The organism is Acidovorax sp. Root267 (assembly GCF_001429215.1).
Lineage (GTDB): Bacteria > Pseudomonadota > Gammaproteobacteria > Burkholderiales > Burkholderiaceae_C > Acidovorax > Acidovorax radicis.
This window is the reverse complement of the sequence record NZ_LMJC01000030.1, coordinates 284,116-340,395: the sequence shown is the minus strand read 5'-3', so window position 1 is coordinate 340,395 and position 56,280 is coordinate 284,116. Positions and strand designations below refer to the sequence as shown.

At 62.0% G+C, this 56,280-nt stretch carries 54 protein-coding genes (2 of these 54 cut by a window edge); 41 read left to right on the top strand and 13 right to left on the bottom strand.

The genetic code is table 11. The features are described from left to right. From ASE39_RS20220 to ASE39_RS20205, 4 genes are all read right to left on the bottom strand, one after another. On the bottom strand, positions 1-85 hold the beginning of the coding sequence (locus ASE39_RS20220; protein ID WP_057272299.1) for a bifunctional nicotinamide-nucleotide adenylyltransferase/Nudix hydroxylase. It extends 1,004 nt beyond the left edge of the window; only the first 85 of its 1,089 coding nucleotides appear in the window; it begins with the start codon at positions 83-85; its stop codon lies off the left edge, out of view. A 219-nt stretch (positions 86-304) separates the two neighbouring features. Continuing rightward, entirely contained in the window at positions 305-2,005 is a 1,701-nt protein-coding gene (locus ASE39_RS20215) for an NAD+ synthase (RefSeq protein WP_057228972.1), read from the bottom strand. Positions 2,006-2,009: 4 nt separating this feature from the next. Further along, positions 2,010-3,203 (bottom strand): nicotinate phosphoribosyltransferase, encoded by a 1,194-nt coding sequence (gene pncB, locus ASE39_RS20210; protein ID WP_010462171.1) that lies wholly within the window; start codon positions 3,201-3,203, stop codon positions 2,010-2,012. A 46-nt stretch (positions 3,204-3,249) separates the two neighbouring features. Further along, on the bottom strand, positions 3,250-4,107 hold the full coding sequence (locus ASE39_RS20205) for a hypothetical protein (protein WP_057228970.1): 858 nt from the start codon (positions 4,105-4,107) through the stop codon (positions 3,250-3,252). 142 nt (positions 4,108-4,249) lie between these two features. Here ASE39_RS20205 and ASE39_RS20200 point away from each other — a divergent pair, with 142 nt between their 5' ends. After that, positions 4,250-4,921 carry an NUDIX domain-containing protein gene (locus tag ASE39_RS20200; RefSeq protein ID WP_057272298.1) on the top strand — a complete coding sequence of 224 codons (672 nt, stop codon included), beginning with the start codon at positions 4,250-4,252 and terminating at the stop codon, positions 4,919-4,921. Positions 4,922-5,083: 162 nt separating this feature from the next. Then, positions 5,084-6,325 (top strand): diguanylate cyclase, encoded by a 1,242-nt coding sequence (locus tag ASE39_RS20195; protein ID WP_057272297.1) that lies wholly within the window; start codon positions 5,084-5,086, stop codon positions 6,323-6,325. Between the two features lie 43 nt (positions 6,326-6,368). Here the strand turns inward: ASE39_RS20195 and ASE39_RS20190 are convergent, their stop codons facing one another. The 3 genes from ASE39_RS20190 to metK form a co-directional block, all read right to left on the bottom strand. After that, the gene (locus ASE39_RS20190) at positions 6,369-6,827 is read right to left on the bottom strand and encodes a hemerythrin domain-containing protein (RefSeq protein ID WP_057272296.1); all 459 of its coding nucleotides are present in this window, start codon (positions 6,825-6,827) and stop codon (positions 6,369-6,371) included. Positions 6,828-6,874: 47 nt separating this feature from the next. Beyond that, on the bottom strand, positions 6,875-7,060 hold the full coding sequence (locus ASE39_RS20185) for a DUF1328 domain-containing protein (RefSeq protein WP_057272295.1): 186 nt from the start codon (positions 7,058-7,060) through the stop codon (positions 6,875-6,877). A 408-nt stretch (positions 7,061-7,468) separates the two neighbouring features. Further along, on the bottom strand, positions 7,469-8,650 hold the full coding sequence (gene metK / locus ASE39_RS20180; protein ID WP_010462160.1) for a methionine adenosyltransferase: 1,182 nt from the start codon (positions 8,648-8,650) through the stop codon (positions 7,469-7,471). A gap of 132 nt (positions 8,651-8,782) precedes the next feature. Between metK and ASE39_RS20175 the strand changes: the two genes are divergently transcribed. Together ASE39_RS20175 and ASE39_RS20170 are read left to right on the top strand one after the other, a co-directional pair. Then, positions 8,783-9,637 (top strand): lysophospholipid acyltransferase family protein, encoded by an 855-nt coding sequence (locus tag ASE39_RS20175; RefSeq protein ID WP_057228961.1) that lies wholly within the window; start codon positions 8,783-8,785, stop codon positions 9,635-9,637. Then, entirely contained in the window at positions 9,634-10,503 is an 870-nt protein-coding gene (locus tag ASE39_RS20170; RefSeq protein WP_057272294.1) for a lipid A biosynthesis acyltransferase, read from the top strand. The genes ASE39_RS20175 and ASE39_RS20170 overlap by 4 nt, the downstream gene beginning before the upstream one ends. A gap of 49 nt (positions 10,504-10,552) precedes the next feature. Here the strand turns inward: ASE39_RS20170 and ASE39_RS20165 are convergent, their stop codons facing one another. Both ASE39_RS20165 and yihA read right to left on the bottom strand, forming a co-directional pair. Continuing rightward, positions 10,553-11,473, bottom strand: coding sequence for an alpha/beta hydrolase (locus ASE39_RS20165; protein ID WP_057272293.1), 921 nt, complete (start codon positions 11,471-11,473; stop codon positions 10,553-10,555). 50 nt (positions 11,474-11,523) lie between these two features. Further along, entirely contained in the window at positions 11,524-12,273 is a 750-nt protein-coding gene (gene yihA / locus ASE39_RS20160) for a ribosome biogenesis GTP-binding protein YihA/YsxC (protein WP_082606973.1), read from the bottom strand. A gap of 72 nt (positions 12,274-12,345) precedes the next feature. Here yihA and ASE39_RS20155 point away from each other — a divergent pair, with 72 nt between their 5' ends. From ASE39_RS20155 to ASE39_RS20135, 5 genes are all read left to right on the top strand, one after another. Further along, positions 12,346-12,975: a c-type cytochrome gene (locus ASE39_RS20155; protein WP_010462150.1), complete on the top strand. Its 630-nt coding sequence runs from the start codon at positions 12,346-12,348 to the stop codon at positions 12,973-12,975. A 155-nt stretch (positions 12,976-13,130) separates the two neighbouring features. Further along, complete coding sequence (locus tag ASE39_RS20150) at positions 13,131-15,284, top strand: cytochrome c biogenesis protein ResB (RefSeq protein WP_057272292.1); 2,154 nt, start codon at positions 13,131-13,133, stop codon at positions 15,282-15,284. Then, positions 15,281-16,630, top strand: coding sequence for a c-type cytochrome biogenesis protein CcsB (ccsB, locus tag ASE39_RS20145; RefSeq protein WP_057272291.1), 1,350 nt, complete (start codon positions 15,281-15,283; stop codon positions 16,628-16,630). The genes ASE39_RS20150 and ccsB overlap by 4 nt, the downstream gene beginning before the upstream one ends. Before the next feature lie 144 nt (positions 16,631-16,774). Then, on the top strand, positions 16,775-17,779 hold the full coding sequence (gene msrP, locus ASE39_RS20140; RefSeq protein ID WP_057228948.1) for a protein-methionine-sulfoxide reductase catalytic subunit MsrP: 1,005 nt from the start codon (positions 16,775-16,777) through the stop codon (positions 17,777-17,779). Between the two features lie 76 nt (positions 17,780-17,855). After that, complete coding sequence (locus ASE39_RS20135) at positions 17,856-18,512, top strand: protein-methionine-sulfoxide reductase heme-binding subunit MsrQ (RefSeq protein WP_057272336.1); 657 nt, start codon at positions 17,856-17,858, stop codon at positions 18,510-18,512. A 94-nt stretch (positions 18,513-18,606) separates the two neighbouring features. Here the strand turns inward: ASE39_RS20135 and ASE39_RS20130 are convergent, their stop codons facing one another. Continuing rightward, the gene (locus tag ASE39_RS20130; protein ID WP_057229645.1) at positions 18,607-19,425 is read right to left on the bottom strand and encodes an MBL fold metallo-hydrolase; all 819 of its coding nucleotides are present in this window, start codon (positions 19,423-19,425) and stop codon (positions 18,607-18,609) included. Positions 19,426-19,547: 122 nt separating this feature from the next. Then, on the bottom strand, positions 19,548-19,757 hold the full coding sequence (locus tag ASE39_RS26075) for a lipoprotein (RefSeq protein ID WP_082615523.1): 210 nt from the start codon (positions 19,755-19,757) through the stop codon (positions 19,548-19,550). Positions 19,758-19,769: 12 nt separating this feature from the next. Here ASE39_RS26075 and cyaY point away from each other — a divergent pair, with 12 nt between their 5' ends. Further along, positions 19,770-20,099, top strand: coding sequence for an iron donor protein CyaY (gene cyaY / locus ASE39_RS20125; RefSeq protein WP_010462142.1), 330 nt, complete (start codon positions 19,770-19,772; stop codon positions 20,097-20,099). Positions 20,100-20,330: 231 nt separating this feature from the next. Here the strand turns inward: cyaY and ASE39_RS20120 are convergent, their stop codons facing one another. Continuing rightward, positions 20,331-22,724, bottom strand: a complete 2,394-nt coding sequence (locus tag ASE39_RS20120) for a penicillin-binding protein 1A (protein ID WP_057272290.1) — start codon at positions 22,722-22,724, stop codon at positions 20,331-20,333. Positions 22,725-22,992: 268 nt separating this feature from the next. Here ASE39_RS20120 and ASE39_RS20115 point away from each other — a divergent pair, with 268 nt between their 5' ends. The 25 genes from ASE39_RS20115 to hisD all read left to right on the top strand — a co-directional run bounded on the left by ASE39_RS20115 (position 22,993) and on the right by hisD (position 51,173). Continuing rightward, on the top strand, positions 22,993-24,072 hold the full coding sequence (locus tag ASE39_RS20115) for a pilus assembly protein PilM (protein ID WP_010462139.1): 1,080 nt from the start codon (positions 22,993-22,995) through the stop codon (positions 24,070-24,072). Beyond that, positions 24,069-24,677 (top strand): PilN domain-containing protein, encoded by a 609-nt coding sequence (locus ASE39_RS20110; protein WP_057272289.1) that lies wholly within the window; start codon positions 24,069-24,071, stop codon positions 24,675-24,677. The genes ASE39_RS20115 and ASE39_RS20110 overlap by 4 nt, the downstream gene beginning before the upstream one ends. Positions 24,678-24,679: 2 nt before the next feature. Continuing rightward, a complete protein-coding gene (locus ASE39_RS20105) occupies positions 24,680-25,360 on the top strand; it encodes a type 4a pilus biogenesis protein PilO (RefSeq protein WP_057272288.1) in 681 nt (226 codons plus the stop codon). Further along, positions 25,357-25,899: a pilus assembly protein PilP gene (locus ASE39_RS26070; RefSeq protein ID WP_082615522.1), complete on the top strand. Its 543-nt coding sequence runs from the start codon at positions 25,357-25,359 to the stop codon at positions 25,897-25,899. The genes ASE39_RS20105 and ASE39_RS26070 overlap by 4 nt, the downstream gene beginning before the upstream one ends. 65 nt (positions 25,900-25,964) lie before the next feature. Then, on the top strand, positions 25,965-28,037 hold the full coding sequence (gene pilQ, locus ASE39_RS26065) for a type IV pilus secretin family protein (protein WP_242421512.1): 2,073 nt from the start codon (positions 25,965-25,967) through the stop codon (positions 28,035-28,037). Positions 28,038-28,061: 24 nt separating this feature from the next. After that, positions 28,062-29,594 (top strand): putative Ig domain-containing protein, encoded by a 1,533-nt coding sequence (locus ASE39_RS26060; protein WP_082615520.1) that lies wholly within the window; start codon positions 28,062-28,064, stop codon positions 29,592-29,594. A gap of 439 nt (positions 29,595-30,033) precedes the next feature. After that, positions 30,034-31,137: a 3-dehydroquinate synthase gene (gene aroB, locus ASE39_RS20095; RefSeq protein WP_057272335.1), complete on the top strand. Its 1,104-nt coding sequence runs from the start codon at positions 30,034-30,036 to the stop codon at positions 31,135-31,137. 68 nt (positions 31,138-31,205) lie between these two features. Further along, on the top strand, positions 31,206-32,378 hold the full coding sequence (locus tag ASE39_RS20090; RefSeq protein WP_199864307.1) for a deoxyguanosinetriphosphate triphosphohydrolase: 1,173 nt from the start codon (positions 31,206-31,208) through the stop codon (positions 32,376-32,378). A gap of 70 nt (positions 32,379-32,448) precedes the next feature. Next, positions 32,449-33,078, top strand: coding sequence for a DUF1415 domain-containing protein (locus ASE39_RS20085; RefSeq protein WP_057272285.1), 630 nt, complete (start codon positions 32,449-32,451; stop codon positions 33,076-33,078). Then, a complete protein-coding gene (locus tag ASE39_RS20080; protein ID WP_057272284.1) occupies positions 33,078-34,034 on the top strand; it encodes an SAM-dependent methyltransferase in 957 nt (318 codons plus the stop codon). The genes ASE39_RS20085 and ASE39_RS20080 overlap by 1 nt, the downstream gene beginning before the upstream one ends. An 85-nt stretch (positions 34,035-34,119) precedes the next feature. Beyond that, positions 34,120-34,818, top strand: coding sequence for a transposase (locus tag ASE39_RS20075; RefSeq protein ID WP_057272283.1), 699 nt, complete (start codon positions 34,120-34,122; stop codon positions 34,816-34,818). A 179-nt stretch (positions 34,819-34,997) separates the two neighbouring features. Next, positions 34,998-39,731: a glutamate synthase-related protein gene (locus ASE39_RS20070; protein WP_057272282.1), complete on the top strand. Its 4,734-nt coding sequence runs from the start codon at positions 34,998-35,000 to the stop codon at positions 39,729-39,731. Between the two features lie 48 nt (positions 39,732-39,779). Beyond that, positions 39,780-41,258: a glutamate synthase subunit beta gene (locus ASE39_RS20065; RefSeq protein ID WP_057272281.1), complete on the top strand. Its 1,479-nt coding sequence runs from the start codon at positions 39,780-39,782 to the stop codon at positions 41,256-41,258. 395 nt (positions 41,259-41,653) lie between these two features. Further along, entirely contained in the window at positions 41,654-42,472 is an 819-nt protein-coding gene (locus ASE39_RS20060) for an ABC transporter ATP-binding protein (protein ID WP_057272280.1), read from the top strand. Beyond that, positions 42,469-43,251, top strand: a complete 783-nt coding sequence (mlaE, locus tag ASE39_RS20055) for a lipid asymmetry maintenance ABC transporter permease subunit MlaE (RefSeq protein ID WP_057272279.1) — start codon at positions 42,469-42,471, stop codon at positions 43,249-43,251. The genes ASE39_RS20060 and mlaE overlap by 4 nt, the downstream gene beginning before the upstream one ends. A gap of 35 nt (positions 43,252-43,286) precedes the next feature. Continuing rightward, positions 43,287-43,775 (top strand): outer membrane lipid asymmetry maintenance protein MlaD, encoded by a 489-nt coding sequence (gene mlaD, locus ASE39_RS20050; protein ID WP_010462109.1) that lies wholly within the window; start codon positions 43,287-43,289, stop codon positions 43,773-43,775. Further along, positions 43,772-44,572: a VacJ family lipoprotein gene (locus ASE39_RS20045; RefSeq protein WP_057272278.1), complete on the top strand. Its 801-nt coding sequence runs from the start codon at positions 43,772-43,774 to the stop codon at positions 44,570-44,572. The genes mlaD and ASE39_RS20045 overlap by 4 nt, the downstream gene beginning before the upstream one ends. A 178-nt stretch (positions 44,573-44,750) precedes the next feature. After that, entirely contained in the window at positions 44,751-45,392 is a 642-nt protein-coding gene (locus ASE39_RS20040; RefSeq protein WP_057272277.1) for an ABC transporter substrate-binding protein, read from the top strand. 9 nt (positions 45,393-45,401) lie between these two features. After that, positions 45,402-45,674: an STAS domain-containing protein gene (locus tag ASE39_RS20035; RefSeq protein WP_010462102.1), complete on the top strand. Its 273-nt coding sequence runs from the start codon at positions 45,402-45,404 to the stop codon at positions 45,672-45,674. 122 nt (positions 45,675-45,796) lie between these two features. Continuing rightward, on the top strand, positions 45,797-46,735 hold the full coding sequence (locus ASE39_RS20030; RefSeq protein ID WP_057272276.1) for an ABC transporter ATP-binding protein: 939 nt from the start codon (positions 45,797-45,799) through the stop codon (positions 46,733-46,735). Next, positions 46,732-47,487, top strand: a complete 756-nt coding sequence (locus ASE39_RS20025) for an ABC transporter permease (RefSeq protein WP_057272275.1) — start codon at positions 46,732-46,734, stop codon at positions 47,485-47,487. Before ASE39_RS20030 ends, ASE39_RS20025 begins: the two co-directional genes overlap by 4 nt. 1 nt (position 47,488) lies before the next feature. Then, complete coding sequence (locus tag ASE39_RS20020) at positions 47,489-47,731, top strand: BolA family protein (RefSeq protein ID WP_010462096.1); 243 nt, start codon at positions 47,489-47,491, stop codon at positions 47,729-47,731. Positions 47,732-47,825: 94 nt separating this feature from the next. Then, complete coding sequence (gene murA / locus ASE39_RS20015; RefSeq protein ID WP_010462094.1) at positions 47,826-49,100, top strand: UDP-N-acetylglucosamine 1-carboxyvinyltransferase; 1,275 nt, start codon at positions 47,826-47,828, stop codon at positions 49,098-49,100. Beyond that, positions 49,097-49,756 carry an ATP phosphoribosyltransferase gene (hisG, locus tag ASE39_RS20010; RefSeq protein ID WP_242421503.1) on the top strand — a complete coding sequence of 220 codons (660 nt, stop codon included), beginning with the start codon at positions 49,097-49,099 and terminating at the stop codon, positions 49,754-49,756. The genes murA and hisG overlap by 4 nt, the downstream gene beginning before the upstream one ends. A 31-nt stretch (positions 49,757-49,787) precedes the next feature. Beyond that, positions 49,788-51,173, top strand: a complete 1,386-nt coding sequence (gene hisD / locus ASE39_RS20005) for a histidinol dehydrogenase (RefSeq protein ID WP_057272274.1) — start codon at positions 49,788-49,790, stop codon at positions 51,171-51,173. Here hisD and ASE39_RS20000 read toward each other — a convergent pair. After that, complete coding sequence (locus tag ASE39_RS20000; protein WP_057272333.1) at positions 51,160-51,585, bottom strand: DUF2917 domain-containing protein; 426 nt, start codon at positions 51,583-51,585, stop codon at positions 51,160-51,162. The two genes, hisD and ASE39_RS20000, sit on opposite strands and share 14 nt — an antisense overlap. A 152-nt stretch (positions 51,586-51,737) precedes the next feature. On the opposite strand from ASE39_RS20000, the gene ASE39_RS19995 reads away from it, so the two are divergent. The 6 genes from ASE39_RS19995 to hisH form a co-directional block, all read left to right on the top strand. Beyond that, the gene (locus ASE39_RS19995; protein ID WP_057272273.1) at positions 51,738-53,189 is read left to right on the top strand and encodes a PLP-dependent aminotransferase family protein; all 1,452 of its coding nucleotides are present in this window, start codon (positions 51,738-51,740) and stop codon (positions 53,187-53,189) included. 68 nt (positions 53,190-53,257) lie between these two features. Further along, positions 53,258-53,482, top strand: coding sequence for a hypothetical protein (locus ASE39_RS19990; RefSeq protein WP_010462084.1), 225 nt, complete (start codon positions 53,258-53,260; stop codon positions 53,480-53,482). A 14-nt stretch (positions 53,483-53,496) separates the two neighbouring features. After that, a complete protein-coding gene (locus ASE39_RS19985; RefSeq protein WP_057272272.1) occupies positions 53,497-53,949 on the top strand; it encodes a PIN domain-containing protein in 453 nt (150 codons plus the stop codon). Further along, on the top strand, positions 53,946-55,067 hold the full coding sequence (gene hisC, locus ASE39_RS19980) for a histidinol-phosphate transaminase (RefSeq protein ID WP_057272271.1): 1,122 nt from the start codon (positions 53,946-53,948) through the stop codon (positions 55,065-55,067). Before ASE39_RS19985 ends, hisC begins: the two co-directional genes overlap by 4 nt. Continuing rightward, the gene (gene hisB / locus ASE39_RS19975) at positions 55,064-55,711 is read left to right on the top strand and encodes an imidazoleglycerol-phosphate dehydratase HisB (RefSeq protein WP_057272270.1); all 648 of its coding nucleotides are present in this window, start codon (positions 55,064-55,066) and stop codon (positions 55,709-55,711) included. The genes hisC and hisB overlap by 4 nt, the downstream gene beginning before the upstream one ends. 52 nt (positions 55,712-55,763) lie before the next feature. Beyond that, positions 55,764-56,280, top strand: the 5' portion of a protein-coding gene (gene hisH / locus ASE39_RS19970) for an imidazole glycerol phosphate synthase subunit HisH (protein ID WP_057272269.1). The gene runs 152 nt beyond the window's last position; only the first 517 of its 669 coding nucleotides appear in the window; it begins with the start codon at positions 55,764-55,766; the stop codon falls past the right edge of the window.

The following is a 56,280-nucleotide window of genomic DNA, read 5'->3' as shown; positions in this document are numbered from 1 at the left end:
CGCTGTCGAGTGCACGCTGCAGCAGCGCAATGTGGCCGTTGTGCACGGGTTCAAAACGCCCGATGTAGATAGCGGTATCGACCATGTGTCTCCAGTCGTTGTCAGGTTCTAAGAGCGGCTCACAAAACTCCCCTGGCGTCGTTGTTCCGTCTTGTCGTACCGCTTGTACTGCCTGCGACGGAACGCCTGGCCAGGGCCGCTGCGCTGAGTTTTGTTAGCCGCTCTAAGCATTTTTGGCTGCTAGCGCTTATCCATAAAGCGCTAGCAGCTATCTTTTTGGTAGTAATTTTACCGTGGAGCCGTTTCACACATACCGCGCTGCAATCGGCATCTGCCGCCCGCTGCCAAAGGCCCGGGCCCGCACGCGCACGATGGGCGGGGCCTGGCGGCGTTTGTATTCGTTGCGCGCCACCATCATGCGCACGCGTTGCACCAGGGCGCGGCCCGCGTCGTCGGTTTGCAGCTGGGCCACAAAATTCTGGGCCGCCGCGTGCTCCGCAGCAGAAAGGCGGTCGCCTTCGATGAGCAGCTTGAGCACTTCGTCGAGCACGGGGTAGGGCGGCAGGCTGTCCAGATCGCGCTGGCCGGGGGCCAGTTCGGCAGAGGGTTCCTTGTCGATGATGGCCTGTGGAATCAGCACGCGCCCGGCGTATTCGTTGACGTGGCGCGAGAGGGCAAACACCTCCGTCTTGTAGAGGTCGCCAATCAGGCCCAGCCCGCCGTTGGTGTCGCCATACAGCGTGCAGTAGCCCACCGAGATTTCCGACTTGTTGCCGGTGGTGAGCAGCAGGTGGCCGAAGGCGTTGGAATATTCCATCAGCACCGTGCCGCGAATGCGCGCCTGAAGATTTTCGAGCGGAAGGCCTTGCAGCGGTTTGCCCAAGCTGGTTTCAAACTGCTGCGCGTAGCCCGTTACCAATTCGGCAATCGGGTGCGTGAACAGCTGCACCCCCAGGTTGTGGCACAGCGCCACCGAGTCATCGACCGAGCCGCTGCTGGAGTAGCGCGAGGGCATGGTGATGCCCACCACGTTGTCCGCACCCAGCGCCTCTACAGCAAGCGCCAGCGTGAGCGCGCTGTCGATGCCGCCCGAGCTACCCACCACCACTTGCGCAAAGCCGCAGCGCCGCGCGTAGTCGCGCAGGCCCAGCACGATCTGTTGGCGGTAGAAGTCCATGGTGGGCAGGCCCTGTGCGGGCACGGGGGCGGGGCGTGCGCCTTCCGCGCTCAGAAAATGCCCGTTGTCGAACTGGAGGGTGCGCACGTCTTCCACAAACCGCTGCGCTTCAAAGACGACACCCGCCTCGGGCTCGGCGGCAAACGATGCCCCGTCGTACACAACCTGGTCGTGCCCGCCAATCTGGTTCACATACAGGATGGGCAGGCCGTGGCGGCGTGCGGCGTCGCCAAAAATCTGGTGGCGCTGCTCGCGTTTGCCCGTGTGGCTGGGGCTGGCGTTGATGCTCACCACCAGGTCGGGCGCGGCATCGCGCATGCGCTCGAAGGGGTTGGTGGCGTAGTCGGCGCCGTGGTCGTTCCAGCCGTCTTCGCAGATCAGCAGGCCCACCTGCGCGTTGCCCACACGCAGCACCTTGGCCACGTCCGGGCCGGGCTCGAAGTGGCGGCGCTCGTCAAAGATGTTGTACGTGGGCAGCAGCTGCTTGGCGTACTGCAGGCGCACAGCCCCGCCTTGCAGCACCAGCAGGCTGTTGTGCAAGCGCTTGCCGGGGCCGCGCGCGGGTGTGGGTGCGCCCACCACCCAGTGCAGTTGCGGAAGCTCGGCGGAGGCTTGCTGCAGCATGGCCAGGCCAGCCTCGATGCGTTGCTGAAAGCCGGTTTCCTCCAGCAGGTCGCCGGGGTAGTAGCCGCACAGCGACAGCTCGCTGAACACGACGAGGTCGGCCTGTTCGCGCGCCGCCTGCTGCCCGGCGGCTACCATGCGGGCCACGTTGCCTTCGATGTCACCGACGGTGAAGTTGAGTTGGGCCAGGGTGATGCGGAGCATGGTGTCAGTCCTTCACGTTGAACACCTGACGCAGATAGGCCAGGTAGGTTTCATCGTCGCACAGCGTCTTGCCGGGCGTGTCCGACAGCTTGGCCACGGGCTGCCCGTTGGCGCGCACCAGTTTCATCACGATGTTCAGCGGCTTGTGGTCCGCGCCCATGTCGTTGGTGAGGTTCGTGCCGATGCCAAACCCGAGCTGCGTGCGGTCGCCAAAGTGGCGGTACAGCATCAGGGCGCGTTCCAGGTCGAGGCCATCGGAGAACACCAGCCGCTTGGTGTGCGCGTCGATGCGCAGGCGGGTGTAGTGCGCGAGGGCCTTTTCGCCCCAGGCCACCGGGTCGCCTGAGTCGTGCCGCAGGCCGTCGAACAGCTTGGCGAAGTACAGGTCGAAGTCGGCCAGAAAGGCGTCCATGCCCACGGTGTCGGTCAGCGCAATGCCCAGGTCGCCCCGGTACTCCTGCACCCAGTCTTCGAGCGCGGCCTTTTGAAAGTCGCGCAGCCGCACGCCCAGCGCCTGGTAGGTCTGCAGGTATTCGTGCGCCATGGTGCCGATGGGCACCAGGCCCAGGTCGCGCGCCAGCAGCACGTTGCTGGTGCCCTTGAACCACTGCGGTGTTTGTGTGGCAAAGGTCTGCACCACCTCGCGCTGCCAGGCGCCGCTGTAGCGGCGGCGCAGGCCAAAGTCGAACAGCTCGAACGGGTGGCGCAGCGTGGCCTGTTGCGCCAGTGCCTGCAGCTGCAACACCTTGGCGGCCAGCCGTGCGCGGCCGCTGGCGAGGGCCTGGGCCGCGTCAAAACGGCGGAAGTACAGCTCGTTGACGATGGCCAGCACAAAGATCTCGAAGCCCATCACATGCACCTGCGGGCCACGCGCCACGATGTGCAGTTGCTCGCCGTCGGCCCAGGCGCTGATGAAGCTGCGCTGGAACTGGAAGATGCGCAGAAAGTCCACGAAGTCGCTCTTGATGTAGCGCAGTCCGCCCACGTAGGCCAGCTCGCCCTGCGTAAAGCGCAGGGTGCACAGGTGGTCCAGCGCGGCGTTCACCTCGGGCAGCAGCTCGGCCAGCGGGTAGGCAGGGGTGTTGCGGCATACAAAGCGATATTCGCTTTGGGTTTGCGGGTGGCGGTGCAGCAGCGCCTGCCACATCGTGAACTTGTAGAGGTCGGTGTCGAGCAGGCTGGTGATGACGGGGTTCATGGTGTTGCTCCAAAATTGGTAGCTAATAGCGCTTTATGGATAAGCGCTAGAGCCTGATTTCATTCATATTAGCGAGCTGTGCACTGGCTGTGCGCATGGCGTCCAGAAACGCCCGGTGTTGCGCCTCGAAGCCGCCCACGGGGCTCATGCCATCGGTCAGCAGCACGATGCGGCTGGCTTGCCAGCCGGGCAACAGGCGGGGCAGGTGCCGCACGATGTGTTCGGTGGTCGAGCGCACGCAGTGGCTGCTGGCCTCGCCCGCAATCAGCAGCACATCGGCCTGGCCCAGCGACTGCAGCAGGGCGGTGTTCAGCGCGGTGCTTTCGTCGTCCGCGTCGGGCACCTCGGCCTCGATGGCGCTGTAGTGTTCCGTCCAGGGGTTGGTGCCCTTGAACACATTGCGCACCGCGCGCTGGCGCCGGAGCTGCCAGACCCCAAAGGCGGCCAGCACATCGGCGTGTATGCCATGGCCCCAGCTGCCCACCTCGCAGTGCACGGGCCACACCATCAGCGTGTAGCGGCCCTGGGCTTCGAGTGCGTCCAGGTACTGCAGGGTGCGGGGCAGGGCAGCGGGGTTGCGCGGCGTGAAGTCGCCTGCGCGCACCTGGACAGCGGTGATGGGGGTGAAGGGTGCGACTTCGGCGCCCGTGTCGGTTTGCCAGAAGCCGGGATGGGCAATGTCAAAACGCTGGTGCGAATCGAGCGTGACGGTGATGGTGTCCAACTGGTCGCCCTGGCTGCCGATGAACTGCGCCAGGCGCTGCATATCGGCATGGGCACCGGCCACGGGCAGGGCGGGCGTGGTGCGCTGGCCGGTCAGCACATCGGTGGGTTGCCAGGCTACAGGCAGGTCGCAGAAATCGTTTTGGGGGTCGATCACCAGAAGCTGGACGTTGCGGGCCATGGTCTTCTCCTTTGTTGGTGACGCCAGTGTAATCTTGTTAGTAAAAAAAATGAACTAACTAAGTTGCAAAAGCATGTTTCTGCTTTAGAAGAGATTGTTGGTTGATATCCTGTTCGGTCATCCTTGTGACAAACTCAGCCCCATGATCGAAACCAGCACCCCAGCCGTGATCTGTACCGTGGACGTGGTCTTGCTCACCCTGCAGCAGGACGTGCTGCAGGTCGCGCTGCAGCGGCGCGAGCGGCCTCCGTTTGCGGGAGCGCTGGCGTTGCCGGGGGGCTATATCCACGCCCAGGAAGATGCCGATGCCCAGGCCAGCGCCGCCCGTGTGCTGCGCGAGAAAGCCGGTTTGCAAAGCCCCTATCTGGAGCAGTTGGCCACGTTCTCGGGCCCGGTGCGCGACCCACGTGGGTGGTCGATGGCCGTGGCCTACTGCGCCCTTGTACCGCCCGAGTTGCTGGCATCGGCGCCCCTCACACTGGTGCCGGTGGCCGAGCTGCCCGCGCTGCCGTTCGACCACCGCGCCATGGTCGACGCCGCCGTGGCTCGCGTGCGCAGCAAAAGCCAGTATTCGTCCATGCCCGTGCACCTGTGTGCCGAGCCGTTCACCCTGCCACAGCTGCAGTCCGTGTATGAAGCCGTGCTGGGCGAGCCCATCAACAAGGTGAGCTTTCGCCGCAAGGTGGACGAACTGGCCATGCTGGAGGCAGTGCCCGGAGCGCTGCAGACCGGCGGCGCCCACCGGCCCGCGCAGCTGTACCGGGTGCGCCCAGCCTACCAGCGCAACCTTTCGCTGAGCGCGCGGGGCCTGTAGCTGTTGGCACAGCACACAAACTATTGGACCGCTGCCTGGAAATCTGGCACAAACGCAAACTTTGTGTCCCACGAATGATGGGTGCGCGCCAGGCGGGCCGGGGTGGCCGCAGCTGCACCGCCAACAACAAGCCAGCCCGACGCTGGCGCCTGAGGGAAGTCCATGTCTTTGCGGCTCAAATTCAACCTGGTGCTGGCGGCGGTGCTGCTGGTGGCAGCGGCGGGTGCGGGGATCTACGTGCACCGCTTTTTGCAGCAGTCCGCCATCGAGGAGGTGCAGCACAACTCGCAGATCATGATGCACGCGGCCATGGCGATCCGGGACTACACCACCGAACTCGTCAAGCCGCACCTGGACGTGACGCTGGCCGAGAAATTCCTGCCGCAGACCGTGCCTGCCTACGCCGCGACCGAGACGCTGCGCCGCCTGCAGAGCCGCTTTCCGGGCTACGAGTACAAGGAAGCGGTGCTCAACCCTACCAACCTGCGCGACCGCGCCAGCGAGTGGGAGGAGCGCATCATCAGCGACTTCCGCGAAGGCCGGGCCGATCTCAAGAAGGAGGCGACCGGCGAAGTGGGCGAGGGCATGCACCGCGCCATGTATGTGGCCCGCCCCATCACCATCAAGCAGGCCCAGTGCATGGCCTGCCACAGCACACCGGCCGTGGCGCCGCCCACCATGCTCAAGGTCTATGGCGACAAGAACGGCTTTGGCTGGGGCATGAAAGAGACGGTGGGCATCCAGGTGGTGAAGGTGCCGATGTACTTCCCGCTGGAGAAGGCGCGTCAGACCTTCAACACGGTGATGGCGGCGCTGGTGGGCAGCTTTGTGCTGCTGTTCGTCGGGCTCAACCTGTCGCTGTCGTCGCTGGTGATCGAGCCCATGGCGCGGCTCAACCGCAAGCTGGAAGACCTGGCCACCAAGGACTTCCTGACGGACCTGGTCAACCGCCGCCGCTTCTTTGAAAGGCTGGAGACCGAGATGGCCGACACCCGCATCAAGAAGGGCAGTCTGTCGGTGGTGATGTTTGACATCGACTTTTTCAAACGCATCAACGATACCTTTGGGCATGACTCGGGGGATGTGGTGCTCAAGAGCACGGCGCTGCGCGTGCGCGAACTGCTGCGGTCGTCCGACTGCGCTGCGCGTTTCGGGGGCGAGGAGTTCATCATCTTGCTCAAGGAAACCCCGGTGGACGCCGCCATGGCGATGGCCGAGGCGGTGCGCGCACGCATTGCAGGCGTTCCTTTCGACGCGGTGGGCCATGTCAGCGCCAGTTTTGGCGTGGCCACCTGGGACCACAAGGAAGACAGCCACGCCCTGATCAAGCGCGCGGACACGGCCTTGTACGTGGCCAAGTCCAGCGGCCGCAATTGCGTGGTGCAGGCCAAGGAAGCGGCGTGAAGGGACGCAATCCCCTGCGGCGCTGCACGCGTCGGGGCGAGGGTCAAGCCGGGGTGGCCTTGGCGTCCTCGTAGTCTGCCCGGTAGCTCGCCGCCAGCGCGGTTTTCTGCTTCTCCGTCAGCAGCTTCCCTGCCATCTGGAAGAAGCGGTGTTCCTCTTCCTTCAGGTGGTGCTCCACCTTTTCGGCCAGCTTCTTGGCCAGTGGCAACCAGGCGGGGCTCGATGGTTCGGTCTCTTCCAAAGATTCCACCAGTTCGTCGATCTGGTGGTGCTCTGAAATGGCGTGGCGCGACAGGTCAATGCCCGCGTCGTGTGCCATCAGCGGCACATAAAAATGGCGGTCTTCGGCCATGGCATGGGCCGCCAGCTCGGTCTTGAGTTCGTCAAACAGCTCGCGCCGCTCGGGGGTGTCTCCGCTGGTGTCGGTGAGCGCGGTGTACAGCGCGCGTTGGCGCTCGTGGCTTTCGCGCAAGGCTTCAAAGATGTTGGTGGTGTCGGTCATGGTGGGGTGTGTGGCGAATTTTTAGGCGGTTGCAAAGGTGCGGTGAACTACTTGAGCACCTTGCGCGCGGCACCCACGCCAATGGCTGCCAGCACGACAAACACCACGGCAATCACCAGGAACAGCACAAAAAGCACCTTGGCGATGCCCGCCGCGCCGGCGGCGACACCACTGAAACCCAGGGCTCCGGCCACGAGGGAGATCAGGGCAAAAATGATGGCGCACTTCAACATGGTGGTCGCTCCTTGCGGTGGATGTTCAGGCAGCGCGGGGCTGCGAAAGGGTGTGCAGGAACGATACCGACGGGACGTCGCCGCCGCCGTCAGTGTGGGCGGGCTGCGGGTGTAGGAGGGGGCCGCCCGCAGGGGCCGGCGTGGCGCGCCAAAAAGAAAAGCCGCAACGCGGAGCGTTGCGGCTTGGGCCTTGTGACTGCACAGCTAATCTTTTGGTCTCCGCTCACATTGCTGCGCAATATGAGCTTCGCCCACGTACGGCAAGCCGCGCGAACCGCGCGGAGGGCTTACAGCCCTGCTGCTGCACGCAGTGCAGCAGCCTTGTCCGTACCTTGGTCTCCGTTCACATCGCTTCCGCGATATGAACTGCGCCCGAAGACCGAAAACCGCGCTATCGCGCGGCGGGCTTTACAGCCCGGCGGCAGCACGCAGTGCCGCCGCTTTATCGGTCTTCTCCCAGCTGAACTCGGGCTCTTCGCGGCCGAAGTGGCCGTAGGCCGCCGTCTTTTCGTAGATGGGGCGCAGCAGGTCCAGCATCTGGATGATGCCCTTGGGGCGCAGGTCGAACTGTTCCTTCACCAGCGCGGCAATGCGCTCATCGGAGATCACCCCCGTGCCTTCGGTGTACACCGTGATGTTCATCGGTTCGGCCACGCCGATGGCGTAGGCCACCTGGATCTGGCACTGGCGCGCCAGGCCCGCGGCCACGATGTTCTTGGCCACGTAGCGGGCGGCGTAGGCGGCCGAGCGGTCCACCTTTGTTGGGTCCTTGCCGCTGAAGGCACCGCCGCCGTGCGGGCAGGCGCCGCCGTAGGTGTCCACGATGATCTTGCGGCCGGTGAGGCCACAGTCGCCCTGGGGGCCGCCGATGACGAAGCGGCCGGTGGGGTTGATCAGGTAGCGCGTGTTCTGCAGCCATTCCTTGGGCAGCACGGGCTTGATGATCTCTTCGATGATGGCTTCGGTGAACGAGGCCTTCATCTTGGTTTGCGTTTCGCTCTGGTCGGGATGGTGCTGGGTCGACAGCACCACGGTGTCGATGCTGTGGGGCTTGCCATCCACATAGCGCATCGTCACTTGCGACTTGGCGTCGGGGCGCAGGAAGGGCAGGCGGCCGTCCTTGCGCAGCTGGGCCTGGCGCTCGACCAGGCGGTGCGCGTAGTAGATGGGCGCGGGCATCAGCTCGGGCGTCTCGTCGCAGGCGTAGCCGAACATCAGGCCCTGGTCGCCGGCGCCGGTGTTCAGGTGGTCGTCGGACGCGTGGTCCACGCCCTGGGCGATGTCGTTGGACTGCTTGTCGTACGCCACGAGCACGGCGCAGCCCTTGTAGTCGATGCCGTAGTCGGTGTTGTCGTAGCCGATGCGCTTGATGGTGTCGCGCGCCACCTGGATGTAGTCCACATGCGCGTTGGTGGTGATCTCGCCCGCCAGCACCACGAGGCCGGTGTTGGTCAGCGTTTCGGCGGCGACGCGGCTGCGGGGGTCCTGCTTGAAGATGGCATCGAGAATCGCGTCCGAGATCTGGTCGGCCACCTTGTCGGGGTGGCCTTCGGAGACGGATTCCGAGGTAAAGAGAAAGTCGTTCGCCATTTGAATAAACTCCTGTGTTCCGGCATTTGGGGCGTTGCCCTCACCCCGAAGGAGCTTTGGCGAACGCTTTAGCAGATTTTTTTAACGTCGCCCTGCAAGTTGCTCATTTAACTCAGCGACCCCGCTATTTTAATGCCAGTCGTCTTTCGATTCTTTTCCGTATTTCCGCTGTGGTTGCTGCACATCATGGGTGCGGCGATGGGCTGGGTGGCTTTTTGTGCGTCGCCCACGTACCGGCGCCGGTTTCTGGCCAACTCGACGTTGGCCGGTTATTCGTTCAGCGCCGTGCGTGCAGCCGTGGCCCATGCCGGCCGCATGGTGGCCGAGCTGCCGCGCCTGTGGCTGGGCGCACCAATGCCCTGCCGCATCGAAGGCGAGGCCTGTGTGGAGCAGGCCTACGCAGCCGGGCGCGGCATTCTGTACCTCACGCCGCACCAGGGTTGTTTCGAGTTGTCGGCACAGGCCGCCGCCCGGCGCTGGAGCGCCGAGCGCGGCCCCATCACCGTGCTGTACCGCCCCGCCCGTCAGGCCTGGCTGGCCAAGGTGATGGAGACCGCGCGCAACCGCCCCGGCATGCTGGCCGTGCCCACCACGCTGGCGGGTGTGCGGCAGATGATCAAGGCCCTGCGCCGGGGCGAGGCCGTCGGCCTGCTGCCGGACCAGGTCCCGCCGGATGGGCAGGGCCAATGGGCGCCGTTTTTTGGCCGCGATGCCTACACCATGACCCTGGCCGTGCGGCTGGCGCAGCAGACGGGTGCCGCCGTGGTGCTGGTGCGCTGCGAGCGCCTGCCCTGGGGACGGGGTTTTGTCACCCATTTCGAGCCGCTGGCGCAACCGCTGTCGGACCAGTTGGACGTTGCCGTTGTGCAGATTAACCAGGCCATGGAACACCTCATTCGCCAATGCCCTGAGCAATACCTTTGGGGCTACGCCCGCTACAAGCAGCCCCGTGCCGAGGCCGCGAACCCGGCAGGGGTGGCCGCATGATGGGGCGGCTGGGGGTGTGGTTCATGCGGGTGCTGGCGCGCCTGCCGCTGCCGGTGCTGCGCGGCATGGGCTGGCTGATCGGGCGCATCCTGTTCGTGCTGGCCGGGCCGCGCCGCCGCGTGGCGCTGCGCAATCTGGCCTTGTGTTACCCCGAAGCCACCGAGCCCCAGCGCCGCGCCTGGGCGCAAGAGACTTTTGTCGTGTTCTGCCAATCCTGGTTGGACCGCAGCTGGCTGTGGTTTGCGCCACGGGATGTGGTGCTGGACCGGGTCAAGCTCACCGGCGCGTTGCAGGAGCTGGAGGGCGACACCCCCACCATCATCTTCGCGCCCCACTTCTACGGCATGGATGCAGGGGGCTCGGCGCTCACGCTGCACACGCCGCGCGCGTTCACCTCGATCTTCTCCACCCACCCCGACCCGGCCGTGGACGCGTGGTTCCGCGAGGGGCGCCAGCGCTTTGGCGATGTGCGCATGCTCAACCGCAACGACGGGGTCAAACCCATCATTGCCAACCTGCGCAAGGGAGGCCTGCTGTACCTGTTGCCGGACATGGACTTTGGCCGCAACGACTCGCTTTTCGTGCCGTTCTACGGCGTGCAGGCCGCCACCGTACCGTCGCTCTCGCGGTTTGCACGCCTGGGGCGGGCCAAGGTGATCGCCATGGTCACGCGCCTCACGCCCACGGGGTACTGCGCCGAGATCTCGCCCGTCTGGGCCGGTTACCCCACGGACGACGCCGAGGCCGATACCGCCTTGATGAACACGCGGCTGCAAAGCTACATCGACGTGTCGCCCGGCCAGTACTACTGGGTGCACAAGCGCTTCAAGACACGGCCCGAGGGCGAGCCGTCTTTTTACGCCTAAAAATTTAAATCAAATGGGCTACTGGCGCTTACCCATCAAGCGCTGGTAGCTATTGTTTTGATTGCAAAAAGCGCTGTAGCTCCATGGCCACGCGCTCGGGGTGCTCGTGCACGATCCAGTGCGAGGCCTTCTCCACCTGGCGCAATTGCAGCTGCGGCACCCAGCTCGGCAGGCCGTCGAGCAGGCCGGGCAGCAGCGCCGGGTCGTCCATGCCCCACAGCACCAGCGTGGGCAGTGTCACCGTCAGCATCGATTCGGGCAGGGTGATGGCCTGGGCGCCCGGGTCATTCCCATCTTCTGTCTGTCGCGGCGGGCGCAGGGGGCTGGCGCGGTAGTAATTGCAGGCGCCGGTCAGGCCCTGCTGCCAGACGGCGCGGTACTGGGCGCGCACGCTGTCGGTCAGCCACGCGGGGGCGCTGCCGTCCGGGGCGTTGAAAAAAGCAAACAGGCGGCGGAAGTCGTCTTCGGCCAGCAGTGCCTCGGCATCCGGCCTGCACAAAAAATGCATGTACTGGCTGCCCGCCTGCTGGGCGGGGTTGTGCTGCAGTTCGCGCAAGAAGGCGCCGGGATGCGGGGAGTTGATGATGGCCAGCCGTTTCATCAATTGCGGCTGCTGGTTGGCCAGGTTCCAGGCCACGGCGCCGCCCCAGTCGTGCGCCACCAGGCATTCCAGTGCGCCGCCAGGGCATTCGCGGGCAATCAGCGCCACCAGGTCCTGCACCAGGTGTTTGGCGCGGTAGGCGTCCACCTCGGCCGGGCTGCTGGAGGGGCCAAAACCGCGCAGATAGGGTGCCACGCAACGGTAGCCGCCGTTTTCCGGCCGGGAAAAATGCAGCAGCAGCTCGTCCCAGATGAAGGCACCCTCGGGGAACCCGTGCAAAAAAAGCAGCACCGGGCGGCCTGCCACGCCGCTCACGCGGCAGTGGAGGGTGGTTCCGTGGGGCAGGGGGGTCGACAGGGTCTGGATCATGGCGCTATGCATTTAATAGCTAATAGCGCTTGATGGGTAAGCGCTAGGGCCTAATTTGACTGAATATCCTCAGAATCATCGAGCGGTGGGGGCTCATCCGTGGGGGCCGGGTCTGCATCGATCGGCCCTTGCGCCGGGTGCGCCCACTGCCACAGCAGCTGTGCCACCTCGTCCACGCCTTGTTTCTTGAGGGCCGAGAACATCATCACCTCTCCGCCGGCCGCGTTCAGTCGCGTAATCGACAGGATCTTGGCTTGCTCCGAGCGTGTGAGCTTGTCCGCCTTGGTCAGCACGATGAGGAATTTCAGGCCTTCTTCGACCCGTGGGCGCAGCACTTCAAGCAGGGCCTCGTCCAGCTCGGTCAACCCGAGCCGGGGGTCACACAGCAAGACGATGCCGGTGAGCCCGGGGCGGCTGACCAGATAATTGACCATCACCTGCTGCCAGCGCACCTTGTCGGACCGCGACACCTTCGCGTAGCCGTAGCCCGGCAGATCAGCCAGGACCGCATCGGTCACGCCGTGTTTGCCCAGAGAAAAAAGGTTGATGTGCTGCGTGCGCCCTGGCCTTTTGGAGGCAAAGGCGAGCTGCTTTTGCTGCGTGAGGGTGTTGATGCAGGTGGATTTGCCCGCGTTGGAACGGCCCACAAAAGCGATCTCGGGCACGTGGATGGGCGGCAGGTGGTGCAGCTGCGCGGCCGTGGTCAGGAACCTGGCCGTGTGCATCCAGCCCATGGCGATCTTGGCGTCGGGAGCGGGCGGAAGGGAGCCAGCAACTGGCGCGGTAGAGGTGGTCGTCATGGGGAATTGGGCTACGAGGAAGCCTCATTGTAGAATCGCGAGGTTTTGCGCACATAAACACAGACCCTCGATATGAAGTTGCTCGCCTCTTTGCTGACGGCTGCCGCACTGGCAGCACCTGTTTTTTCGGCCTATGCGGCGGGCGATGCCCCCAAAGCGGCCAAGCCGGATCTCGTCAAGGGCGAGGCCAGCTACACCGCAGTGTGTGCCGCCTGCCACGGCGCCGATGGCAACTCGGCCATTGCGGCCAACCCCAAGCTGTCGCAGCAACACCCCGAATACCTGGTCAAGCAGCTGCAGGAATTCAAGTCCGGCAAGCGCAACAACGCCGTCATGAAGGGTTTTGCCACCGCGCTGTCGGATGACGACATGAAGAACATTGCGTACTGGGTGGCTTCCAAGTCTGCCAAACCCGGTTTCGCCAAGGACAAGGACCTTGTCTCCCTGGGCGAGCGCATTTACCGCGGCGGCATTGCCGACCGCCAGATCGCTGCCTGCGCTGGCTGCCACAGCCCCAATGGTGCGGGCATTCCCGCCCAGTACCCCCGCCTGTCGGGCCAGCACGCCGACTACACGGTGGCCCAGCTCAACACCTTCCGCGATGGCTCGCGTGCCAACAGCATCCAGATGACGCAAGTGGCCGCCAAGCTGAACGACAAGGAAATCAAGGCCGTGGCGGACTACATTGCCGGTCTGCGCTGATTGATTTGATTTTCGTCAATCTTGTGGTCCCTCTGGTCGGGCCGCACGGAACCTACCGCCAATAACAATCCCAAAAAGGGCGGGCCCATCGCACAGATGGTCCCGCCCTTTTCCTTTCCCTCTTTCGCGCGTCTTCGCCTCTCCTTCTTCCATCCATGTCCGACCTCACCCAAGGCCTTCGCATCCAGTCTGGCTCCCGGGCCTGGCGCGCCGGGATCGAGCTGCTGTCCTCCATGCGGTTCGCCATCTCGCTGCTGACGGTGATCTGCATTGCCTCGGTGATCGGCACGGTGCTCAAGCAGCACGAGCCTGCGGTCAACTACGTCAACCAGTTCGGCCCCTTCTGGGCCGAGCTGTTTGGCGCCATCCAGCTCAATGCGGTGTACAGCGCCTGGTGGTTCCTGCTCATCCTGGCATTCCTGGTGATCAGCACCTCGCTGTGCATCGCCCGCAACACGCCCAAGATCCTCATCGACCTCAAGGTCTACAAGGAGAACATCCGCGAACAAAGCCTCAAGGCGTTTCACCACAAGGCAGAGGCTGAACTCAGCGGTTCCGCAGAAGCCGAAGCGCGCCGCATCGGTGCGCTGATGGCCGGCGGTGGCTGGAAGGTGCGCCTGCAGCAGCGCGATACGGCCGCAGGCCCCGGCACGGGCTGGATGGTGGCGGCCAAGGCGGGTGCTGCCAACAAGCTTGGCTACATCGCCGCGCACAGCGCCATCGTGCTGGTGTGTGTGGGCGGTCTGCTGGACGGCGACCTCATCGTGCGCGCACAGATGCTGCTGGGTGGCAAAACCCCTTACCAAGGCGGTGGGCTGATTGCCGACGTGAAGCCCGAGCACCGGCTGTCCGAACGCAACCCTACCTTCCGGGGCAACCTGCTGGTGGCTGAAGGCACGCAGTCGAGCACAGCCATCCTGAACCAGTCCGATGGCGTCCTGCTGCAGGACCTGCCGTTTGCCATCGAACTCAAGAAGTTCATCGTGGAGCATTACTCCACCGGCATGCCCAAGCTGTTCGCCAGCGAGATCGTGATCCACGACAAGGCCACGGGCGAGAAGATTCCGGCGCGTGTGGAGGTGAACCACCCGGCCAGCTACAAAGGCATCGAGATCTACCAGTCGAGCTTTGACGACGGTGGCTCGCACCTCAAGCTGCGTGGCGTGCCCATGGTGGCCGGAGCCAAGCCTATTGAGGTGGAAGGGGTGGTGGGCAACTCCACCCAGCTGACCAACAACGGGGGCGCTCCGGGCAGCGGCACGCTGACGCTGGAATTCACGGCGTTGCGCACCATCAATGTCGAGAACTTCGGGGGCGCAGGCCCTGGCGGCAGCGGTGCGGATGTGCGCAAGGTGGACCTGCGCGAGTCGGTGGAGTCCCGCCTGGGCGCTGCCAACAAGACCGTCACCAAAAAAGAGCTGCGCAACGTGGGCCCCAGCGTGAGCTACAAGCTGCGGGACGCTGCGGGCCAGGCGCGCGAGTTTCACAACTACATGCTGCCCGTGGACACGGGCGACGGCGTGCCGGTGTTTCTGCTGGGTGTGCGCGAAACCCCTGCGGAGCCGTTCCGGTACCTGCGGGTGCCGGCCGATGACAAGGGCAGCATGGACGGTTTCATGCGCATGAAAGCGGTGTTGGCCGATCCCGAAGCGCGCGAACAGGCGGTGCGCCGCTATGTGGCACAGGCCATCGATGCCTCGCGCACCGACCTGGCCGAGCAGCTGCAGCAATCGGCGTCGCGGGCCTTGGCGCTGTTCGCGGGCCGGGGCATGGTGGATGGCAAACCCACCGGGGGCTTGCAGGCGGTGTCGGACTTTATGGAGGCCAATGTGCCCGAAGCCGAGCGCGCGCGGGCGGGCGAGGTGCTGGTGCGCATTCTGAACGGCACGCTGTTCGAGGTGGCGCAGCTTTCGCGCCAGCGTGCCGGCCTGCCGCCGCTGCCACAAGACGACCAGACCCAGGGTTTCATGACCCAGGCGGTCCTTTCTCTGTCCGACGCGCAGATCTACCCCGCGCCGCTGGCGTTTGAACTCAAGGACTTCACCCAGGTGCAGGCCAGCGTCTTCCAGGTGGCCCGAGCCCCTGGCAAGAATGTTGTCTATCTGGGTTGTGCCTTGCTGATCCTGGGCGTTTTTGCCATGCTCTACGTGCGCGAACGGCGGGTCTGGGTCTGGGTGGCGCCACAGGGTGGTCGCACCCACGCCACCATGGCCTTGTCCACCAATCGCAAGACCATGGACGGCGACCAGGAGTTTGTCCAGCTTGCACAGAAACTGATCGGGGCATCGCCCCGCGAAGGCACCGCATGAACACCGCGACTTCTTCCTCCACGGCCACCACAATCACCCTGAATGAGGGCTTTTTTGCCCGCCGCAACTGGTTCGACTGGCTGTTTGCCGCCATCGTGGCAGTGGGGGGCTTGTATGCCCTGCAGCGCTACGGCAGCTACATGGATGGGTACGAAAAAGGCATCCTGCTGGGGGCCATTCCGTGCACGATCTGGCTGGGCTGGTTCTGGCGCCCGCTGCGCGCGTTGATGCTGATCGTGGCGGCCGTGGCCCTGTTGGCCATCGGCCTGTACCAGAACGATGGTGCGGGCAGCCTGGCGCGGGCCGACACGGTATTCGGCCTCAAGTACTTCCTGTCCAGCCAGTCCGCCATCCTGTGGATGAGCATGCTGTTCTTCATGAGCACCATCTTCTACTGGGTCGGCATGTTCTCGCGCGGAGAGGGCAAGACCATGAGCATGCTGGGCTCCCGCATTGCGTGGGTGGCTGTGGCCATGGCGCTCATCGGCACGCTGGTGCGCTGGTACGAGAGTTATCTCATCGGCCCGGACATCGGCCACATCCCGGTGAGCAACCTGTATGAAGTGTTCGTGCTGTTCTGCTGGATGACGGCGGCGTTCTACCTGTACTACGAACAGCAGTACGACACGCGGGCGCTGGGCGGCTTTGTGATGCTGGTGGTCAGTGCGGCGGTGGGCTTTCTGCTCTGGTACACCGTGGTGCGCGAAGCGCATGAGATCCAGCCCCTGGTGCCGGCCCTGAAGAGCTGGTGGATGAAGCTGCATGTGCCGGCCAACTTCATCGGCTACGGTACGTTCGCGCTGGCTGCGATGGTGGCCTTTGCCTATCTGATCAAGCAGCAGGCCACCGAGACCCGCTGGTACAAGCTGGCGCCGCTGTGGCTGCTGGGCGTGGTGCTGTGTTTCGAGCCCATCGTGTTCCGCCAGGGGGCCACCGAGAACGGTGGCAGCTACTGGATGGTGTACTTCGGCATCTCCGCGCTCATCGTCGCGGGTATTTTGCTGGGCCGCAAGCGTATCGCGGCGCGCCTGCCGTCGTTCGAGATCCTCGACGACGTGATGTACAAGTCCATCGCCGTGGGCTTTGCCTTCTTCACCATCGCCACCGTGCTGGGCGCCCTGTGGGCGGCCGAGGCGTGGGGCGGCTACTGGAGCTGGGACCCGAAGGAGACTTGGGCGCTGATCGTCTGGCTCAACTACGCCGCCTGGCTGCACATGCGCCTCATGAAGGGCCTGCGTGGCACCGTGTCCGCCTGGTGGGCGCTGGTGGGCCTGGCGGTGACCACGTTCGCGTTTCTGGGTGTGAACATGTTCCTGAGCGGCTTGCACAGCTACGGCACGTTGTGATGCAGTGACGGGGATGCCGGGCATAGGGGGCAGGGCAACAACTATTGCGTCTTCGGTGTAACCTGAGCGGTCCAGGGAACGAACTAACAGTTGTCCTGCTCTACCGCCGCAGCTGTTTCAACCAGACCATGACCGGAGCCTCCCATGCTGATTCCATCGCGCGATTCGGGTTTTAACCACCCCCACTCCTCCGAAATCACGCCCCGCACGGTCTACGAAGACCGGCGCCAGATGCTCCGGCTGATGGCAGGCGGTGCGGCGGGTGCCGCGCTTGCCACGTGGGCGGGCCGCGAGGCGCTGGCCCAGCAGGCGCAGGTGGTACGGCCCAACAAGCTCGCCGCGCTGGCGGGCGCCAAGTCCACCGTGGCCGGGGCGGTATCGATGGAGAAGCTCACCGACTACAAGGACGCGAGCACCTACAACAACTTCTATGAGTTCGGCACCGACAAGGCCGACCCTGCACGTAACGCCCATACCCTCAAGACCACCCCCTGGACGGTGGAGGTTGAGGGCCTTGTCAAGAAACCGGGCAAGTACGGCATCGAAGACCTGATCAAGCTCAGCGCACAGGAAGAGCGCATCTACCGCCTGCGCTGCGTGGAGGGCTGGTCTATGGTCATCCCCTGGGTGGGCTACTCGCTGGCAGAACTCATCAAACGTGTGGAGCCACAAGGCAGCGCCAAGTATGTGGAATTTGTGACGCTGGCGGACAAGGCGACGATGCCTTTTGTGGGCTCTCGTGTGCTCGACTGGCCCTATGTGGAGGGTCTGCGCATGGACGAGGCGATGAATCCCCTCACGCTGCTCGCCTTTGGCATGTATGGCGAGGTGCTGCCCAACCAGAACGGCGCGCCCGTGCGCCTGGTGGTGCCGTGGAAGTACGGTTTCAAGAGCGCCAAGAGCATTGTCAAGATCCGCTTTGTCGAGAAGGAGCCTGGCACGGCCTGGAACAAGGCGGCCAAGCAGGAATACGGTTTCTACTCGAACGTGAACCCCGAGGTGGACCACCCCCGCTGGAGCCAGGCCACCGAGCGGCGCATCGGCGAAGACGGCCTGTTCGCGAAAAAGCGCAAGACGCTGATGTTCAACGGCTACGAAGCCCAGGTGGGCCAGCTCTACGCGGGCATGGACCTCAAAAAGTTCTACTGATCGCCGTACGCCCTTTTTGCCCTTTTTTCTTCCGCTCGGGCTGTCGTTCTGGTGGCAGAAGAGGGCACGGATCGCCATGCGCAAACTTCTGCTCCATCCCGCCGCCAAGCCTGTGGTCTTTGTGCTGTGCCTGTTCCCGCTGGTGTGGCTGGTCTACGCCACGGCGGCCAACGAACTGGGCGCCAACCCGGCCGAAGCGCTGATCCGCGCCACCGGCGATTGGACACTGCGTGCCCTGTGCCTGGTACTGGCCATCACGCCACTGCGCGTGATCACCTCCACACCCCAGCTGGCGCGCTTTCGGCGCATGCTGGGTTTGTTCGTGTTCTTCTACGGCCTGCTGCACCTGCTGAGCTACGCATGGTTCGACATGGGCTTTGACGTGCCGGACATCGTGCGCGACATCGTCAAGCGGCCGTTCATCCTGGTGGGGTCTTTGGCGCTGCTGCTGCTCACGCTGCTTGCCGCTACATCGTTCAACCGCGCCATCAAAGCACTGGGCGGGAAGCGCTGGCAGGCATTGCATCGCAGCGTGTACGCAGTGGCGGGGCTGGCCATCCTGCACTTCTTTTGGATGCGTGCTGGCAAGAATGACTTTGGCGAGGTGGCGGTGTATGCGCTGGTTCTTGCAGCCCTGCTGGGCTGGCGGTTATGGCACCGCATGCGCATGCGCAAGCGGCAGGCGGTGCCGGGCGCAGCGGGTGCAAAGGTGTCGGGCGCGCGCGCACGGTAGTCTCTGTGTGGGGTATGCTCCAAAAATAATAGCTAATAGCGCTTGATGGACAAGCGCTAGAGGTGAGTTTCATTCGAATTTATGGTGCCTGCGGTTATCGCTCAGGTCCCGGGCGCGTCTGCCGGGTTACGGGGTCGATGTAGCCGGTGGGAATCTGGTAGGCCCGATCGTCGAACAGGTCGATGCCACACATGAGGTTCTCGATCCAGGTGAAGAAATCACTGATCGCCTGCTTGCCCATGATGGGTGCGCCATGCTGCGGCACCAGCATGGAAATATCCAGTTGCCGCACCATGCGGACCCACAGCCGCAGGATCTTGTTGGAGACCATATAGCGGCGGTGAAACCCCTCCATGCGCGGGATGTGGGCCTTGAGCTCGGTCACCGGCACGCGCGCCTCGGCGCCCGACATCATGGACACGCCCAGGTCACCGGTGAAGAGGATGCGGCTCACCGGGTCATAGAAGTGGAAGTTGCCCTCGGAATGCATGAAATGCGCGGGCAACAGCACCAGTTCATGGCGGCCCAGCGGCAAGTGACCGCCACTGTCGGGCACGCCGATGACGCGGTTCTCCGTCTTGCCCACCTTCGTGAAATGGGGGGCAAAACGTTCCCAGACGCGCGAGATCACCAGGTCGGCCTTGGTGCTCGTCATCCAGCGGTCCAGCGAGGCAATGATGTCTGGATCGGCGTGTGAGGCGATGAGGTACGAAAGCTTGTGTGGTGGGAAATGTTTGGTCATTCCCATGAACAGCTCGTTGAAAGCCAGGTTGCCACCGGGGTCGATGATGGCGCCGGTATCGTCGTCCACGATCAAGAACTGATTGGCCTGAACGGCCTGGCCGTCCTCCTCGATGAGGTCGGTGAACATCAGGCAAGCGTGGTTCTTGTCGCGGTAGAGTTCGAGGGCCATGGCCATCCTGCGGTGCAATAAAGCACGAACTGTACGATTGACCCTGCGAGGCCTCCTTGATAGAAATCAAGTGCCCTGGCTATTGGCCGCCGGAGTGGGCGCCCCGGTCCGTCTGCAGCGTTTTAGCGCGGCGCAGATGCTGCGTTTGAGGGGGCCTCGGCAGGGGCGGAGGTTCCGACGTTGGGGGTCAGTGTCTGGGGCAGCGTGGCACGCTGCGCGGCCGCCGGGCCACTGGGCAAATGCAGAGGGCCCCGTTGACCGCAACCTGCAAGGGCTGCCGCACTGGCAGCAAGGACAAGCGTCCTGACTAGAATTTGGGAAGCTTTCAACATGCGCAAATTGTAATGACCGACCTCGAATTCATGGACCACGCCGAAAAACTGCTCCTCGCCGTCGAGCGCAGCTGCGATCGCATCAACGATGCGACGGATGCCGATGTGGACGCCCAGCGTTCCGGGGGCATGGTGACACTGACGTTTCCCAACCGGTCCCAGATCGTTATCAATCTGCAAAAGCCGCTGCACGAGGTCTGGATGGCAGCCCGGTCCGGTGGATACCACTACCGTTTTGATGGACAGGCCTGGCAGGACACGAAAGGTGCCGGAGAGTTCTTTGATTGCCTGAGCCGCGACGCAGCCCGGCAAGCGGGATTGCCGCTGGAGTTTTCGGCCTGAACCTCTGCCCGGGTGGCACAAGTATCTTAGAGCCTGTTTACGATCTCGCCCGATTTCGCTCCAACCCTTCGGGCAGAGGTCTGGGTGGGCGGTCTGCGGCGTTGCGGCGCTTGTGGATAGCCGGGCTATCCACAAGCGCCGCGCCTAGCATCCCATCCCGCCAGGACCGCTGCGCGACCCCCGCGAGATCGTAAATAGGCTCTTGGACGGTTTGCAGAACGCGCGGTCCTGTCAGTTGCGGAAGAGATCCAGGATGCGGTTTCGCTCTTCCGTCGGGGGTGGCGCGTGCGGCGCGACTGCAGGCGATGCCGAGCGGTCATCCAGGCCCACACTTGGAATACCGCTGTTGCGTGCATATTCCTCGTAAAACCATTCCCCGCCCACATTCACCACGCCAGCAGGCACCGTGGGCTCCATGACGGGCACGCCCCTGAGCGCGCGCTCCATGAAGCTGATCCACACCGGCAGACTGAGACCGCCACCTGTTTCGCGGCTCCCCAGGTTGCGTGGGGTGTCGTAGCCAATCCAGGTCACCGCAGCGATTGTGGGCTGATAGCCAGCAAACCATGCGTCCACAGAGTCGTTGGTGGTCCCCGTCTTTCCGTAGAGATCTGGCCGTTTCAGCGTGGCTTGAGCCCGCGCGGCGGTGCCCGACCGGGTCACCTCCTGCAAAAGGCTGTTCATGACGAAGGCATTGCGGGCATCAATTGCACGCGGTTGCTCGGAGGTGACTGGCGGAGTGGTCTCGGAGATGACGCGGCCCTTGTGGTCGGTGACCTTGGCGATCAACCAGGGGTTCACGCGATACCCGCCGTTGGCAAACACGGAGTAAGCCGTGGCCATCTGGAGGGGGGTGACGGAGCCAGCACCCAGGGCCATCGTGAGGTAGGCAGGGTGCTTCTCCGCATCGAAGCCAAAGCGGGATACCCACTCCTGTGCTGTCTTGGGCCCCACGGCTTGCAAGATGCGAATCGAGATCATGTTCTTGGACTTGGCGAGACCTGTGCGCATGCTCATCGGGCCGTCGTACTTTCCATCGTAGTTCTTGGGTTCCCATGGCTGGCCACCCGTCACACCTGCATCAAAGAACAGAGGGGCATCGTTGATGACCGTGGCGGGCGTGAACCCCTTCTCCAGTGCTGCGGAGTAGATGAAAGGCTTGAAGCTCGACCCGGGCTGGCGCCATGCCTGGGCGGCGTGGTTGAACTTGTTTTTGTCGAAGTCAAAGCCGCCCACCAGGGCCCGGATGGCTCCGCTGCGCGGGTCCAATGCCACCAGGGCGCCTTCCACTTCGGGGAGCTGCGTAATTTCCCAGGCGTTCTTGGGTGTCTTCACCACCCGGATCACGGCGCCGCGGCGGATCTTGATATTGGGTGGAGCCTTGTCACTCAGGCCAGATTGCGCGGGCTTCAGGCCGTCGCCGGTGATTTCGAGCGTATCGCCACTGGCGCGGGCTGCCACGATCTTGCGGGGCGAGGCCTCCAGGACGACGGCGGAGAGGACATCGCCGTTGTCCGGGTGATTGGCCAGCGCGTCATCAATGGCGTCTTCGACTTCCTGGGCGGCAGTCGGCAAAACCACAAACTTCTCTGGGCCGCGGTATTGCTGGCGGCGCTCGTAGTCCATGATGCCCCGGCGCAGCGCCCCATACGCAGCCTCTTGCTCTGCCGCATTGAGGGTCGTGTAGACGTTGAGTCCGCGTGTGTAGGCCTCGTTGCCATACTGCGTGAAGATCAACTGGCGCGCCATCTCGGCAACATACTCTGCGTGAATTCGGGTGTTGTCCGGGCCGGAGCGAATTTTGAGTTCTTCCTTTTTGGCGCCTGTGGCCTGCTCGGCGGTGATGAAACCGTTTTCTTCCATGCGCTCAATGATGTAGAGCTGCCGGGACCGCGCCCGTTTCGGGTTGCTGATAGGGTTGTATGCGGACGGTGCTTTGGGAAGGCCCGCCAACATGGCCGCTTCAGCCACCGACACAGATTTCAGGGGTTTGCCAAAATACGCTTCTGACGCTGCCGCAAAGCCATATGCACGGTTGCCCAAGTAAATCTGATTCATGTAAATCTCAAGAATCTGATCTTTGGTCAGTAAATGCTCCAGCTTGAATGTCAGTAAGATTTCGTAAATTTTGCGTGTAAATGTTTTCTCTGAGGAGAGGTAAACATTGCGCGCTACCTGCATTGTGATAGTGGAGGCGCCCTGGCTCTTTACACGGCCGAGGTTGGCCAAACCCGCTCGAATAACCCCTTTGTAGTCAACCCCACCGTGCTGAAAGAAGCGGGCATCCTCAATGGCCAATACCGCGTCTTTCATGACTTGAGGAATTTCTCCGATGGGGGTGAGATTGCGACGCTCCTCGCCGAATTCGCCCAGCAGAGCGCCTTCGGCAGAGTAGACGCGCAACGGCAGCTTGGGCCGGTAGTCCGCGAGATCAGAGACATCTGGCAGGTTCGGATAAGCCACGGCCAATGCCACAGCGATGGTCAATGCCACCCCTAACGCGGCTGCGGTTGCCAGTCCTGCCATCCAGAGGGCGGCGCGTACAAGCCAGCGGAGCCACGTGGCGCGCGCAGGAGCGGAGGAGGAGTCCGGCTTGTCAGAGGACTTTGATGAAGAGGGCGGCATATCGCTCCGAAGGGGTAAGAGCGCCCATTATAAAAATGTCCGCTCCCCTGCTCTAAAAATCGCAATGCGCCGTCCGTGCCTGGGCGCCAAAAGGCGCCCCACCGTCGCCGAACGGTGTTGCAAGCCATCCAAAAATCGTCTGCTTTTGGCAACGCTCCGCAAGTGTTACGCGGGGAAAAATCTTTGCTGGAGAACTATCTTACTGATAGCATTCATGTGAAGTGTTAAGTTTTGTTGCCTCATTTTGGCAAGTTACAGGGGACCAATCTTGAGCTCAATGGGGTCTTTGTTCAGTCGCCAGTCTCCGCCACTGCTGGGAATCGACATCAGCTCCTCCAGTGTCAAACTGGTGGAGCTTGGGCGCGATAAAGCGGGCGGCTTGGTTCTCGAGCGCTGCGCGATCGAACCGCTGGAGCGTGGCTGGATTACAGATGGCAACATCGAAAAATTCGACGAAGTGGCGGATGCATTGCGCCGCCTGGTCAAGAAAAGTGGCACGCGGACCAAGAACGTTGCCTTGGCGTTGCCGCCCTCGGCGGTCATCACCAAGAAGATCACGTTGCCGGGCGGCATGACCGAGCAAGAGCTCGAAGTTCAGGTCGAGTCGGAGGCCAATCAGTACATTCCTTTTTCGCTCGACGAAGTGAGTCTGGATTTCTGCGTGATCGGGCCCAGCAAAAATGCGCCAGGCGACGTAGACGTTCTCATTGCCGCGTCACGGCGTGAAAAAGTCCAGGACCGCCAAGGGCTGGCGGAAGCAGCTGGTCTCAAGCCTGTGGTGGTTGACATTGAATCCCACGCTTCTCGATTGGCCGCAGGGCGCTTGATAGAGGCGTTGCCCAAGAAAGGCGTAGACGCAATGGTCGCGCTTTTTGAAGTGGGAGCACTTACCACCAGCATGCAGGTCATCCGTAACGAAGAAGTGATGTACGACCGTGACCAAGCCTTCGGTGGAGCCCAGCTGACCCAGTTGATCGTTCGCCAATACGGTTTCTCGGTGGAAGAAGCTGAAAGTAAAAAGCGAAATGGCGATCTCCCAGAAGACTATCAATCTGCCGTGCTTCGGCCGTTTGTAGACAGCATGGCCCAGGAGATTGGTCGTGCTCTGCAGTTCTTCTTCACTAGTACGCCCCATAACCGTGTGGATCACATCATGCTCGCTGGCGGTTCGGCGCCACTGCCTGGTTTGACGGAAGCTGTTACCCAGCAAACGGGCTTTGCTTGCAGTGCAGTCAATCCGTTTGATGGAATGGAAATTGGAAGTTCCGTTCGTTTGAAAAAAATGGTGCGTGAAGCGCCATCCTATTTGACCTCGTGCGGTCTGGCCATGCGGAGGTTCCTGCAGTGATTTTGATCAATTTACTTCCTCACCGGGAAGCTGCACGCAAGCGTCGAAAGGAAGCCTTTCAGGCGACGATGTTCGCTTCCTTTCTGATTGGCCTCGCCATCGCTGGCGCGGTCTATTGGTGGTTCCAGATGATGATCACCGCTCAGCAAGAGCGCAATACATACCTTCAAAGCGAAATTAAAGTCCTTGAAGAACAAATCAAGGAAATTGCAACCATTGAAGACGAAATTGCTGCTTTGCGGGCTAGGCAGAAAGCTGTAGAAGATCTTCAGTCTGATCGCAACCTCCCTGTTCACTTGCTCAATGAGCTTGTACGCCAGATACCGGAGGGAGCGTACGTGACGAGTATTAAGCAAACTGAGCAGGTTATCGCCATGCAAGGTGTTGCTCAGTCTAATGAGCGTGTTTCTGAAATGCTTCGGAATTTGACTGATAACACTCCTTGGTTGTCCAAGCCGGAATTGGTGGAAATTGTGGCGAGTAACATTGCACTGACATCTAGGGATCAGCGTCGAGTGTCTACGTTCAATTTGCGCTTCCGGTTGATGCGAACCGGTGAAGCGCAAAAAGTCAAAGACTCTGCCAGTGCGGCGATTGGGAAATAGACATGGCAAAAAAATCAAAGAAAGATGTTGATTTCGTTGCCTTGCAGGAAAATATCTCTAGGCAATTCCGAAATTTGGATCCTAAAGATCCTTCTTTGTGGCCAGTGGCTCCGAAGATTCTGTTGTGCCTTTTTATTTCCATCGCCGTGGCCGCAGTCCTCTGGTTTGCCAAGATTAATGAATATGAAGTCGAACTCGCAACGGAGGTTGCGAAAGAGCAGACTCTTCGTCAAGACTATCAGTCAAAACTGACCAAAGCAGTGAGCTTAGAGGCTCTAAAGCGGCAGCGTGAGCAAGTGCAGCAGTACGTGATTCAATTGGAAAAGCAATTGCCGAGTAAAGCTGAAATGGCTGCCCTACTTTCTGATATTAATCAAGCGGGTCTTGGCAGGAGTTTGCAGTTTGACTTGTTCCGGCCAGGGCAGGTAGTTGTCAAAGAGTACTATGCTGAGCTTCCGATTCAGGTTCGTGTTACTGGTAAATATCACGATATGGGTTCTTTCGCTTCTGACATTGCCCATCTATCCAGAATTGTCACTTTAAATAATATATCGATCGGTCCTTTGGGGAAGGAAAAAGATGGTGCCCTGCTGACCATGGAAGCTACGGCTCGAACCTTTAGGTACCTTGATCCTGAGGAAATTCAGGCTCAAAAGCAGGTAGCGAAAGGCGGTAAGAAATGACGTCAATTAAACTGATTTTTTTGATATCAGTCGCTATCCTCCTGCAGGGTTGTGTTTCATCCGGTGATGATGAATTGCGGCAATGGATGTCCGAGTTGCGCGCGACAACGAAACCTAAGGTAACTCCGCTGACTGAACCAAAGCAGTTTTTGCCCCAAAACTATGCCATGGATTCGGGTGTTGAACCTTTCAATCCAATAAAGCTAACGCAAGCGCTAAGGCGGGAGTCGACTCAGTCTGCATCGAATGCTGCATTGATTGCTCCAGAGATGGCAAGGCGAAAGGAGCCATTAGAGGCTTATCCACTAGACGTAATGGCAATGGTAGGCAGCCTTGATAAAAAGGGGGCTCCGACTGCACTTTTGAAGGTAGATAAACTACTTTATCAAGTGCGGATTGGTAACTACATTGGGCAAAACTACGGAAGAATAACGAAAATCACTGAAAACTCAATCCAATTACGTGAAATCGTGCAGGATGCGACAGGCGATTGGATTGAACGTACAGCTTCCCTGGATCTGCAAGAGGTTAAAAAATGAAATACTCGAAAATTTGTGCGACTAAAATTTGTCGAATTGCAGTTGGGATCTCATTTGCAGTTTTGATGCCAATGGGTGCGCTGGCACAGACCATAATTCAGTCCGTAGTGGGAAGTGTACAAAATGGTGTAGATGTGGTGCGTATCGATTTTGCAGAGCCTCTTCGAGCTGTACCTACGGGATTTGCTATTCAATCGCCCCCTCGCATCGCTTTGGACTTTACTGATACATCTAACTCCTCTGGGAAAAGTGTTTTTGAGGTGAATCAGGGTAATGTTAAATCGGTCAATGTGGTGCAGGCTGGTGATCGTTCGCGAGTTGTGCTCAATCTCAAACAGGCCACATCCTATCAAGCCGATATCCAGGGGAAATCACTGTTGATCTCTTTGGGAGCTACGCCGTCGGCAGGCTCTTCAACGCAATCAGCGTCGGCGCCAGTGTTTTCTGATCCTGCTAGTTCCGATATTCAGACATTGAAAGATGTCGATTTTAGGCGTGGTGCAGATGGCTCGGGACGAGTCGTGGTGATGCTTCCTTCAAGTCAAGTTGGAGTTGATATTCGCCAGCAAGGCAAAGGTTTGGTCGTAGATTTTCTAAAGTCAGCATTGCCAGAAGGATTGCGTCGGCGTTTGGATGTCGGTGATTTTGGTACGCCTGTTCAAGCTATTACGACTATTCAACAAGGTGAACGGGTTCGAATGACCATTGATCCTGTCGGTGAGTGGGAACATAGTGCGTACCAAAGTGACAGTCAATTTGTGATTGAAATTCGCCAAAAGAAAATCGACCTTAACAAATTGACACAAGGCCCAGGCTACAGTGGTGAGAAGTTGTCGCTTAATTTTCAAAATATTGAAGTTCGTTCACTTCTGCAGGTGATTGCTGATTTCACCAATTTCAATATTGTGACCTCTGATACGGTTACCGGTTCGCTGACGCTTCGTCTTAAGGATGTACCTTGGGATCAGGCGCTTCAAATCATTATGGAGGCCAAAAGCCTCGGGATGCGGAAATCCGGCACGGTGTTGTGGATTGCTCCTAAAGATGAAATTGATGACAGGACCAAGAAGGACTACGAAGCTGCGTTGGCTATTCAAAAATTAGAACCGCTACGAACCCAAGCATTTCAAATGAATTATGCGAAGGCAGTTGACATGGTTGGCCAATTGACGGCATCGAGTGGTGGTGCATCAGGGGGGACATCCAATAGATTTCTGTCCGAGAGAGGCAGCGCTATTGCAGAGCCGAGAACCAACCAACTGTTTGTGACCGATACAGCGAGTAAATTGGAAGAGGTTCGCCAGCTGCTTTCTACCTTAGATGTCGCTGTTCGTCAGGTAATGATTGAGGCAAGGATTGTCGAAGCATCTGATACCTTTGGGCGCTCCTTAGGCGTCAGGCTGGGCGGAACAGACTTGCGCGCCAATCGTGGCGGTACCGGTGGATACAATATTGGTGGTAGCAACAGCGTAGCGTTCGGTACCAGTTATAGCAACGCCGTAGCCTCCTCAGGCGCAGGTGGTGTAGCCAATACGTTGGGAAATTTTGTGAATCTTCCTGCACAAGCGCAAGGCGGGTTTGATCCTGCAAGTTTTGCCATCTCTATTTTTAACTCCGCCGCCAATAGGTTCTTGAATCTCGAAATATCTGCTATGGAGGCTGACGGCAAGGGAAAAATTGTGTCTAGTCCGCGAGTTGTTACAGCTGATCAGACCAAAGCATCAATAGAGCAAGGAACTGAGTTCCCGTATCCCGTGACCGCACCAAATGGCGGAACAGTTATTGCTTTTAAAAAGGCCGTCTTGAAGTTGGAAGTTTTGCCTCAAATAACGCCAGAAGGGAACATAATTTTGGATCTTGATGTGAATAAAGACAGTCCAGGTGAAATTCTTCAAAATGTACGAGCTATTAATACAAAGCACATTAAGACTCAGGTGTTGGTTGAGAATGGCGGCACGGTCGTGATTGGTGGTATTTTTGAATTGTTTGAGGACGATGCCGAGGCAAAGGTGCCATTTTTGGGTGATATCCCGGGAGTCGGTAATTTGTTCAAAACAAAAACCAAGCAAGCCAATAAACAAGAAATGTTGATTTTCATTACTCCAAAAATTATCACCGAGCGTGCTTCGGCTCGCTAATTTTATATATTGAATGGATAAGCGATGTTAAAAAATATTAAATTTTTAACCCTTGCGTTAACGGCGATCCTGTCGGCATGTGGTGGCGGCGGTAGTGGCGGTTCTGGCCAAACGCAGGAAAATTACAGTATCACGCTGCGGGCTGAAAAAACTCAGTTGCCGTTGAATATCGCAGGCTCCAGGCCTGGTATCGGAGCGTACAGACCCTATACGACCTCTCTGTATGTGGAAGCTCGGAAAGGTAGTGTACTGATACCCGGTGGCGAGGATATTTTTGGTTGTAATGTAGCTGGAGGGTTGGATTCGGGATCGCTATATTATTTGGATGGTGATCCAGCGCATGAGGTGGAGGTGGATGATGGGAGCGGCGGAAAAATAAAAGTTCCTGCTGCCTTTCGAAACATTACGCTGGGTGCAAATTCGGGCGGAAATTCGTTCCATTTTCATGCCGGGGATCAAGCTGGAACTGCGCGTATTACATGCTCTGTGACTGATCCGCGCGACAATCAGCAGAAGTCTGCCAGTGTGACGATTTCTGTAGGCGGTACTACCGGCAAACCTGCCAGCGTCCGTATGGAAGCGCAAATACCAGGCTTTCTGGGTACCAAAAACAATGCCAATGGCCTTCTTAACCAGATGGGTATCCAGGCGTTTGTAATGGATGACACCAATCAGCCTACTGCCAGCACTTCGGGTGCGAATATGCAAGTCCGAATTCTTTCGGGCACTGATGCCGCCCAGGGTGCGCGTTTGGTGGCCGGCGCTCAGAGTGGTAGCGTGTTGCAACTATCTTCGATTGGCGGCGTAGCGACTTTTTCGCTGCTCAGCGGTACGCAAACAGGACGGATTTTCCTAGAACTGACGTCTGACCGTTTTGACAATAACGTGAGCAATGGCATCATTGACCCGATTACAACCATTCAACCGATTTCAGTATTGGAGGCGCAGACGATCGCGCCTTCACTGGCCGATGTCGATTTGGGAACGGTGACCAAGGGAGTCCCATTTACGGCCTTGTTGACAGTCAATAATGGATTGCCACCTTACGTGTGGTCGGCCACAGGGCTACCTGCCGGTTTGGCCATTGATGCCAGCACCGGTATGCTCAGTGGCACGGTGAGTACCACTGCGGAAGAGCGTGACTACCGTGCGACGGTAACTGTGGTGGACAAGAACAAGCTGTCCGCGACGGCTACTGTCAAACTTAAAGTGGTAAATGGGTTACCGGAAGACTTTGCAATTGGTGATTGCAACTCAAACACTGTTTGCTCGCTGGGTACAATTCCCGTTGGTAGTAGCTTTACCTTCTCTTTTGTTGCCTCGGTAAGCGATGTGACTTGGACTTTCACTAGCCTGCCATCTTGGTTGACCAGTGGTACGACCGGTGCTGCGGGGGTTTTGAATGGAACACCTAAGGTGGCTAACTGCGGTGAGCAAAGATTCCTGGTGACTGCCACAAAGGGTGCGTCGAAGGTGACACGGACGTTTAGCATCACCGTTGTAAGCGCTAGTTCAGTACCTCCCGGTGGGGACCCTGTCGACTACGTGTGTCCCTAGTCAGTCAGTCGCTGCGTCCTGCATAGAAAGTGTGCCCGGCAACGCTTTCTTGCTGGATGTCTTCGATTCTCAACCCCGGCTCGCCGGGGTTTTTTATTGTGAAACGTAGCGCAATTCGTGCTGGCAGAGTCACTCAGGAGCGGCGCGGTAAGCATTGCTCCGGTTGATGTCGGGCAGTGCCCATGATTAGCCGAGATACCATGCGCCATTCTGGCCCGCTCGCATATAGGCCCGGAACTTCAGAAGAAGACCTTCAGTATCGAGGGCGCGGCCTCTGTTCCGTTCATCTGGGTGGCGCGAGGCTTTGCAGCAACCACATGGGATGTACTGTGGTTGCCGCTGTCTGCAACTCTTGAGAGTGCAACCGAACCATGCAAAATTGGATGAATTAATGTGACGCAGGCGTCGCGGCCTCTTACTTAACGTGCAAGAACATTTCATGTCCCAGATTGCTCAAGAAGTCCCCATTGATTTGGGCGAACGCAGCTATTGCATTGTCATTGGTGACGGCCTGTTGGCTGATGCCACGTCCTACGGTGGTTTGCCTCGCGCCGCCACTGCGCTCATTGTCAGTAACACCACGGTCGCCCCTTTGTATGCATCCGCTTTACGAGCAGCGCTGGCGGGCCGGTATGCGCAGATTCATGAACTGCAGCTACCAGATGGCGAGGAGTTCAAGAACTGGGAGACCCTACAGCTCATTTTTGATGCGCTGCTGAGCAATGGCTGCGATCGAAAGACGGTCATCTTTGCGCTCGGCGGCGGCGTCGTTGGCGACATGACAGGTTTTGCCGCAGCCAGCTACATGCGGGGGGTACCCTTCGTGCAGGTGCCCACCACGCTGCTTGCCCAGGTGGATTCTTCAGTAGGTGGCAAGACGGCCATTAACCACCCGTTGGGCAAGAACATGATCGGTGCGTTCTATCAGCCTCAGTTGGTGGTGTGCGATCTTGCGGCGCTCGATACGTTGCCCAAGCGTGAGTTCAGTGCTGGTCTTGCCGAGGTCATCAAGTACGGACCCATTTCGGACATGGCCTTCTTTGATTGGCTGGAGCGCAATATGGACGCCCTGATCGCGCACGACCGCGATGCCTTGGCGCACGCCGTGCGGCGCAGTTGCGAGATCAAGGCTTGGGTTGTTGGCCAGGATGAAAAGGAAACAGGCCTGCGTGCCATCCTCAATTTTGGCCATACCTTCGGGCACGCTATCGAGGCTGGCATGGGCTATGGTGTATGGCTGCATGGTGAAGGTGTAGGTGCCGGCATGGTGATGGCGGCCGAGCTGTCTCGCCGGCTCGGATTGGTGGACGACGGGTTTGTGGCGCGTCTGAATCTGCTGATTCAGCGCGCGGGGCTGCCCACGAAGGGGGCGGTTTTGGACGCTGCAGACAACGCGGGCCGTTACTTGGAGCTGATGCGTGTCGACAAAAAGTCCGAAGCCGGTGAGATTCGGTTTGTGCTGATCGATGGCCCGGGCAAGGCGATGGTGCGCTCAGCACCGGACGACTTGGTGCGCGAAGTGATCGATGCCTGTTGTGCCTAGGATTTCACCATCGCTTGCTATAAATAGTATAGCTATTTGCGCTTTATATATAAGCGCTGGCGGCAAATTTGAATCCGATCTCTGATCTGGCGGCGTACGCCTGCCACCCTGCAGCGACCAAGGGGCGGCGCTACCCAGAAACACCTGCTCCAACGCGAACCGAATACCAGCGTGATCGGGACCGAATCGTGCACTCCACGGCGTTTCGGCGGCTGGTCTACAAGACGCAGGTCTTTCTCAACCACGAGGGCGATCTGTTCCGTACGCGACTGACCCACTCGTTGGAGGTCGCCCAACTGGGGCGGTCTATCGCTCGCTCACTGCGCATCAATGAGGACTTGGTAGAGGCCATATCGTTGGCCCACGACCTGGGTCATACGCCTTTTGGGCATGCTGGCCAGGATGCCTTGCATGGTTGCATGGCGGAGCACGGGGGCTTTGAGCACAATCTGCAGAGCTTGCGTGTAGTGGACAAGCTGGAGGAGCGGTACCCGCAGTACGACGGACTGAACTTGACCTTTGAGACGCGCGAAGGCGTGCTCAAGCACTGCTCCAGGTTGCACGCGCAACAGTTGGAGAACGAAGAAGCCGGTGGCGTCGGTGCCCGATTTTTGCGCCGGGAGCAACCCAGCCTGGAGGCGCAGCTGTGCAACCTGGCCGATGAAATCGCCTACAACGCGCACGACATCGATGATGGCGTGCGCTCTGGGCTGATCACGCTGGCGCAGTTGCAGGACGTGCCCTTGTTCGACCATTACCGCGCTGCGGCCCAGGCCGAGTATCCGGATCTTGCACAGCCGCTGCGGCAGCGGCGGCTGCTGTTCGAAGCCATACGGCGCATGCTCAGCGCGCAGGTCTATGACGTGATTGATGCCACGCAGGCTGCGCTGGCCAGGCACGCGCCGCCTGATGTGCAGGCCGTGCGCCAGTCACCAGCGCTCGTGATGTTTGGCGATGCCATGCGTGCGCGCTCTCTGGAACTCAAGCAGTTCCTCTTCAAGAATCTGTACCGTCACCCCCAGGTGATGGAGACCACGGGCCGTGCGCAGGAGGTCGTGCGTGACCTATTTGCGGCGTACACGACTTCGCCGCGTGAGATGAAGGCGGCGTTTGCCGAGCAGGCCTCTGTGGACTGCGGCCCGCTGCGGGCAAGGGCAGTGGCGGATTTCATCGCAGGCATGACAGACCGGTTTGCGGCGCGGGAGCATGAGCGCCTGACGGGGCGGCGGCTTTTCGACTGAGCTGCAATGGGGCGGGCAGGGCGCCCGGTAAAATTCACCCGCACTTCTTCGCGCCCCGCGCGCCTGTTTCATGACTTCCACCCCCCCCTTTGCTGTCTCGGCGGCCTCTTCGGAGCCTGCCGATTTGTTCGTTCGCAACACCGTCCATTGGCTGGAGCGAGCCGTGATCGGGCTCAACCTGTGCCCTTTTGCCAAGGGCGTTCATGTCAAGGGGCAGATCCACTATGTGGTCGCGCCGACCGAAGACTTGACGGAGGTGCTGGATCTCCTGCGCTGTGAGCTGTCAGCCCTGGTGGCGGCCTCTGCCGAAACGCGGGATACCACCTTGTTGATACTCCCTCACTGCCTCCAGGATTTTCTTGATTTCAACGATTTTCTGGGAGAGGCGGAGGCATTGCTGGAGGCAATGGACCTCGATGGGACGCTGCAGATCGCGAGTTTTCACCCCCAGTTTCAGTTTGCGGGCACCGACGCGGATGATGTGACCAACTGCACCAATCGCTCGCCTTACCCCACGTTGCACCTGCTGCGGGAGGAGAGCATTGACCGGGCCGTGGAGGTGTTCCCAGAGGCGGAGATGATCTTCGAGCGGAACATCGAGGTGCTGCAAGCGCTCGGCATGCAGGGGTGGGCCGCACTCGATGTCGGTCCTCATTCGGGCGAGCCAATGTCACTGGCTGCGAACAAGGAAGTGCGATGATGAAAAATGCCAAAGACACCCCCGTAGCCCGCACGCAGCAGCCCCATGCATCGCGCCCCAAGGCAGCAGCCTCGAAAGTCGAGCCTGCGGAGCTGTCCGAGTTGCGGCCGGGTCAGTCGATAGAGCTGCTCAAAGAGTTGCACATCCTCACGCGCGATGGGCGTCTCAATCAGGATTCGCGGCGCAAGCTCAAGCAGGTGTACCACCTGTTCAATTTCATCGAACCACTGCTCACCGAGTTGTCCACCACAGAGAAGGGGCCAACGCTCGCAGACCATGGGGCGGGCAAGTCGTATCTGGGGTTCATCCTGTATGACTTGTATTTCAAGGCCCTGGGGCGTGGCCACATTTACGGGGTGGAAACGCGCGCCGAGCTGGTGGAGAAATCCCGGGTGCTGGCACAGAAGCTGGACTTTGGGCGCATGTCGTTCCTGAATGTGTCGGTGGCGGAATCCACCGGTGCGGATGAATTGCCGGCCCGGATCGATATCGTCACTGCCCTGCATGCCTGTGATACGGCGACGGACGATGCCATCGCCTTTGGTCTGCAGAAGAATGCCCGGGCCATGGTATTGGTGCCATGCTGTCAGGCCGAGATGGCCGCCTGCTTGCGCCAGGGCAAAGCCCTGCAGCTGGCGCGCACGCCCCTGGCCGAGCTGTGGCGCCATCCGCTGCACACGCGCGAACTGGGCAGCCAGGTCACCAATGTGCTGCGCTGCCTGTACCTGGAGGCGAATGGCTACCAGGTCACGGTGACGGAGCTGGTGGGGTGGGAGCACAGCATGAAGAACGAGCTGATCATCGCCCGCTACACGGGGCAGAAAAAGCGCAGCGCCTCGGAGCGGCTGCGCGCCATTCTGGAAGAGTTCGGCCTCGACAAGGTGCTGGGGGCGCGCTTTGGGCTGGGCTCGGAGGCTAGTGATACGCAGGTTGCAGTGGACGCATTGCCGCACTGACCGCCCACCACAGGCGGCTGCCTGGGCAGGGACAAATCGGGGACGGATTTATGATCGCGTTCACCCCTTGCTTCTATCGATGCCTATGGCCCGCCTGCCGCGCCTGACCCTGCCGGGTCATCTGCACCACGTTATCCAGCGCGGAAACAACCGCCAAAGTATCTTCGTAGATCGCCAAGACTTCGAGACCATGCTCTCGCTGCTGGCGGACAACGCGCAGAAATATGGGGTGGCTGTCCATGCCTATGTGCTGATGGACAACCACTTTCATCTGCTGGCCACACCCATTACTGCCGATAGCCTCCCGCAGATGATGCAGGCGGTGGGGCGGCGCTATGTGCAGTATTTCAACCGGCGCCATGCGCGCACGGGCACCTTGTGGGAGGGGCGCTATCGCTCCACGGTGCTGCAGCCAGAACGGTATCTGCTGCCCTGCATGGTCTACCTTGATTTGAACCCGGTGCGCGCGGGGCAGGTGGTGCAGGCTTCCGACTATGCGTGGTCGAGCCACGCCCATTGGCTGGGCTTGCGCCATGACCGCTTGCTCACGCCCCATGCCCTGTACTGGGCGCTCGGCAATACGCCGTTCGCGCGCGAGGCGGCGTACGCCGCTTTGGTGCAGGCGGGCATCGGATCGCAAGAACAGACTGCGTTGACCTCGTCCGCCCTGAGCGGCTGGGCGCTGGGCGATCCTGTATTTGTGCAAGAGTTGCAAAAGCACACGCCACGCCGTGTGACCAGGGGGCAGGCCGGTCGCCCTGCCATCCACAGAAAATCTTTATAAAACGCTCTATCACTTGTATTGTTCGAATATTTTGCTATTAAATTTGATGTGTCCCTTATAAATTCCAGAAAAAACCTTGTTGTGATTAATTAAGAATCTGACCCTAATTAATCTGCTTGCCAAAAGATGTTGCAATGCACTAATCTTCCACTCCCTGCGAAAAATATGAGGAGTGCGCCATGACCACGGCTGCCGAGATCCAGCATCTGCAACAACACGGTTTGTATTCATCGGGTAACGAACACGACGCCTGCGGCCTCGGGTTTGTGGCCCACATCAAGGGCATCAAGCGCCACGACATCGTGACGCAGGCCTTGAAGATCCTGGAAAACATCGACCACCGTGGTGCGGTGGGTGCTGATCCGCTGATGGGTGACGGCGCCGGCATCCTGATCCAGATCCCTGACGCGCTGTACCGTGAAGAAATGGCCAAGCAAGGCGTGACCTTGCCTGCGGCCGGCGAATACGGCGTGGGCATGATCTTCCTGCCCAAGGAGCATGCCTCGCGTCTGGCCTGCGAGCAGGAGATGGAGCGCGCCATCAAGGCCGAAGGCCAGGTGCTGCTGGGCTGGCGCGATGTGCCGGTCAATGTCGACATGCCCATGTCCCCGACCGTGCGCAAGAAGGAGCCCATCCTGCGCCAGGTGTTCATCGGCCGTGGCAACGACGTGATCGTGCAGGACGCGTTGGAGCGCAAGCTGTACGTGATCCGCAAGACGGCCAGTGCCAACATCCAGGCCCTGAAGCTCAAGCACAGCAAAGAGTATTACGTGCCCAGCATGTCCAGCCGCACCGTGGTCTACAAGGGCCTGCTGCTGGCCGACCAGGTGGGTGTGTACTACAAGGACCTGTCCGACGAGCGCTGCATTTCGGCCATTGGACTGGTGCACCAGCGTTTCTCCACCAACACCTTTCCCGAGTGGCCGCTGGCCCACCCGTACCGCTATGTGGCGCACAACGGTGAAATCAACACCGTCAAGGGCAACTACAACTGGATGAAGGCGCGCGAAGGCGTGATGGCCTCGCCCGTGCTCGCCGCCGACCTGCAAAAGCTCTACCCCATCAGCTTCGCCGACCAGTCGGACACCGCCACGTTCGACAACTGCCTCGAACTGCTGACCATGGCCGGCTACCCCATCAGCCAGGCCGTGATGATGATGATCCCCGAGCCCTGGGAGCAGCACACGACCATGGACGAGCGCCGCCGCGCCTTCTATGAATACCACGCCGCCATGCTGGAGCCGTGGGACGGCCCGGCCTCCATCGTGTTCACCGATGGCCGCCAGATCGGCGCTACGCTCGACCGCAACGGCCTGCGCCCCTCGCGCTACTGCATCACCGATGACGATCTGGTCATCATGGGCTCGGAGTCGGGCGTGCTGCCTATTCCTGAAAACAAGATCGTGCGCAAGTGGCGCCTGCAGCCCGGCAAGATGTTCCTGATCGATCTGGAACAAGGCCGCATGATCGACGACGATGAGCTGAAAGCCAACGTCGTCAACACCAAGCCCTACAAGCAGTGGATCGAGAACCTGCGCATCAAGCTCGACAGCATTGATGCTGGCGCGCAAGTGGCTGTGACCCAGCCTGCCGATCTGCCGCTGCTCGACCGCCAGCAGGCCTTCGGCTACACCCAGGAAGACATCAAGTTCCTGATGGCGCCCATGGCCAAGAACGGCGAAGAAGGCATTGGCTCCATGGGCAACGACAGCCCGCTGGCCGTGCTCTCTGGCAAGAACAAGCCGCTGTACAACTACTTCAAGCAGTTGTTCGCCCAGGTGACGAACCCGCCGATCGACCCGATCCGCGAGGCCATCGTGATGTCGCTCAACAGCTTCATCGGCCCCAAGCCCAACCTGCTGGACATTAACCAGGTCAACCCACCGATGCGGCTCGAGGTGAGCCAGCCCGTGCTCGACTTTGCCGACATGGCCAAGCTGCGCGACATCGAAAAATACACGCAAGGCAAGTTCAAGAGCGCGACCATCGACATCACCTACCCCCTGGACTGGGGCCGTGAAGGCGTGGAAGCCAAGCTCGCCTCGCTGTGCGCACAGGCCGTGGACGCCATCAAGGGTGGTGCCAACATCCTGATCGTCAGCGACCGCGCCGTAAGCGCCACGCAAGTGGCGATCCCCGCACTGCTGGCGCTGTCTGCCATCCACCAGCATCTGGTGGGTGCAGGCCTGCGCACCACGGCCGGCCTGGTGGTCGAAACCGGTACCGCCCGTGAAGTGCACCACTTCGCTGTGCTGGCTGGTTATGGCGCCGAGGCCGTGCATCCCTACCTCGCCATGGAAACCCTGGCCGAGATGCACAAGGACCTGGGCGGCGACCTGTCGGCCGACAAGGCGATCTACAACTACGTCAAGGCCATTGGCAAGGGCCTGTCGAAGATCATGTCCAAGATGGGCGTGAGCACCTACATGAGCTATTGCGGCGCCCAACTGTTCGAGGCCATCGGCCTGAACACGGAAACCGTGGGCAAATACTTCACCGGCACCGCCAGCCGTGTGGAAGGCATCGGCGTGTTCGAAATCGCCGAAGAAGCCATCCGCATGCACAAGGCGGCCTTTGGTGATGACCCCGTGCTCGAAACCATGCTGGACGCTGGTGGCGAATATGCCTGGCGCGCCCGGGGTGAAGACCACATGTGGACGCCCGATGCGATTGCCAAGTTGCAGCACAGCACGCGCGCCAACAACTGGAACACGTACAAGGAATACGCCCAGATCATCAACGACCAGAGCAAGCGCCACATGACGCTGCGCGGCCTGTTCGAGTTCAAGATAGACCCTGCCAAGGCGATCCCGGTGGACGAGGTGGAGCCCGCCAAGGAAATCGTCAAGCGTTTTGCCACCGGCGCCATGTCGCTCGGCTCTATCTCCACCGAAGCACATGCCACACTGGCTGTGGCCATGAACCGCATTGGCGGCAAGAGCAACACCGGCGAAGGCGGCGAGGACGCGGCGCGTTATCGCAACGAACTCAAGGGCATCCCGATCAAGAAGGGCGACACCTTGAAGAGCGTGATCGGCGCTGAAAACGTCGAGGTGGACCTGCCCCTGCAGGACGGGGATTCGCTGCGCAGCCGCATCAAGCAGGTGGCCTCGGGCCGCTTCGGCGTCACGGCCGAGTACCTGTCCTCGGCCGACCAGATCCAGATCAAGATGGCGCAGGGCGCCAAGCCCGGCGAAGGCGGTCAGCTGCCCGGTGGCAAGGTCTCCAACTACATCGGCAAGCTGCGCCACAGCGTGCCGGGTGTGGGCTTGATCTCGCCACCGCCGCACCATGACATCTATTCGATCGAAGACTTGGCCCAGCTGATCCACGACCTGAAGAACGTTGCGCCGCACGCTGGCATCAGTGTCAAACTGGTGTCTGAGGTGGGCGTGGGCACCATCGCGGCAGGCGTGGCCAAGTGCAAGAGCGACCACGTGGTGATCGCCGGGCACGACGGCGGCACGGGCGCATCGCCCTGGTCGTCCATCAAGCATGCAGGCGGCCCCTGGGAAATTGGCCTGGCCGAAACCCAGCAGACCCTGGTGCTCAACCGCCTGCGCGGCCGCATCCGCGTGCAGGCAGACGGCCAGATGAAGACGGGTCGCGACGTCGCCATCGGCGCGCTGCTGGGTGCTGACGAATTCGGCTTTGCCACGGCCCCGCTGGTGGTCGAGGGCTGCATCATGATGCGCAAGTGCCACTTGAACACCTGCCCGGTGGGCGTGGCCACGCAAGACCCTGAGCTGCGCAAGAAGTTCTCCGGCAAGCCCGAGCACGTGGTGAACTACTTCTTCTTCATTGCCGAAGAAGTGCGCCAGATCATGGCCCAGTTGGGTATCAAGAAGTTCGACGACCTCATCGGCCGCACCGACCTGCTCGACACCCGCCAGGGCCTGGAGCACTGGAAGGCACGTGGCCTGGATTTTGGCCGCCTGTTCGCGCAGCCCAATGTGCCTGCCGATGTGCCCCGTTTCCATGTGGATGTGCAGGACCACAACATCGAGCACACGCTGGACCGCAAGCTCATCGAGCGCAGCAAGCCTGCCATCGAAAAGGGCGAGCGCGTGCAGTTCATCGAGGTGGCCCGCAACGTGAACCGTTCTGTGGGCGCGATGCTCTCCGGCGCGGTGACCCGCGTGCATCCTGAAGGCCTGCCGGATGACACCATCCGCATCCAGCTGGAAGGGACGGGCGGACAGTCGTTCGGTGCGTTCCTCACGCGTGGCATCACGCTGTACCTGATTGGCGATGCCAACGACTACACGGGCAAGGGCCTGTCGGGTGGCCGCGTGGTCGTGCGCCCCAGCATCGACTTCAGGGGCGATGCTGTGCGCAACACCATCGTGGGCAATACCGTGATGTACGGTGCCACCACGGGTGAGGCCTTCTTCAGCGGCGTGGCCGGTGAGCGCTTTGCGGTGCGCCTGTCGGGTGCCACTGCGGTGGTGGAAGGCACGGGCGACCATGGTTGCGAGTACATGACGGGAGGTACCGTGGTGGTGCTGGGCAAGACGGGCCGCAACTTTGCTGCAGGCATGAGTGGTGGCGTGGCTTACGTGTATGACGAAGATGGCCAGTTCGACACCCGCTGCAACATGTCCATGGTGACGCTGGAGCGCATCCTGCCCGCCACGGAGCAAGAGGCCACGGTGCCACGCTCGATCTGGCACAGCGGCCAGACCGACGAAGCCCAGCTCAGGAAGCTGCTGGAAGATCACAACCGCTGGACGGGCAGCAAGCGTGCACGCGAACTGCTGGACAACTGGGCGGCATCACGCAGCAAGTTCGTCAAGGTCTTCCCGACCGAGTACAAGCGTGCGTTGTCCGAAATTTATGAACGAAAAGTGCTGGAAGAGTCCGCTACGCCAGCGGTAGCTGCTACCAAAAAAGAAGCGGTGCCTGCCAAATAAGGCCGCGCCGCAGACCTCCGCACAGCATTCATAGACAAGGACATCGTCATGGGAAAAACTACCGGCTTCATGGAATACGAGCGCATCGAAGAGGGCTACAAGCCCGTGCCCGAGCGCCTCAAACACTACAAGGAATTCGTCATCGGCCTCGATGAGACCCAGGCCAAGGTGCAAGGCGCGCGCTGCATGGACTGCGGCACGCCGTTCTGCAACAACGGCTGCCCGGTGAACAACGTCATTCCAGATTTCAACGATCTGGTGTACCACGCCGACTGGAAAAGTGCGATCGAGGTGCTGCACAGCACCAACAACTTCCCGGAGTTCACGGGCCGCATCTGCCCCGCACCCTGCGAGGCAGCCTGTGTGCTCAACGTGAACGACGACGCCGTGGGCATCAAGTCGATCGAGCACGCGATCATCGACCGCGCCTGGGACGAGGGGTGGGTGCAACCCCGCGTGGCCAAGCACAAAACCGGCAAGAAGGTCGCCGTGGTGGGCTCTGGCCCTGCAGGCATGGCGGCGGCCCAGCAACTGGCACGGGCGGGTCACAGCGTCACGCTGTTTGAGAAGAACGACCGCGTGGGTGGGCTGCTGCGCTACGGCATTCCTGACTTCAAGATGGAAAAGTCGCACATCGACCGCCGCGTCAAGCAGATGGAGGCCGAAGGCGTGGTCTTCCGCACGGGTGTGTTTGTGGGCGCCGCCAAAGACGGTCTGGGCAAGGATTCCAAGGTCACCAACTGGGCCAAGGAAACCGTCACGCCCGAGCAACTGCACAAGGAATTCGATGCCGTGCTGCTGACCGGCGGTGCCGAGCAGTCGCGCGACCTCCCTGTGCCCGGCCGCGACCTGGATGGCATTCACTTTGCCATGGAGTTCCTGCCCCAGCAGAACAAGGTCAACGCCGGCGACAAGCTCAAGGGCCAGTTGCGCGCTGAGGGCAAACACGTCATCGTGATCGGTGGGGGCGACACCGGCAGCGACTGCGTGGGCACCAGCAATCGCCACGGCGCTGCGAGCGTTACACAGTTCGAACTGATGCCTCAGCCGCCCGAAGAGGAAAACCGCCCGTTGACCTGGCCCTACTGGCCCATCAAGCTGCGCACCAGCTCCAGCCACGAAGAGGGTTGTGAACGCGAATTCGCCATCTCCACCAAGGAATTCATCGGTGAAAAAGGCAAGGTCACCGGCCTCAAGACTGTGCGCGTGGAGTTCAAGGACGGCAAGATGGTCGAGGTGGCCGGGTCCGAGACGATCCTGAAGGCGGACCTCGTATTGTTGGCCATGGGCTTCGTGAGCCCGGTGGCTGCCGTGCTGGAAGCTTTTGGCGTGGACAAGGACGCCCGTGGCAATGCGCGCGCCACCACGGATTTTGATGGTGGCTATGCCACCAATGTGCCCAAGGTGTTCGCTGCAGGTGACATCCGGCGGGGTCAGTCGCTGGTCGTCTGGGCGATCCGCGAGGGTCGCCAGGCTGCACGTTCGGTCGATGAGTTCCTCATGGGCTATTCGGACTTGCCGCGCTGATCGCGGGGTCTGATCTTTTGGGCAAAACGGCGCTGCGGCGCCGTTTTTTCATGAGGTTGTGATCAAGACGCGCGCAGTCGCAGGGTCGGCCCCCCGTGGCAGGGGGGGCCAAAGAGGGCGCCGAACGGTATTGCCGGCTGGTGATGTGGCAGGCCCGCCAGTCCAGGCTGATGGCCTCGCTTTCACGCCCGCATGTCTTTATTGGCACAATCGAGGGTTCTGTCAATCCGGGGTTGCCTGGCGCCTTAAAGGCCATCCAGCCCACGATACAGATGCTTCAAAATGCAAACATACATGTATGTATGTTTGCTTCTTCAGCTACCATCGCGGCTTCTTTTGGCCGGACGAACCACTGCACGGCGACTGCCGGACCCGGAACCCTGAACCTTTCCCGCATGCCTGAAACCTCCATCCTTGCCGAGCTGCGCAATGCCACGTTCTCCTATGGAGACCGCGACATCCTGCGCGATGTCTCGCTGACCGTGCCCCGTGGCAAGGTCACGGCGCTGATGGGCGCCTCGGGCGGCGGCAAGACCACGGTGCTGCGCCTGATTGGCGGCCAGCAACGGGCCCAGGGCGGTGAAGTCCTGTTTGATGGGCAGGATGTGGGGCGCCTGGATGCCGCTGGCTTGTACGCCGTTCGCCGCCGCATGGGGATGCTGTTCCAGTTTGGCGCGCTGTTCACCGACCTGAGCGTTTTTGAAAACGTGGCTTTTCCGCTGCGGGAGCACACGGACTTGTCCGAAGCGTTGATCCGCGACGTTGTCCTCATGAAGCTGCATGCCGTGGGCCTGCGGGGTGCGCGTGATCTCATGCCCAGCGAGATTTCGGGCGGAATGGCGCGGCGCGTGGCCCTGGCCCGGGCCATTGCGCTCGACCCGGAGCTGGTCATGTATGACGAGCCTTTTGCAGGGCTGGACCCCATCTCCCTGGGAACCGCTGCGCAATTGATCCGCCAGCTCAATGACGCCATGGGCCTCACGAGCATCGTGGTGTCGCACGACCTGGAAGAGACCTTCCGACTGGCGGACCACGTGATCATTCTGGGGGCGGGTGTTGTGGCCGCTCAGGGCACGCCGGATGAGGTGCGTGCCAGCATCGACCCTCTGGTGCACCAGTTTGTGAATGCCTTGCCTACGGGGCCGGTGCCCTTCCACTATCCCGGCCCGGACGAGGCGCAGGACTTCGGGCCTGCGGGAGGGCGTGCACGGTGAGCTGGTACAACCCCTCCGATGTCGGTTTTTCGGTGCGCCAAAAGTTGGCCGACATCGGCATGGGTGCGCGGCTTTTTGTGCGACTGGTGCGGCTGGTGGGGGCTACCTTCCGGCGGCCTTCGCTGGTGAGTGACCAGGTGCATTTTCTGGGCAACTACTCGCTGGCCATCATTGCGGTGTCCGGTCTGTTTGTAGGGCTGGTGCTGGGTCTGCAGGGGTACTACACCCTGCAGCGCTATGGCTCCTCGGAAGCCCTGGGGTTGCTGGTCACGTTGTCGCTGGTGCGAGAGCTCGGCCCCGTGGTCACGGCCCTGCTGTTTGCGGGGCGGGCGGGCACGTCGCTGACGGCAGAAATTGGTTTGATGCGCGCTGGCGAGCAGCTCAGCGCGATGGAAATGATGGCGGTGGACCCGGTCCAGCGCATTTTGGCGCCCCGCTTCTGGGCCGGGGTGATCGCCATGCCCCTACTGGCTGCGGTCTTCAGCGCGGTGGGGGTGATTGGGGGCTGGAGCGTGGGCGTGCTCATGATCGGCATCGACCCCGGCGCTTTCTGGAGCCAGACGCAGGGTGGCGTTGATGTGTGGAAAGACGTGGGCAATGGTGTGCTCAAGAGCGTGGTGTTCGGTGTTGCGGTCACGTTCGTGGCGCTGCTGCAGGGCTACACCGCCAAGCCCACCCCCGAGGGGGTGTCGCGTGCAACCACCCGCACCGTGGTGATGGCCTGCCTGGCGGTGCTGGGGCTGGACTTCGTCCTGACGGCCCTGATGTTCAGTATCTGAGGCTAGCGATGCTGGCAGTGAAGAGGAATCAAACAATGCAACGCTCCAAAAACGATTTCTGGGTAGGGCTGTTCGTCATGCTGGGGGCTGTGGCGCTGGTATTTCTGGCACTCCAATCGGCCAACCTGCTGAGCCTGAATTTCCAGTCCGGCTATCGCATCACGGCGCGCTTTGACAACATCGGTGGGCTCAAGCCCCAGGCTGCGGTGCGCGGTGCCGGCGTGGTGGTGGGGCGCGTGGAGTCCATCACGTTCGACGACAAGACCTACCAGGCACGGGTGACGCTGGCGATGGAAAACCGCTACGCTTTCCCCAAGGACAGTTCCCTCAAGATCCTCACGAGCGGCCTGCTGGGTGAGCAGTACATCGGTATCGAGGCCGGGGCAGACGAGAAGAACCTTGCTGCGGGCGACATGGTCACCTCGACCCAGTCGGCTGTGGTGCTTGAAAACCTCATTGGACAGTTTCTCTACAGCAAAGCCGAAGACGGCGGTAAGCCCGCAGGGGCAGGTGACAAGAAATGAAGAACTTTAAAAAAACAACCTTGGCCGGGGAGGGCTCCGGGCCACAGCAGGTTTTGCCACGTGCGCTCGGAGGCACGGTGCTGCTGCTGGCCGGGGCGCTGCTTTCGGGCTGCGCCACCGTGGCCAACCCCGATCCGCGTGATCCGCTGGAGTCCTACAACCGTGGCATGACCAACTTCAACGAGCAGGTCGATGCCATGGTGCTCAAGCCCGTGGCGATTGCCTACCAGGACATCGCACCCGCACCCGTGCGCACGGGGGTCAGCAACTTTTTTGCCAACATCGGCGATGTCTGGTCGTTTGTGAACAACGTGCTGCAGCTGCGCGCGGAAGCGGCTGCCTCCACGTTCATGCGCGTCAATGTCAACACCTTCATGGGCATCGGAGGGGTGCTGGACATCGCCAGCGAGCTGGGCATAGACCGCTACAAGCAGGACTTCGGCCTCACGCTGGGCCGATGGGGCGTGGGCACAGGGCCCTATCTGGTGCTGCCGGTCCTCGGGCCGTCCACGGTGCGCGACACCTTTGCACTGCCTGTCGATATGAAGGGCAATGTGGTGAGCTATGTGGACCCGGTCTCGGCCCGCAACACGCTGTACGCACTGCGTGTGGTGGACACGCGTGCCAACCTCCTGCGGGCAGGTTCCGTGCTGGACAGCGCCGCGCTGGACAAGTACAGCTTCACGCGGGACGTTTTCCTGCAGGTGCGCAGCCAGGCGGGCGAGCCGCAGAACGGCAATGGCGCGGACGACAAGAACACCAACGATGGCGTGTTGCCGCAAGAGCCTCCCCGTTGAGAGGGTTGCGGGTGGCATCTGCCCGCCGATGACGGGCAGGGCGCGGGCGCTCATGTTGCACTTGCTTGCAATCCGCAATCCCAGCGACGCATACACCGCTGCCGCGACCGCCACAATGAAACACGGGCATGCCGGATGGCGGCCCCATGACTGAACGAGAAAGTAGAGGATAGAGGACATGATGAACCGACGTTCCCTGGGCCACCTGGCTCTGTGCACTGCCGCTGCGGTGTGTCTGGGCATGCCGCTGTCCGCGCTGGCGGCGGACGAAGCGCCGGACGCGATGATCAAGCGCCTGTCCACCGACGTGCTCAACACTGTGAAGTCCGACAAGGCCATTCAGGGCGGCGATCTGACCAAGGTGATCGCGCTGGTGGACAAGACCGTGATGCCCAACGTCAACTTCCGCCGCATGACCGCCGCTGCCGTGGGGCCGGGTTGGCGCCAGGCCACGCCCGAGCAGCAAAAGCGCTTGCAAGACGAGTTCAAGATCTTGCTGGTGCGCACCTATGCGGGTGCGCTCGCACAGGTCAACGATCAAAGCATCCAGGTCAAGCCCCTGCGCGCTGCGCCGGAAGACAAGGACGTGCTCGTGCGCACCGAGATCGTGGGTCGCGGCGACCCCATCCAGCTGGACTACCGCCTCGAAAAGACGCCTGGCGATGGCGCGGGCTGGAAGATCTACAACCTGAACGTGCTGGGCGTCTGGCTGGTGGAGACCTACCGGGGCCAGTTTGCCCAGGAGATCAATGCCAAGGGCATCGATGGGCTGATCGAGACCCTGGCTGCACGCAACAAGGCCAATACCGCCAAGGGCTGAGCCTTGTCCATGCTGGTACTTCCCTCTGAACTGACCCACCGCCAGGCCACGGCCTGCCTGCAGATGCTTTTGCAGGGGCTGCGGGTGCACCGCGAAAGTGGTGTGGTGGTGGATGCGAGCGCGATGGCGGTGTTTGACAGTTCGGCGCTGGCAGTGCTGCTGGAATGCCGGCGCGAGGCGTTGTCAGTGGGCAAGACCTTTGCCGTACAGGGCCTGCCCACGGCGCTGCGTGGCATGGCGGGTTTGTATGGCGTGGGCACCTTGCTCACGCCCGTTTCCTGACGCTGCGGGCGGTTTTTGTGCCTTGGCGGGCCGGCCCTTTGGCCCCGCACCGGTAGACCGGCGCTCCCTGCTCACCCCCACCCCAACGCAGTTCGGGGCAAGGCCGTAAAATCAGGGGCTTCATGCCCGCAGTCTCCTTCCAAGCCATCTCCAAGACCTTTGCCACGCCCAAAGGCCCTTTTCAGGCACTGAACCAGGTCAACCTGGACATTGAGGAGGGAGAGTTCTTCGGGCTCCTCGGCCCCAACGGTGCCGGCAAAACCACCCTCATCAGCATCCTTGCAGGCCTGGCGCGCGCCAGCAGCGGCCGTGTGCTGGTGCAGGGCAGTGACGTGCAGGCCGATTTTGCCGAGGCGCGCCGCAAGCTTGGCGTGGTGCCCCAGGAGCTGGTGTTCGACCCCTTCTTCAACGTGCGCGAATCGCTGCGCATCCAGTCGGGCTACTTCGGCGTCAAAAACAACGACGCCTGGATCGACGAGCTGCTGGAGAACCTGGGTCTCACCGACAAGGCCAACGCCAACATGCGCCAGCTCTCGGGCGGCATGAAGCGCCGCGTGCTGGTGGCGCAGGCGCTGGTGCACAAGCCACCCATCATCGTGCTCGACGAACCCACGGCCGGTGTGGACGTGGAGCTGCGCCAGACGCTCTGGCACTTTGTGGCGCGCCTGAACAAGGAAGGCCACACCGTGCTGCTGACCACGCACTACCTGGAAGAAGCCGAGGCCTTGTGTGGCCGCATCGCCATGCTCAAGTCGGGCCGCATCGTGGCCCTGAACCGCACGAGCGAGCTGCTGCAGGCGGCCTCAGGCAGCATCCTGCAGTTCAAGACGGATTCTGCCTTGCCGCCCGCACTGGCCGGCGTGGCGCGGGTCACGGGCCGCATCGTGCAGCTGCCCGCGCACGACGCCGCCGAGATCGAAAGCCACCTGGCTGCCCTGCGCGTTGCCGGTGTGGAAGTGCATGACATGGAGATCCGCAGGCCAGACCTGGAGGATGTATTTCTTCAAGTCATGTCGGGTACGTCGGCCTCGAACATTCCCATGTCGGAGGCTGCACGATGACCGGCTGGCAGACTCTTTTTTACAAGGAAGTGCTCCGTTTCTGGAAGGTCAGTTTCCAGACCGTGGCCGCGCCCGTGCTCACCGCCGTGCTGTATCTGCTGATCTTCGGCCATGTGCTCGAAGACCATGTGAAGGTGTATGACCGCATCAGCTACACCGCCTTCCTGGTGCCAGGCCTCGTGATGATGAGCGTGCTGCAGAACGCCTTTGCCAACAGCTCGTCGAGCCTGATCCAGAGCAAGATCATGGGCAGCCTCGTGTTCGTGCTGCTCACGCCGCTGTCGCACTGGGCGTGGTTTGTGGCCTATGTGGGCTCGTCCATGGTGCGCGGGCTGGTGGTGGGTCTGGGGGTGTTTGTGGTCACGCTGGCCTTTGCGCGGCCAGAGTTTGCGGCGCCGCTGTGGATCCTGGCGTTTGCGGTGCTGGGGGCGGGCCTGCTGGCCACGCTGGGGCTGATTGCGGGGCTGTGGGCCGACAAGTTTGACCAGCTCGCCGCGTTCCAGAACTTCGTGGTGGTGCCCATGACGTTCCTCTCGGGCGTGTTCTATTCCATCCAGTCGCTGCCACCGTTCTGGCAGACCGTGAGCCACCTCAACCCGTTTTTCTACATGATCGACGGGTTCCGCTATGGCTTCTTTGGCCAGAGCGATACCTCGCCCTGGCTCAGCCTCGGCATCGTGGGCATCGCCTGGTTGGCCGTGAGCTTTCTCGCCGTGCACCTGCTGCGCACCGGCTACAAAATTCGGAATTGACATGACTGCTGACCAACTCAAAGACATCATCGCCGCCGGCCTGGCCTGCGAACACATCACGCTGGAGGGCGATGGGCGCCATTGGTACGCCACCATCGTTTCGGCCGAGTTCGAAGGCAAGCGCGCCATCCAGCGCCACCAGCGCGTGTACGCCACGCTGGGCGCGAAAATGCACACGGATGAGGTTCACGCGCTGTCGATGAAGACCTTCACCCCCGCCGAATGGGCGGCGCAGGCGCAGTGATGCAGATTGCCTGATTACTCATTTATTGATAGCTATTGGCGCTTAATGGATAAGCGCTAGAGGCCATTTTCATTCATATTTCTGGTGGTTAGAGATGGACAAACTCCTCATTCGCGGCGGACGCACCTTGCAAGGCGAGGTGCTGGTGTCTGGCGCCAAGAACGCCGCCTTGCCGGAGTTGTGTGCCGCGCTGCTCACGGCCGAACCCGTGACGCTGCTCAACGTGCCCCAGTTGCAGGATGTGAGCACCATGCTCAAGCTCATCCGCAACATGGGCGTGGCGGCCGAGCGCGCCGATGACGGTACGGTGTGCATTGACGCCAGCGGCCTGAACACGCCCGAGGCGCCGTACGAGCTGGTCAAGACCATGCGTGCCTCGGTGCTGGCTCTGGGCCCGCTGCTGGCGCGCTTTGGCGAGGCCACGGTGTCGCTGCCCGGCGGTTGCGCCATCGGTTCGCGGCCGGTGGACCAGCACATCAAGGGCCTGACGGCCATGGGCGCTGAGATCGTGGTCGAACACGGCTACATGATCGCCAAGCTGCCCGCAGGGTGGACGCGCCTGAAAGGCACCCGCATCACCACCGACATGGTCACGGTGACGGGCACCGAGAACTTCCTCATGGCCGCCGCACTGGCCGAGGGCGAGACGGTGCTCGAAAACGCCGCGCAAGAGCCCGAGATTTCGGACCTGGCCGAGATGCTGATCGCCATGGGCGCGAAGATCGAAGGCCATGGCACCAGCCGCATCCGCATCCAGGGCGTCGAAAAGCTGCATGGCTGCACCCACCGCGTAGTGGCCGATCGCATCGAGGCGGGTACCTTTTTGTGCGCCGTGGCGGCCACGGGCGGCGATGTGGTGTTGCGCCATGGCCGCGCCGACCACCTCGACGCTGTCATTGAAAAGCTGCGCGAGGCCGGTGCCCATGTGCAAGCGGTCGAGGGCGGCATCCGTGTACAAAGCGCCGGTGGCGCCACGCTCAAGGCGCAGGGCTTTCGCACCACCGAGTACCCCGGTTTCCCCACCGACATGCAGGCGCAGTTCATGGCACTCAACTGCATCGCGCAGGGCACGGCCACGGTGACCGAGACGATTTTTGAAAACCGCTTCATGCACGTCAACGAGCTGGTGCGCCTGGGTGCCAAGATCCAGACCGATGGCAAGGTGGCCGTGATCGAGGGTGTGCCACGCCTGTCGGGCGCCACCGTGATGGCCACCGACCTGCGCGCCTCGGCCAGCCTGGTCATTGCCGGCCTGGTGGCCGACGGCGAAACCGTGGTGGACCGCATCTACCACCTGGACCGAGGCTACGACTGCATGGAAGCCAAACTGCGCGGCATCGGCGCCGACATTGAACGAGTAAAAGCATGAGCAGCAACATGATCACCTTGGCGCTTTCCAAGGGCCGCATCTTCGACGAAACCCTGCCCCTGCTGGCCGCCGCCGGCATCGAGGTGCTGGAAGACCCCGAGAAGTCGCGCAAGCTCATCCTGCCCACCAACCAGCCCAACGTGCGCGTGGTGCTGGTGCGCGCCACTGACGTGCCGACCTACGTGGAGTACGGCGGCGCCGACATCGGCGTGACCGGCAAGGACACCCTCATCGAACACGGCGGCCAGGGCCTGTACCAGCCGTTGGACCTGCGCATCGCCAAGTGCCGCGTGAGCGTTGCGGTGCGCAACGACTTCGACTACGAACGAGCCGTCAAGCAGGGCTCGCGCCTGAAGGTGGCCACCAAGTACACCTCGATCGCGCGCGACTTCTTTGCCACCAAGGGCGTGCACGTGGACATGGTCAAGCTCTACGGCAGCATGGAGCTGGCGCCGCTCATCGGCCTGTCCGACGCCATCGTCGACCTGGTGTCCACCGGCAACACGCTCAAGGCCAACCACCTGGTGGAGGTCGAGCGCATCATGGACATCAGCTCGTATCTCGTGGTCAACCAGGCCGCGCTCAAGCTCAAGCAGGCGTCGCTGCGGCGCATCATCGATGCGTTTGCCTCGGCGATTCCTGCGGAAAAGAACTGACCCTTACCCGATCCATCGACCGACTGACACTATGACTTTGGTAGCTGCTCCCGCCCGTCTGTCCACCGCTGCAGCCACTTTTGAGGCTGATTTCGCAGCCCGCCTGCACTGGTCTGCCGACACCGACGCCGCCATCGAGCAGCGCGTGGCCGACATCCTGGCCGATGTGCAAAAGCGTGGCGATGCCGCCGTGCTGGAGTACACCGCCCGGTTCGACGGCCTCTCTGCCCCCGACATGGCGGCGCTGGAGCTGACCCAGGCCGACTTCAAAGCCGCGTTCGACGCCATTCCGCAGGCCCAGCGCGACGCGCTGCAGGCCGCCGCCAAGCGCGTGCGCAGCTACCACGAGGCGCAGAAAAAAGCCTCTGGCGAAAGCTGGAGCTACCGCGACGAAGACGGCACCTTGCTGGGCCAGAAGGTCACGCCGCTGGACCGCGTGGGCATTTACGTGCCCGGCGGCAAGGCGGCGTACCCGTCCAGCCTGTTGATGAACGCCATCCCGGCCCATGTGGCGGGCGTGCAGGAAATCATCATGGTTGTGCCCACGCCCGTGCGCGGTAGCGTGGCGACGGGTGGCTTGGGCGCGCAGCTTGCATCCGACAAGGGCGAGCGCAATGACCTGGTACTGGCGGCTGCCTACGTTGCGGGCGTCACGCGCGCCTTCACCATCGGTGGCGCGCAGGCCGTGGCCGCGCTGGCCTACGGCACGGCCACGATTCCGAAGGTCGACAAGATCACCGGGCCCGGCAACGCCTATGTGGCCAGCGCCAAGAAGCGCGTGTTCGGCACGGTTGGCATCGACATGATCGCGGGCCCGAGCGAAATTCTGGTGCTGGCCGACGGCTCCACGCCGCCCGACTGGGTGGCGATGGACCTCTTCAGCCAGGCCGAACATGACGAGCTGGCCCAGAGCATCCTGCTGTGCCCCGACGCTGCCTACATCGCCGCCGTGCAGCGCGAGATCGACCGCCTGCTGCCCACCATGCCGCGCGCCGAGATCATCGCCAAGAGCCTCAATGGCCGGGGCGCGCTGATCCTCACCAAGGACATGGAAGAAGCCTGCGCGATCAGCAACCGCATCGCACCCGAGCATCTGGAAGTGAGCAGCACCGACCCACACCGCTGGGAGCCGCTGCTGCGTCACGCCGGCGCGATCTTCCTGGGGGCCTATACCAGTGAGTCCCTGGGCGACTACTGCGCAGGCCCCAACCACGTGCTGCCCACCAGCGGCACGGCGCGCTTCTCGTCCCCGCTGGGCGTGTACGACTTCCAGAAACGCAGCAGCCTCATCGAGGTGAGCGAGGCCGGTGCCCAGGTGCTGGGCACCATCGCCGCCGAACTGGCCTACGGCGAGGGCCTGCAGGCCCACGCGCAGGCGGCTGAGATGCGCCTGAAGACCCCGCTCAAGCCGCGCTGACGGCGTTCAGGGGCAGCGCGGCGCCCGATGGGGCGGTGCGCGGCACCACCGCCATCGGCTGTGGTGCCGCCACGGGTGCGGGTGGGTGCGCGGCGCCTTCGGGCGCCCGGTGCTGCGCCCAGTTCAGCCGCGCAGGGCGGTGCCCCTCGGCGCTCACCCGCAGCCGCACGGGCCCAGCGAACGACAGGCGCTGGCCAGCCTCCAGAAAATAGTCTTCCAGCAGGCCGTCGCAGGTCACCCAGACGCGGCCTTGCTCGACTTCGAGCAGGGCGATGTCGCCCGCGCGGAAGTCCAGCACCTGGACGGCCTGCAGCGGCGGAAGCGGCTGGCGCTTCCATTGCAGGGTGAGGGGCACCGCAAGCTGGCTCGGCAGCGTGGGCGACGGCGGGGTGGGGGTGTGCAGCGTGTTCATGCCTTCACTGTGCGGCCAGGCGGCGCGCGGCGCCACGGACAGGCTCGCACGACCTGAGCCAGTACAGATGAGCTGTACTGGCCATCTGTACTGTGCGGGGTGCACCTGCTCTGTACTGGCTTTTTTTGCGGCTGCCAGTACAGAATGCAGCCATGGCCTCCACCGACGACGCACCCCCGCTCTACCTCCAGATCGCCGAGCAGCTCGCGCAGCTGATCCGCAATGGCACGCTGGCGCGCGGCGAAAAACTGCCGTCGGTGCGCGAGCTGGCCCGACAGCACGGCGTGGCGCAGACCACGGTGGTTCAGGCCTACCACTGGCTGGAGGATGCGCGCCTGATCACCGCGCGCCCGCGCTCGGGCTTCTTCGTGGCGGCGCGGCCGGTGAGCCTGCCCGAGCCCAGCACGCCGCGCCCCATGCGCCGCCCGCGCGAGGTGGCGGTGGACTGGCTGGGCCAGCGCATCCTGGGGCGCAACCAGCCTGAGGACATGATCTCCTTCAGCAGCGGCACGCCAGGCTTCGAGCTGTTCAACCCCGACCGCGTGCGCCGCGCCGTGGTGCGCGCCGCGCAGCGCCACCGCAACCTGCTGTGTACCTACCCCACGTCGGCTGGGCACGAGGACGCCCGCCGCGCCCTGGCGCGCTACGCCGTCGGCATGGGCTGCAGCCTGGACCCTGAGAACATCGTGATCACCGGCGGCTGCATGGACTCCATTGCGCTGTGCCTGCGTGCAGTGACCCAGCCGGGGGACGTGGTGGCGCTGGAGTCGCCCACGCATTTTTCGTTTCTGGAGGTGCTGCAGGGCCTGCACCTGCGCGCGCTGGAGATCCCCACGCACCCGCGCCACGGTTTGTCGCTGGACGCGCTGCAGCTGGCGCTGGACACCCAGCCGGTCAAGGCCGTGATGATCGTGCCCACGCTCAGCAACCCGCTGGGCAGCTGCATGCCGCAAGCCGAGCGCAAGCGCCTGGCGCAGATGGCGGCGCGGCACGGCATGGCGGTCATCGAGGATGCGATCTACAACGACCTGGTCGAGGTCGACGAGATGCGCCGCACCGTGAAGTCGTACGACACCACGGGCCATGTGATGCTGTGCGATTCGTTCTCCAAGACGCTGGCGCCGGGCCTGCGCCTGGGCTGGCTGGAGGCGGGCCGCTGGACCGACAAGGTGCGTGCCATCAAGGACCTGCAGGCGGGTGGGCAGTCGGCCGTGCTGGAGCTGGCGCTGGCCGACCTCATCACCCAGGCGGGCCATGCGGCCGCCATGCGCCAGCTGCGCGCGGGCGTGGCGGCGCGCATGGACGAGGCGCGCCGCGTGATCGCATCGCACTTTCCTCAGGGCACCCGGGTGAGCGACCCGCCCGGCGGCTTGCTGATGTGGCTGGAGTTGCCGCGCGGGCTCGATTCGGTGCAACTGCACGAGGCCTGCCTGGCCCGGCAGATCCTGATCGCGCCGGGCACGGTGTTCAGCACCAGCGGGCGCTTTCGCAACTGCCTGCGCATCGGTGTGGGGGGCGACTGGTCGCCCGCCCACCTGGAGGCGCTGCGCACCGTGGGCGACATGGCCACGCAGATGCTGCAGAGCCAGCGGCAGGCGGCGTAGTCACAGGTATAAATCAAAATAAATTACACGAACTTCGTGGAGCACGAAGTTCGTGTAATATCAGCGGCATGAAAAACGTCACCGTGACCATGGACGACACCGTTGCCGAATGGGTGCGCGTGGAGGCCGCCAAGCGCGGCAGCAGCGTGTCCCGCCTGCTCGGTGAATGGCTGGCCGAAAAGATGCGCCAGGAAGACGCCTACGCCCAGGCGATGCGCGAGGCGCTGGGCTTTGAATCCTGGGGCGCGTCCACCGGGCCGTACGTGCCCCGCGAAACCTTGTTTCTGCGCTGAACGGTAGAGAGCCCATGACCACCCTCCCCATTTTTGTCGATACCGAGATCCTGCTGGCCAGCGTGGACGACCGCGATGCCGAGCGCCAGGCGCGCGCCCGCGAGTGGATGAGCTTTTGCTGGCAGACGCGCAGCGGCCGCATCAGCTCGCAGGTGCTCAACGAGCTGTACAACCAGGCGATCCAGCGCTTCGACGGCCCGCAGGTGCTGCAGCAGGTGCGCGCGCAGGTGCGGCGCCTGCGCGTGTGGCTGCCGCCGCACCTCGATTCCTACACGGTGGACGGCGCCTGGGATCTGCAGGACCGCTACCGCCTGGGCTACTGGGATGCGCTCATCCTCTCGTCCGCCCACCAGCAGGGCTGCCGCTACCTGCTCACCGAGGCGCTGCCGCATGGTGAGCCGATGGACGCGGTGCGGCCCATCAACCCTTTTCTTGTCACCCCCAACGAACTGGACACTACCGAATGACTACTCCTGCGTCGTCTCCTCTCCAAGCCCTGGCCCGTATCCGCCCCGACGTGCGCGCCATGCACGCGTACGGCGTGCAGCCCTCCACCGGCATGCTCAAGATGGACGCCATGGAGAACCCGTTCCGCCTGCCCGCGCATCTGCAGGCCGCGCTGGGCCAGCGCCTGGGCGCGGTGGCGCTCAACCGCTACCCCGGCGACCGCCTGCTGGACCTGAAGGCGGCGCTGGCCCAATACGCCGGCCTGCCCGAGGGCTACGGCATCGTGCTGGGCAACGGCTCGGACGAACTCATCACCTTGCTGGCCCTGGCCTGCGCGCAACCCGGCACGGGCCAGCGCGCCACGATGCTCGCGCCCATGCCGGGTTTTGTGATGTACCCGCTGTCGGCGCAGTTGCAGGGCCTGGACTTCGTCGGCGTGCCGCTCACCGCTGATTTCGAGCTGGACGAGCCCGCCATGCTGGCCGCCATCGCTCAGCACAACCCCGCCATCACCTACATCGCCTACCCCAACAACCCCACGGCCACGCTGTGGGACGAGGGCGCGGTGCAGCGCATCATCGACGCCGCGGGCGCGCAGGGCGGTATCGTGGTCATGGACGAGGCCTACCAGCCGTTTGCCAGCCGTACCTTCATTGACCGCATGCGGGCCGAGCCTGCGCGCAATGCCCACGTGCTGCTCATGCGCACGCTCAGCAAGTTCGGCCTGGCGGGTGTGCGCCTGGGCTACCTCATCGGCCCCGCGGCCTTTGTGAGCGAAATCGACAAGGTGCGCCCGCCCTACAACGTGAGCGTGCTCAACTGCGAGGCCGCGTTGTTCGCCCTGGAACACGCCGAGGTGTTTGCCGCGCAAGCCGCCGAGATCCGCGCCGAGCGCACGAAGGTCCTGGCGGCCCTGCGCCAGATGCCCGGTGTCGAAAAATGCTGGGACAGCGAGGCCAACATGATCCTCATCCGTGTGGCGGATTCCGCCAAGGCCTATGACGGGATGAAAAACCGCAAGGTCCTGGTCAAGAACGTTTCTACAATGCACCCCATGCTGGCCAACTGCCTGCGTCTCACGGTGGGCAACGCCGATGACAATGCGCAGATGCTGGCCGCCCTGCAAGCCTCCCTATGACTTCCTCCGCACTCGTTACCTCCAATCCGTCCGGCGCCACGCCCGATCCGATGGCCGACCGCATCGCCGAAGTCAGCCGCAACACCGCCGAGACGCGCATCCGCGTGCGCATCAACCTCGACGGCACGGGGCAGGCCAAACTGCACACCGGCATCGGTTTCTTCGACCACATGCTCGACCAGATCGCCCGCCACGGGCTCATCGACCTCGACATCGACTGCGAAGGCGACCTGCACATCGACGGCCACCACACGGTCGAAGACGTGGGCATCACGCTGGGCCAGGCCTTTGCGCGCGCCGTGGGCGACAAGAAGGGCATCCGCCGCTACGGCCACGCCTACGTGCCGCTCGACGAAGCGCTGTCGCGCGTGGTGGTCGATTTTTCGGGCCGCCCGGGGCTGCACATCGACGTGAAGTTCACGGCCGGCAGCATCGGCCAGCTCGATACGCAGCTGGTGTACGAGTTTTTCCAGGGCTTCGTGAACCATGCGGGCGTCACGCTGCACATCGACAACCTCAAGGGCATCAACGCCCACCACCAGTGCGAAACCATCTTCAAGGCGTTCGGGCGCACGCTGCGCGCGGCGCTGGAGCGCGACCCGCGCTCGGTAGGCGTCATCCCGTCCACCAAGGGTTCCTTGTGAGTTTTTTGAATCAAATCAGGCGCTAGCGCTTGATGGATAAGCGCTAGCAGCTATGAATATGGAAGTGAAAACCGTCGCCGTCGTGGACTACGGCATGGGCAACCTGCGCTCGGTGTCGCAGGCTGTGCAGGCCGCCGCCGAGGGCACCGGCTGGACCGTGGTCGTTACCCAGCGCCCCGAAGACGTGCGCGCGGCGCAGCGCATCGTGCTGCCAGGGCAGGGCGCCATGCCCGACTGCATGCGCGAGCTGCGCGAATCGGGCCTACAGGAATCGGTGCTGGAAGCCGCTGCCAGCAAGCCGATGTTCGGCGTGTGTGTGGGCATGCAGATGCTGCTGGACCACAGCGCCGAGGGGGACACCCCGGGCCTGGGCCTGATCCCCGGCGATGTGCGCAAGTTCGACCTGGCAGGCCGCACCCAGCCCGACGGCAGCCGCTTCAAGGTGCCCCAGATGGGCTGGAACCAGGTGCGGCAGATGCCCCATGCAGGTGCCGTGCACCCGGTGTGGGCCGGGGTGCCCGACAACAGTTACTTCTACTTTGTGCACAGTTTCTATGCTGTGCCGCAGA

What these genes read in the sequence shown, in the direction of transcription:
- ASE39_RS20215 (WP_057228972.1), bottom strand. Translation starts at nt 2,005, where the DNA reads ATGCTCCGCATCACCCTGGCCCAACTCAACTTCACCGTCGGTGACATC.
- pncB (WP_010462171.1), bottom strand. Translation starts at nt 3,203, where the DNA reads ATGAACCCCGTCATCACCAGCCTGCTCGACACCGACCTCTACAAGTTC.
- ASE39_RS20205 (WP_057228970.1), bottom strand. Translation starts at nt 4,107, where the DNA reads ATGGCCCGCAACGTCCAGCTTCTGGTGATCGACCCCCAAAACGATTTC.
- ASE39_RS20200 (WP_057272298.1), top strand. Translation starts at nt 4,250, where the DNA reads ATGATCGAAACCAGCACCCCAGCCGTGATCTGTACCGTGGACGTGGTC.
- ASE39_RS20195 (WP_057272297.1), top strand. Translation starts at nt 5,084, where the DNA reads ATGTCTTTGCGGCTCAAATTCAACCTGGTGCTGGCGGCGGTGCTGCTG.
- ASE39_RS20190 (WP_057272296.1), bottom strand. Translation starts at nt 6,827, where the DNA reads ATGACCGACACCACCAACATCTTTGAAGCCTTGCGCGAAAGCCACGAG.
- ASE39_RS20185 (WP_057272295.1), bottom strand. Translation starts at nt 7,060, where the DNA reads ATGTTGAAGTGCGCCATCATTTTTGCCCTGATCTCCCTCGTGGCCGGA.
- metK (WP_010462160.1), bottom strand. Translation starts at nt 8,650, where the DNA reads ATGGCGAACGACTTTCTCTTTACCTCGGAATCCGTCTCCGAAGGCCAC.
- ASE39_RS20175 (WP_057228961.1), top strand. Translation starts at nt 8,783, where the DNA reads ATGCCAGTCGTCTTTCGATTCTTTTCCGTATTTCCGCTGTGGTTGCTG.
- ASE39_RS20170 (WP_057272294.1), top strand. Translation starts at nt 9,634, where the DNA reads ATGATGGGGCGGCTGGGGGTGTGGTTCATGCGGGTGCTGGCGCGCCTG.
- ASE39_RS20165 (WP_057272293.1), bottom strand. Translation starts at nt 11,473, where the DNA reads ATGATCCAGACCCTGTCGACCCCCCTGCCCCACGGAACCACCCTCCAC.
- yihA (WP_082606973.1), bottom strand. Translation starts at nt 12,273, where the DNA reads ATGACGACCACCTCTACCGCGCCAGTTGCTGGCTCCCTTCCGCCCGCT.
- ASE39_RS20155 (WP_010462150.1), top strand. Translation starts at nt 12,346, where the DNA reads ATGAAGTTGCTCGCCTCTTTGCTGACGGCTGCCGCACTGGCAGCACCT.
- ASE39_RS20150 (WP_057272292.1), top strand. Translation starts at nt 13,131, where the DNA reads ATGTCCGACCTCACCCAAGGCCTTCGCATCCAGTCTGGCTCCCGGGCC.
- ccsB (WP_057272291.1), top strand. Translation starts at nt 15,281, where the DNA reads ATGAACACCGCGACTTCTTCCTCCACGGCCACCACAATCACCCTGAAT.
- msrP (WP_057228948.1), top strand. Translation starts at nt 16,775, where the DNA reads ATGCTGATTCCATCGCGCGATTCGGGTTTTAACCACCCCCACTCCTCC.
- ASE39_RS20135 (WP_057272336.1), top strand. Translation starts at nt 17,856, where the DNA reads ATGCGCAAACTTCTGCTCCATCCCGCCGCCAAGCCTGTGGTCTTTGTG.
- ASE39_RS20130 (WP_057229645.1), bottom strand. Translation starts at nt 19,425, where the DNA reads ATGGCCCTCGAACTCTACCGCGACAAGAACCACGCTTGCCTGATGTTC.
- ASE39_RS26075 (WP_082615523.1), bottom strand. Translation starts at nt 19,757, where the DNA reads ATGTTGAAAGCTTCCCAAATTCTAGTCAGGACGCTTGTCCTTGCTGCC.
- cyaY (WP_010462142.1), top strand. Translation starts at nt 19,770, where the DNA reads ATGACCGACCTCGAATTCATGGACCACGCCGAAAAACTGCTCCTCGCC.
- ASE39_RS20120 (WP_057272290.1), bottom strand. Translation starts at nt 22,724, where the DNA reads ATGCCGCCCTCTTCATCAAAGTCCTCTGACAAGCCGGACTCCTCCTCC.
- ASE39_RS20105 (WP_057272288.1), top strand. Translation starts at nt 24,680, where the DNA reads ATGGCAAAAAAATCAAAGAAAGATGTTGATTTCGTTGCCTTGCAGGAA.
- ASE39_RS26070 (WP_082615522.1), top strand. Translation starts at nt 25,357, where the DNA reads ATGACGTCAATTAAACTGATTTTTTTGATATCAGTCGCTATCCTCCTG.
- pilQ (WP_242421512.1), top strand. Translation starts at nt 25,965, where the DNA reads ATGCCAATGGGTGCGCTGGCACAGACCATAATTCAGTCCGTAGTGGGA.
- ASE39_RS26060 (WP_082615520.1), top strand. Translation starts at nt 28,062, where the DNA reads ATGTTAAAAAATATTAAATTTTTAACCCTTGCGTTAACGGCGATCCTG.
- aroB (WP_057272335.1), top strand. Translation starts at nt 30,034, where the DNA reads ATGTCCCAGATTGCTCAAGAAGTCCCCATTGATTTGGGCGAACGCAGC.
- ASE39_RS20085 (WP_057272285.1), top strand. Translation starts at nt 32,449, where the DNA reads ATGACTTCCACCCCCCCCTTTGCTGTCTCGGCGGCCTCTTCGGAGCCT.
- ASE39_RS20080 (WP_057272284.1), top strand. Translation starts at nt 33,078, where the DNA reads ATGAAAAATGCCAAAGACACCCCCGTAGCCCGCACGCAGCAGCCCCAT.
- ASE39_RS20075 (WP_057272283.1), top strand. Translation starts at nt 34,120, where the DNA reads ATGGCCCGCCTGCCGCGCCTGACCCTGCCGGGTCATCTGCACCACGTT.
- ASE39_RS20070 (WP_057272282.1), top strand. Translation starts at nt 34,998, where the DNA reads ATGACCACGGCTGCCGAGATCCAGCATCTGCAACAACACGGTTTGTAT.
- ASE39_RS20065 (WP_057272281.1), top strand. Translation starts at nt 39,780, where the DNA reads ATGGGAAAAACTACCGGCTTCATGGAATACGAGCGCATCGAAGAGGGC.
- ASE39_RS20060 (WP_057272280.1), top strand. Translation starts at nt 41,654, where the DNA reads ATGCCTGAAACCTCCATCCTTGCCGAGCTGCGCAATGCCACGTTCTCC.
- mlaD (WP_010462109.1), top strand. Translation starts at nt 43,287, where the DNA reads ATGCAACGCTCCAAAAACGATTTCTGGGTAGGGCTGTTCGTCATGCTG.
- ASE39_RS20045 (WP_057272278.1), top strand. Translation starts at nt 43,772, where the DNA reads ATGAAGAACTTTAAAAAAACAACCTTGGCCGGGGAGGGCTCCGGGCCA.
- ASE39_RS20040 (WP_057272277.1), top strand. Translation starts at nt 44,751, where the DNA reads ATGATGAACCGACGTTCCCTGGGCCACCTGGCTCTGTGCACTGCCGCT.
- ASE39_RS20035 (WP_010462102.1), top strand. Translation starts at nt 45,402, where the DNA reads ATGCTGGTACTTCCCTCTGAACTGACCCACCGCCAGGCCACGGCCTGC.
- ASE39_RS20030 (WP_057272276.1), top strand. Translation starts at nt 45,797, where the DNA reads ATGCCCGCAGTCTCCTTCCAAGCCATCTCCAAGACCTTTGCCACGCCC.
- ASE39_RS20025 (WP_057272275.1), top strand. Translation starts at nt 46,732, where the DNA reads ATGACCGGCTGGCAGACTCTTTTTTACAAGGAAGTGCTCCGTTTCTGG.
- ASE39_RS20020 (WP_010462096.1), top strand. Translation starts at nt 47,489, where the DNA reads ATGACTGCTGACCAACTCAAAGACATCATCGCCGCCGGCCTGGCCTGC.
- murA (WP_010462094.1), top strand. Translation starts at nt 47,826, where the DNA reads ATGGACAAACTCCTCATTCGCGGCGGACGCACCTTGCAAGGCGAGGTG.
- hisG (WP_242421503.1), top strand. Translation starts at nt 49,097, where the DNA reads ATGAGCAGCAACATGATCACCTTGGCGCTTTCCAAGGGCCGCATCTTC.
- hisD (WP_057272274.1), top strand. Translation starts at nt 49,788, where the DNA reads ATGACTTTGGTAGCTGCTCCCGCCCGTCTGTCCACCGCTGCAGCCACT.
- ASE39_RS20000 (WP_057272333.1), bottom strand. Translation starts at nt 51,585, where the DNA reads ATGAACACGCTGCACACCCCCACCCCGCCGTCGCCCACGCTGCCGAGC.
- ASE39_RS19995 (WP_057272273.1), top strand. Translation starts at nt 51,738, where the DNA reads ATGGCCTCCACCGACGACGCACCCCCGCTCTACCTCCAGATCGCCGAG.
- ASE39_RS19990 (WP_010462084.1), top strand. Translation starts at nt 53,258, where the DNA reads ATGAAAAACGTCACCGTGACCATGGACGACACCGTTGCCGAATGGGTG.
- ASE39_RS19985 (WP_057272272.1), top strand. Translation starts at nt 53,497, where the DNA reads ATGACCACCCTCCCCATTTTTGTCGATACCGAGATCCTGCTGGCCAGC.
- hisC (WP_057272271.1), top strand. Translation starts at nt 53,946, where the DNA reads ATGACTACTCCTGCGTCGTCTCCTCTCCAAGCCCTGGCCCGTATCCGC.
- hisB (WP_057272270.1), top strand. Translation starts at nt 55,064, where the DNA reads ATGACTTCCTCCGCACTCGTTACCTCCAATCCGTCCGGCGCCACGCCC.